This window comes from Polynucleobacter sp. Latsch14-2 (assembly GCF_018881925.1).
Classification (GTDB): domain Bacteria; phylum Pseudomonadota; class Gammaproteobacteria; order Burkholderiales; family Burkholderiaceae; genus Polynucleobacter.
The window spans coordinates 54,305-110,994 of sequence record NZ_JACVPL010000002.1 but is presented as its reverse complement, the minus strand read 5'-3'; the positions used below and the strand labels follow the sequence as shown (position 1 = coordinate 110,994).

Below are 56,690 nucleotides of genomic sequence, written 5' to 3'. Positions count from 1 at the left end.
TGGAATAGAGAAAATCACCAACTAGGACGCTGGCGGCGTTTCCAAAAGCGGCGTTAGCAGTTTCCCTGCCTCTTCTGAGGGTAGATTCATCGACTACATCATCATGAAGAAGGGTGGCTGTGTGTATAAACTCCACAACTGCCGCCATTTCTAAGGTGTGGGCAGTTTCATTACCATTTGCTAGGGCTTGGGACACTAAAAGTAGTAGCGCGGGCCTAACCCGTTTCCCTCCGGCTTGGATGATATAGCTGGAAATTTGGTCGATTAAGGCAACTTTTGAAGCTAAGCGGAGACGAATAACCCCATCTAAGGCCTTGAAATCTAAGGCAATAGGAGCCAAAATTTGGCTTAAGTCATTGGTTTTGACAGTGCTCGTCATGCAAGATATAATAATCGGCTTAGCTCATCCAGGGTGGATTAGCTTAAACGTAGAATTAATTTGAGGTTTCACACCATGTACGCGGTCATAAAAACCGGTGGCAAACAGTATAAAGTTGCTGCAGGCGAAAAATTGAAAATAGAACAGATACCAGCGGAAATCGGCAGCGAAATCACTCTTGACCAAGTCCTCGCCGTAGGCGAAGGCGCATCACTCAAATTGGGTGATCCTTTGGTTAATGGTGCCGCTGTGATGGCCACTGTCATCTCCCAGGGACGTCACGATAAAGTGACAATCTTTAAGATGCGCCGTCGCAAGCATTATCAAAAGCACCAAGGCCATCGTCAGAATTTCACTGAAATTTTGATCAACACGATTAAAGCCTAATAAGGCAACGGCACATAGCAGGAGAAAGATATGGCACAGAAAAAAGGCGGCGGCTCGACACGAAATGGCCGCGACTCAGAATCGAAACGCTTAGGCGTTAAAGTATTTGGCGGCGAGCAGATCAACGCTGGCAGCATCATCATTCGTCAACGTGGCACACGAGTTCATCCAGGTGCAAACGTTGGTATTGGTAAGGATCACACTTTGTTTGCCTTGATTGATGGACAAGTGGAATTCGGCGTTAAGGGTGCTTTGAAGAAGGCCCAGGTTTCAGTTCTTCCGCGTTCATAAGGCGCCTGACTGAGACACGTTTGATTCAGATTTATTCCGAATTTAACTCTTAGGAACAGGCCTCGCTAGTGCGAGGCCTTTTTTATTCATGAAATTTATAGACGAAGCTCGTATTGAAGTCATAGCTGGCCAAGGTGGTGCCGGTAGTGCTTCTATGCGCCGCGAAAAGTTTATTGAGTTTGGCGGTCCCGATGGTGGCGACGGCGGCAAAGGCGGCAGTGTTTGGGCTATAGCGGATCGCAATATCAACACCTTAGTCGATTACCGCTACGCTAAAACACACACTGCTAAAAATGGTGAGCCTGGTCGTGGTGCTGATTGCTACGGCCGTGCGGGCGACGATATTGAATTACGCATGCCTGTTGGTACGATCATTGCCGATTACGATACCGGCGAGCCGATTGCTGACTTAACCACTCATGGTGAGCGTCTTTGCTTGGCGCAAGGCGGCGTTGGCGGCTGGGGAAACATTCACTTTAAGAGTAGTACGAACCGTGCTCCACGTCAGAAGACAAATGGTAAGGACGGTGAACGTCGCAAACTCAAACTCGAATTAAAAGTCTTGGCTGACGTTGGGTTGTTGGGTATGCCCAATGCTGGTAAGTCAACCTTAATTACTGCGGTTTCTAACGCTCGACCAAAAATTGCAGATTATCCATTTACAACATTGCATCCAAATTTGGGTGTAGTACGCGTGGGGGCCGAGCGCAGCTTTGTTATTGCAGATATTCCTGGATTAATTGAAGGTGCTGCTGAAGGTGCTGGTTTAGGTCATCGCTTCTTGCGACACTTGCAGCGCACTGGCGTACTCTTGCACCTAGTCGACATTGCTCCATTTGATGAAAATGTTGATCCTGTGGCAGATGCCAAGGCGATCGTCAATGAGTTGCGTAAGTATGACGAAGCATTGGTTGAGAAGCCACGCTGGTTGGTGCTGAACAAGGTTGACATGATCCCCGAAGAGGATCGTAAAAAAGTAGTGGCTGACTTTATGAAAAAGTTTAAGTGGAAAGGTCCTGTATTTGAGATCTCTGCGCTAACTGGTATGGGTTGCGACAAACTTTGCTATTCCTTGCAAGACTATTTAGATTCAGTGCGGCGTGATCGCGATGATGCTGAGGAGCGCGCCACAGATCCACGGTATCAGGATCAAGCCGAAGATAAGGCCCCAGATTAAATACGTATTTGATATGCTCAATTGATATGACAATGCAAAAAGCAAAACGAATTGTTGTTAAGGTTGGATCAAGTCTTGTTACCAATAATGGTGAAGGTTTGGATCATGCTGCTATCGCAATGTGGGCGGAGCAAATGGCTGCATTGTTAGGTGGCGGTCATGAAGTGCTAATGGTGAGCTCCGGTGCAATCGCCGAGGGAATGCAGCGCCTAGGCTGGACAAAGCGCCCTCAAGAAATTCATCAACTTCAAGCAGCGGCAGCTGTTGGGCAGATGGGTTTAGTGCAAGTGTATGAGAGTTGCTTTGCACGTTTTAATTTGCGTAGCGCTCAGATTCTGTTAACGAATGCGGACCTAGCGCATCCAGAGCGCAATGCAAATGCGAAGGCAACTTTGGAGACGCTATTGAAGTTAGATGTTGTGCCCATCATTAATGAAAACGATACCGTTGTTACCGACGAGATTAAGTTTGGCGACAACGACAGCCTTGCAGCTTTGGTTGCCAATTTAATTCAAGCAGATTTGCTGGTGATTTTGACAGACCAGGGTGGCTTATTTACTGCGGATCCAAGACATGATGCTAGCGCAACTTTGTTGAGTAATGCTTTGGCTGGAGATCCTGCATTAGAAAAAATGGCGGGTGGTGCTGGTAGCGAGCTTAGTAAGGGCGGCATGTTGACTAAGGTGCTCGCTGCTAAAGTCGCTGCTCAAACTGACACTACTACAGTCATCGCTTCTGGGCGCGAGCCTAAAGTGCTAACTCGCCTCTTGTCGGGCGAAAAAATTGGAACTTGCTTAAGCCCCAATAAAGCATAGACTGAATTGAACTCTAGTATTGCATCCCATAAGAATTAGTAGGTTTAGTGCCCCCAGTAAAGCTATTTGGGTCTAGCGCCTTAATAATCGTACCAATATTTTTTTCTTGAATGTTCATGTTGCAAAAAGCGCCTTGTGCTAGTGCAGCTTGATAACGATTGGCAGTTTTGCTTTGAATGTCTTTCCAGGTAGACAGCGGATTTTCTCTCCAGGCTCCATTTTCAAACGTACCATAGATTCGCGCTTGAAACGAATCACATCGAATACCTTCGTATTGAATCTGTTCACCCCCGCTAGGGTTGGTTAGTACAACAATATATCGAGTGACGCCATCAGCGCCAATCAAAATCGAGTCTGTATCAACCGCAAACTTGAAAACAGTCTCCCTTGATACATAGTAGGGGACTAAGGTGGTCTTATTTGGTGGGTTCAATGGCATCGCCGTAGCCCCCTCCTTAAAAATCATTGGTGCGAAGGGGTCAACACCGCTTTCTAGGGGATCCCCAGCGCAGGCAGTCAAACCAAGAGCGATGCTTGCGCTGCATATAAGAAATGAAGTGCGATAAAGGTTAAGGGTCATTGAGATTTATCTTTAGGGGTAGATTTTTTGGGGTGCTCTTCATTTCCGGGGTAAATGGATTGAAGAATTTCGAGGGGTGCTCCCCAAGCAAGCTGTTGCATCCGAACTCCCCGCGAAAGGTAGCGAGCCAATTCGGAAAGTGCTAATTGGTAAACCTCCCGCTTGAAGTCAATGACTGAATCGAGCTGAATCCAGAATGGGACCCAGCGCCAAGCATCAAATTCGGGGTGTTCAGAGACCCGCAGATCAATATCGCTATCCAGACCCACTAGACGCAAGAGGAACCAGATTTGCTTCTGGCCACGATAGGCTGCCCTGTGAATCCGAGTGGCATGTTGACGGCGCAGATACTCCTCAGGGACGTCATAGCGCAGCCAATCCCTAGTTCGTCCAACAATTTGGACGTGCTCTGGCAATAAGCCCACTTCCTCATACAATTCGCGGTACATGGCCTGCTCTGGGCTCTCACCATGTTGAATCCCGCCTTGCGGGAACTGCCACGAATGCTGCCCAACGCGTTTTCCCCAGAAAACCTCGTTATGGCTATTGAGGAGGACAATGCCAACATTGGCTCTATACCCTTCACGGTCAAGCATGATCGTGCCTCAAATCCTTTAAAATCAATGATTTGATTATATCCATTCATGAAAGCATCACAGTCATTTCTCGCCACACTAAAAGAAGCCCCCTCCGACGCTGAGGTGGTTTCGCACAAACTTATGGTGCGTGCAGGCCTCATTCGTAAGTTGAGCGCTGGTATTTACAACTATTTGCCTATAGGTTTAAGGTCCATTCGCAAAGTAGAAAATATCATCCGCGAAGAAATGAATCGTGCCGGTGCCATTGAATTGCTCATGCCGATGATTCAACCTGCTGAGTTATGGCAAGAGACTGGTCGCTGGGAAAAGATGGGGCCAGAGTTACTGCGGATTAAAGATCGCCATGATCGTGACTTTTTAATTCAGCCAACCTCTGAAGAGGTGATTACAGATTTGGCGCGTAATGAAATTAAAAGTTACAAACAACTGCCGATTAATTTTTATCAAATTCAAACAAAGTTTCGTGATGAGCGTCGTCCACGTTTTGGAATAATGCGTGGGCGTGAGTTCAGTATGAAGGACGCTTACTCATTTGATCGTGATAGTGAAGGCTTAAAGAAGTCCTACCAAATCATGTTCGATGCCTACACCCGTATCTTTAAGCGTATGGGGTTGAAGTTCCGTGCGGTGACTGCGGATAATGGCGCAATTGGCGGATCAGGCAGTCAAGAGTTTCATGTGATTGCTGATACTGGTGAAGATGCCATTGTGTATTGTCAAAATTCTGATTACGCGGCGAATTTAGAGGCAGCGGAGTCGCTTGCTCTGTCTGCTACGCGCGAAGCTGCAACACAAGAAATCCAAAAGCTTCCAACACCCAATCAAACTAATTGTGCTGACGTTGCACAGTTTTTGAAGGTGCCGCTTGAGAAAACAGTTAAATCACTTTTGTTTGCTGCCAACCAAGAAAATGGCCCGGTTAAATTATTTATGCTATTGCTTCGTGGTGATCATGAGCTTAATGAAGTGAAGGCTAGCAAAATACTCGGTATGGCTGAGTCACGTTTTGCCACTGACGCAGAGATAAAGCAGGCATGCAATGCGCCCGCTGGTTACCTCGGTCCTGTTGGTGTGAGTGCCGAGGTCACGGTTGTAGCTGATCGTACCGTCGCTAATATGTCCGATTTTGTGTGTGGCGCTAATGATGCAGGCCATCACTTAATTGGCGTGAACTGGACACGTGATTTACCAGAGCCACTGGTAATGGATATTCGTAATGCAGTTGTTGGCGATCCTTCCCCCGATGGTAAGGGTGTAGTGGATATTTGTCGCGGGATTGAAGTTGGGCACGTATTTCAATTGGGTACTCGTTACTCTGAAGCAATGGGTTGTACTTATTTAGACCAACAAGGTAAGGCGCAGCCGATGGTGATGGGTTGTTATGGCATTGGGGTCACTCGTTTACTAGGCGCAGCTATTGAACAGGGTCATGATGAGCGTGGGATTATTTGGCCGATTTCAATGGCACCATTTGAGGTGGTGATTTGTCCAATGAACTACGACAGATCTGAGGCGGTGAAAAATGCTGCCGATCAATTGCATGATGAGCTCTCGGTGGCTGGCATCGATGTGATTCTTGATGATCGCGGTGAACGCCCTGGTGCTATGTTTGCTGATTGGGAATTAATTGGCGCGCCATTTCGGGTGGTGATTGGTGACCGTGGTTTGGCAGATTCCCAGGTGGAATTTAAAGGCCGAACTGATGCAGAGTCTCAAAATATTCTATTGGCCGAGATTAAAGAAAAAGTCATTACAGCTGTACAAACAGCTAAGCAATTAGTTTCTTAAGCTTATTATTTTTTAAAGAGCCCGCCAATACCTTTGGCGGCTCCTTTTGCGGCCATGCTTGCCATGGTGCGCGCCATCTTGCCACCTTTGAATTGCTTCATCATGGTTTGCATTTGCTCGAACTGTGCCAGTAGGCGATTGACTTCTTGAACTTCAACGCCTGCACCGGCTGCAATACGACGCTTACGAGTAGCTTTTAGTAATTCAGGTTTAGCACGCTCTCTTGGTGTCATGCTGTCAATGATGCCGCGCATCCGCTTCGTTTGTTTGTCAGCTGCACTCAGATTCGTTTTGGATGCAGCTTGCGCCATATGACTGGGTAATTTATCCATCAGGCTAGCCATGCCCCCCATTTGTTGCATTTGTGCAAGCTGATCTCTGAAATCACTCAGATCAAATCCACCCTTAGAAATCTTGCTAGCTAATTTCTCTGCTTTAGCAACATCAACATTTTGTTGTGCTTGTTCAACCAAAGCAAGGATATCGCCCATGCCTAAAATTCTGCTGGCCATGCGTTCTGCATCGAACGCTTCAAGACCATCCATTTTTTCCGCTACACCAATAAACTTAAGTGGTACTCCAGTAACTTGGCGAACAGATAGAGCGGCGCCACCACGAGAGTCACCATCAAGTTTGGTGAGGATGACCCCAGTTAATGGAAGCGCCTCATGGAAAGCCTTGGCGGTATTGATGGCATCTTGACCCAACATGGCGTCAACTACAAATAGAGTTTCAATTGGGTTGAGAGTGGCGTGCAAGGTTTTAATTTCTTGCATAAGCGCTTCATCAATACCCAAGCGACCGGCAGTGTCTACTAGTAAGACATCAAAGTAATGGCGACGTGCCCAGTCTAAAGCGGCAACGGCAATCTCATTTGGCTTCTGATCAATCGTGCTTGGAAAGAATTCAGCCCCAACTTGTTTGGTAACGGTTTCTAGCTGCTCGATTGCGGCAGGTCGATAAACGTCACAAGAAACAGTCAGCACTTTCTTTTTCTTCTTTTCTTGAAGATATTTGGCCAGCTTTCCAACGGAGGTGGTTTTGCCGGCACCCTGTAATCCGGCCATCAAAATTACAGCAGGTGGTTGAGTTGCTAAATTGATTTCGCTGCTTTGAGTGGCATCACCCCTCATCAATTGGGCAAGCTCGCGTTGTACGACGCCGACTAAGGCCTGCCCCGGACTAAGGCTGCCAACCACTTCTTCCCCAAGGGCTTTAAATTTGATTTGCTCTAGCAGTGACTTGACGACTGGCAGGGCTACATCAGCCTCCAGTAAGGCTAGACGGATCTCCCGCAGCATCTCTGCTGTGTTGCTTTCAGTGAGGCGAGCCTGCCCCCGCATTGTTTTAACAACGCGTGATAGACGATCGGTGAGGTTTTCTAGCATTTATCGATTAGACTTTCCAGATGGATATTTTAAGTTACTCAAGTTACGGATGGCTTTCATCTGCACTTTATTTGCTACTTTTGCTCGTTTTGAGCTTTAGATCAAAGGCTGTGGCTGACTCTTCCCTGTTTTCTGGGTTAGTGCAGGTGGCAATTTTTGCCATTTTATTGATTCATGGAATTGAACTGCATGATTCAGTATTCACCCCAGAAGGTTTTGTTTTTGGCTTTGCTCAAGACCTCTCTTTGATTGCCTGGGTCGGCCTGGCTTTTTATTGGTTTCAGTCCTGGTTCACACCTATCTCGAGTTTGCGCTGGATGGCGCTTCTATTTGCCATGGTCTACGCTTTTTTACCAACAGTTTTTCCTGGAGCCTTGATTTCACCTAGGGCCGTTTCAGACCCTTGGTTTAAGGGACATTTCATTGTGGCAACTATTTCTGTAGGGCTATTGAGTCTGGCGGCTATGCATGCCATGCTAATGAGTGTGCAGGACCGTGCTTTACATCGTCAGCTAGCTATTTCTCCCAACAGTCGAATTGCTCACTGGCTGGAAGATCTTCCGCCCTTGATGATGATGGAAGCTTTACTCTTTAACTTGATCTATGTGGGCTTTGCACTCCTCACCCTAACGGTTTTTTCAGGCTTACTCTTTTCTCAAACGCTATTCGGCAAACCCCTAGTTTTTGATCACAAAACTATTTTTGCGCTGGTCTCTTGGTTTTTATTCGCCGGTCTTTTATTGGCGCGGTGGAGAGTGGGTCTACGTGGAAGGGTGGCTGTGCGCTGGGTTTTAAGTGCTTACACTGCCTTGCTGCTGGCCTATATAGGCAGTCGCTTCGTAATGGAAGTCATTCTCCAGAGAGGGTGATGTTTTGATGAAGTGGTTATTTATATTGCTTGGTGTAGGGCTTTTTTATCTTTGGCTTAAAGGTAAAAAGCGGGCTGAGCTAAGTGCAAAAGAGGCTGCGTATTTTAACGAGCAACGAGAGTCCAAGATTTTGAAGCCCGAGGTGATGGCGCAATGTCAGCATTGCCAAGTTTATTTGCCTCAATCTGATGCAATTACTGTTGAGGATCGTTTTTATTGTTCCCGGGAGCATCTCAATCATTTAGATGCTCAGGGGTGGCTTGGTTATGCGGCATGGCGGGCTTCACCCAATCATGATTTAAGGCCAGAGTCTTGTTTGCCTGACTTGGTGCTTATTCACCACATTAGCCTGCCTCCCGGAGAATTCAAGCGTCGCCCTTGCACCCAGTTTATTGTCGACTTTTTCCAAAACAAGCTTGATATCTCACTTCATCCCTATTTTGAAGAAATTGCAGCCCAAAAAGTATCTAGTCATTTTCTGATAGCGCGTGACGGCCAAGTTATTCAATTTGTTTCTGTTGACAATAAAGCTTGGCATGCGGGCATTTCTTCATTTCTGGGGCGGGAGAAATGTAACGATTTTTCCATAGGAATTGAACTTGAGGGGGATGGAGACACTGGTTTTGAAGAGATTCAGTACGCCGAATTGTCAAAGTTGGTTGCGAATTTACAACTTCGTTTTACGAATCTTCAATTTGCTGGCCATAGTGACATTGCGCCAGACCGTAAAACTGACCCAGGGGTTCAATTTAATTGGAAGAAATTTCAGTCCCAGGTCGGCATTCCAGAGGAAAAATTTCCCTTCGGATTAGAGCCCCGCTAGAGTTTATTTTTAGTATGTGAGCACACGCTCACTTTTATAGCCTTTATGTAAAAAGGGCTGGAAATTTAGCACCAAAATGGGCTTAAATTTAGTGCAAAACTTAGTAAAAATACTTATAAGAATTTGTAAAAAAAGTATTACCAAAGTAGGAATAATTCCCTATACTTAGTACCCAATGCACTTCAAAACACTAGATGTAGTGTTTAAATACAGCACTACCCCATTGTTTTTTAACGATTTTTTGACCTTATAACTATATAAATAAGCAGGAGCTCCATGACATACGCCAATCCACAAACAGCAGGCCAACCGGCTGGAACAAATAGCCCCGGTTTGAACCCTACTGGGGCATTGAGCCAAAACCCTTCGGCAGGATTTGTAGCCGGAGGTGTTGGCGGCAACCAGGCAACCCAGTTGTCTGATTACAAGATTATTCGCCGTAACGGTTCAGTTGTGGCTTTTGAGCCATCGAAAATTGCAATTGCTGTAACCAAAGCATTTTTAGCTGTTAATGGTGGCCAAGGGGCCGCTTCTGCGCGAGTGCGTGAGCAAGTTGAGCAATTGACCCATGCAGTTGTGCGCGCTTTGTTGCGTAGCCGACCCAATGGCGGAACATTCCATATTGAAGATATTCAAGACCAAGTTGAATTGGCATTGATGCGTAGCGGAGAGCACAACGTTGCTCGTGCATATGTTCTTTATCGTGAAAAGCGTAACCAAGAACGCGCTGCCCAACAAGAAGTTACACAAGATGCACAGGCGGCTAATCAAGCTGGCGAATCTGGAATTAAAGTCACGGATAACGGAGTGGAAAAGTGGCTTGACATGGCAGCACTCCGGACGGTTATCGAGGCGGCATGCGAAGGCTTAGGCAACAATATTGATGCAACGCCCATCATCACTGAAACCATTAAGAATTTGTACGATGGCGTACCAATGGCGCAAGTGTATGACTCCGCTATTTTGGCTTCGCGTACTTTGATTGAAAAAGACCCTGCCTATAGCCAAGTAACAGCACGGATTTTGATGCACGTGATCCGCAAAGAGATTTTGGGGCGCGAGGTATTGCAGGGCGATATGCAGGCTGAGTACAGCAGTTACTTTGCGAAATATATCAATGAAGGTATTTCTGCAGAGCTGTTAGACCCACGCATGCGCGAGTTTGATTTACCAAGACTGGCTGCAGCTTTGAATGCTAGCCGTGATTTGCAGTTCAACTACCTTGGTTTGCAAACTTTGTATGATCGCTACTTTTTACATATTGAAGAGCGTCGCATTGAAATGCCGCAGGCTTTCTTTATGCGCGTCGCAATGGGCTTATCTTTGAACGAGCTAGATCGTGAACGCCGCGCTATCGAGTTCTACGAAATCCTGTCTACATTTGATTTCATGTCTAGCACGCCAACCTTATTTAATTCGGCAACCACTCGTCCACAGCTCTCTAGTTGCTATTTGACTACTGTTGATGATGATCTTGACGGCATCTACGAAGCCTTGAAAGAAAATGCATTGTTATCTAAATTTGCCGGCGGCTTAGGTAATGACTGGACAAATGTTCGCGCACTGGGCAGTCATATTAAAGGGACTAACGGTAAATCCCAGGGAGTTGTGCCGTTCCTCAAGGTGGTGAATGACACAGCTGTTGCTGTGAATCAAGGTGGTAAGCGTAAGGGTGCTGTTTGCGCCTACTTAGAAACATGGCATTTAGATATCGAAGAGTTTTTGGAGTTGCGCAAAAACACTGGTGATGATCGCCGCCGCACGCACGACATGAATACCTCAAACTGGATTCCTGACTTGTTCATGAAGCGTGTTATGGAGAATGGTGACTGGACTTTGTTCTCACCATCAAACACACCTGACTTGCATGACAAATACGGCAAAGCTTTTGAAGAGGCTTATGTTGCTTACGAGCAAAAAGCCGACAGAGGTGAGTTAAAACCTTTCCGAAGAATTCCAGCGCAGCAATTGTGGCGCAAGATGCTGGGCATGTTGTTCGAAACCGGCCATCCATGGATCACATTTAAGGATCCATGCAATATTCGCAGCCCACAGCAGCATGTTGGTGTAGTCCACTCTTCGAATTTATGTACTGAGATTACCCTCAATACCAATGAGAGCGAAATTGCCGTATGTAACTTGGGTTCTGTGAACTTAACAGCTCATATGACAACCGATGCTTCAGGCAAGATGATTTTGGACCATGAGAAACTCCAAAAAACCATTCGTACCGCAATGCGGATGTTGGATAACGTCATCGATATCAACTACTACGCAGTTGCTAAAGCTCGCAATTCCAATTTGAAGCATCGCCCAGTAGGCATGGGCATCATGGGATTCCAGGATTGCTTGCATATGCAACGCATTCCCTATGCAAGTGATGCGGCTGTGAAGTTCGCCGATTCTTCAATGGAAGCTATTTGCTACTACGCTTATCAAGCATCTAGTGAGTTGGCTGAAGAACGCGGTGTTTACAGCACCTATAAAGGCTCTTTATGGGATCGTGGCATTCTCCCGCAGGACTCAGTGGCGCTGCTGGCCGAGCAACGTGGTGGCTACCTTGAGGTAGACGGCTCTTCAACAATGAACTGGGATGGCTTGCGTGCACATATCAAGCAGCACGGTATGCGTAACTCGAATTGCATTGCTATTGCACCAACAGCAACGATTTCGAACATTATTGGTGTATCCGCTTGTATTGAGCCGACCTTCCAGAATTTATTTGTGAAGTCCAATCTTTCTGGCGAGTTCACAGTGGTAAACGAGTATTTAGTGCGTGATTTGAAGGATCGCGGTCTTTGGGATGAAGTCATGATTGCTGATTTGAAGTATTTTGATGGCACCTTGTCCAAAATCGATCGTATTCCACAAGATCTACGCGATTTATACGCTACTGCATTTGAAGTGGAGCCAAGTTGGTTGGTGGAAGCTGCTTCACGCCGTCAGAAGTGGATTGACCAAGGGCAGTCACTCAATATCTACATGGGTGGCGCATCTGGCAAGAAATTGGATGACACTTACAAGTTAGCTTGGTTACGCGGCTTAAAGACCACGTACTACCTCCGCACAATGGCTGCAACTCACGTTGAGAAATCAACTGTTGCCAGCGGTCAATTGAATTCAGTTTCAAGTGGCGGCGGTGTAAATGGCACTGATGCAGCAGAGGCTGCCCAAGAGGCAGATGGCCCAGTGTGCACAATGCGTCCGGGCGATGCTGGTTTTGAAGAATGTGAAGCATGTCAGTAAGCAATTTGCTTGCTGAATGGAAATAGAAGGATTAGGAGAAAGTTATGTTGAATTGGGAAGAGGAAGTTGCTCCAGCGCTGGCAAAAGCCGGACTTGCACCGCAAGTGAGAGTAGAGGAGCCACAACGCCCACAGCCAGATCAAGCTGCATTGGCCCCCCAAAATGTTGCACCCGCAGAAGTGCCGGCCGCCTCATTGGCGGGTGGTGCGGCCTTGCGTGTAAACGCAGCCGATAAGCGTGTGATTAATGCCAAGACTGACGTAAATCAGCTCGTACCATTTAAATATAAGTGGGCTTGGGAGAAATACTTGGCTGGTTGTGCAAACCACTGGATGCCACAAGAGATCAATATGAATCGCGATATCGCGCTTTGGAAGGATCCCAATGGCTTAACAGAGGACGAGCGTAGGATTATTAAGCGCAACCTCGGTTTCTTTACTACTGCAGATTCTTTGGCTGCAAACAATATCGTTCTGGGCACTTATCGCCACATTACCGCCCCAGAGTGCCGTCAATACCTACTGCGTCAAGCTTTTGAGGAGGCAATTCATACTCATGCCTACCAATATATTGTTGAATCTTTAGGTTTAGATCAGAGCGAAATCTTCAATGCGTACCACGAGATTGACTCGATTCGCGCTAAAGATGAGTTCTTAATTCCGTATATTGATGTGTTAACTAATCCAAATTTCAAGACTGGCACATTAGAAACTGATCAAACTTTACTGCGTTCACTCATTGTTTTTGCCTGCGTAATGGAAGGATTATTCTTTTATGTTGGTTTTACGCAAATACTTGCAATGGGTCGTCAAAACAAAATGACAGGTGCTGCTGAACAGTACCAATACATCCTGCGTGATGAGTCAATGCACTGCAATTTTGGCATCGATTTAATTAATCAAATTAAGCTGGAGAACCCGCAGTTATGGACCTCTGCGTTCAAAGACGAGATCAAATCCATCTTTGAAAAAGCAGTTGAATTGGAGTACCGGTATGCCGAAGATACGATGCCTCGAGGAGTGCTTGGATTGAACGCTCCGATGTTCAAAGGGTACCTAAGATACATCTGTAATCGCAGATGTTTGCAAATAGGACTTGACGCAATGTTCCCAAATGAAGAGAATCCATTCCCATGGATGTCAGAAATGATTGATCTGAAAAAAGAGCGAAACTTTTTTGAGACACGCGTTATTGAGTATCAAACTGGCGGTGCGCTGAGTTGGGAGTAATTTAGTAAGTACAAAGCGCATAGCCGGCTAAATAGGAGATTAGACGGTTGGATAGTTTTAAAAGTCAGCAAAACCAGGCTCAAATCCGAAAACCCTTGCTCAAGGGTTTCTGGGCTACTCTCTCTATTTTTTCCAGCAAATTCAAAAAGCCGTTGTCCTTTGGGGCCACGGCTTTTTTTCCAAGATTCATTAGCGTGCAGCACTTAGTATCAAGCCGCGCGCCGATGAATGGCTCGCTCGTCTTCTCCAATAGGCCGCAAGGCAAGGCGGAAATGAATGGTCGGGTCTTCTTAATCGGTAGTTTGTACTAATCCTCACGTGAAGGAGCATTACTATGGCAATCGCCAAAAAGAAACCTGCTGCAAAGAAACCAGCTGCTAAGAAAAAAGTAGCTGCAAAGAAACCAGCTGCTAAAAAAGTAGCTAAAAAGAAGCCAGCTGCTAAAAAAGCTGCTGCTAAAAAGCCAGCCGCTAAAAAAGTAGCTAAAAAGCGTCCTGCTGCTAAAAAGCCAGCTGCTAAAAAAGTAGCTAAAAAGAAGCCAGCTGCTAAAAAAGCTGCTGCTAAAAAGCCAGCCGCTAAAAAAGCTGCAAAGAAGCGCGTAGCAAAAAAAAAGTAAGTAAGCCTGCTGCGAAGAAAGCGGGCAAAGCTGTAAAAAAGCCCGTGGCTAAAAAAGCTGCTGCTCCAGCGACTAGTGCGTTGAATCCTGCCGCTGCTTGGCCCTTCCCAACTGGCACACGTCCATAAGCCTTGGCTTACAGACGGGTGAAGTTCAAAGGGGTCTCTTATGAGACCCCTTTTTTATTGCTAGTTTTGTATTGAATTGGCCTGCGCGGCTAAATAGACTTAAAAACTAAAGTCAAAGGCTGTTTTGAACTGGGCAGCAATTTCAGCTTTGCTGAGTTGGTGGTTTTGTGGACCTTGATGCGTAATTTTGATCGAACCCATCAGGCTAGCTAGTCGACCGGTAGTCTCCCAATCCATGCCATTTTCTAAACCAAAGAGTAATCCACCTCGAAATGCATCACCACAACCAGTTGGATCAACTACTTTCGAGGCGGGGACCGGTGGAATTGCAATACATTTGCCTTTAGCATAAATATCTGCCCCTTCGGCACCCTTGGTAACAATCAATGCTTCGACTCGTTCCGCTACTTTAGCTAGATTAATGCCAGTTCTTTGTGCGAGCATTTCACCTTCATAGTCATTTACGGCTAGGTAAGTGGCTAGATCGATCAATTCCAGAAGTTCCGGACCATTGAACATTGGTAACCCTTGGCCTGGATCAAACACAAATGGAATACCAGCTTCAGCTAATTGATGGCAGTGTTCCCACATGCCTTGGCGGCCATCTGGGGCCACAATGCCAAATTTTGCCGCCCCCTTAGAATTTTTGCTGCGCTCTGCAACAACCGCTGCCACTTGGTTGAGGTGTGATTCACCCATTGCGCCAGGATGAAACGCTGTAATTTGATTGTTTGCCTGATCAGTTGTAATCATTGCTTGAGCTGTAAAAGCCTGCTCGATTTGGCGAATATGGCTTGCATCGATTCGCAATTGTTTGAGGCGATCCAAGTAGGGTGTTGCATCACCGCCAACAGTTGCCATGATGATGGGGTCTCCACCCAAGAGACTTAAGTTGTATGCAATATTCCCGGCACAACCACCAAATTCTCGGCGCATCGTGGGGACCAAGAAGGCTACATTTAGGATATGGATTTGTTCGGGCAGGATTTGATCGGCAAATTTGCCTTCAAAGTTCATGATGGTGTCGTAGGCAATCGAGCCGCAGATTAAGCTAGCCATAAATTAGTGTCCATTGATTGAGTTGGGTGATGAAGGTGTGGGTTGGGGATAAAAAACTCTAACCCGATAGCCGGCAGTGTTGTTTGGCAGGGAAATTGGAAGGTCCGAGTGAATTATTTCACCGGCAGCGGCACCTGAGTGTAGAAAATCTGGATGTGATGATTGCCAGCTTTCTGGCAGCCACTCTTTTGGTGAGAATTGAAGTGATTTCAGTTCTGATTCATCTGCATCAGTAAGAGAAATTTCTAAATAGGGCCACAAAGTGGCGATTGCAAGACGATTTTGTATTTCAACTTGCAATATAGATTGATTCACAGGCGTTTTAAGCACCTCTGGCGAGTTTTCTAGTCCAAGTGTGGCTGACATTATTTTCCAGGCAGCAAAATCGCTCACAGGCCGATTAATGCACCCTAGGGCACGACATAATTTTTCATCAAACTGTTGCAAAGCAGAAAATGCGCTGACTGCAACAGCATTAGATGTGCCATCAAGACGTGGTGCAAGTGCAGGGAGCAGCGAATTTCTAGAGAGGTGCTCGCCAAAGGCGATCAAGAGTAGGAAAAAAATCCCCAGAAAAGCAAACTTGGGCCTTAACTCAAAACTTTTTTTTTGAGCCTGCGTAGAGAGCTTGCCTCTGTTATCAGTAGGAAGGACTCCGCTCAAACAAACCCATCCTTCACTTTCCTTCCATACAGAAAGTGTTAGCCATTGGCTGTAAGTTGCAATCACCTCTTCTGCTTGCCGTGCCAAGACGCCAGACAGAACAATTTGGCCACCCGGGCGCATCTTGTTGACCAATGCCGGCGCAAGCACTTGAAGAGGATTGGCCAGAATATTGGCCATCACGATATCGTATTTGGTTTCTGCAGCCAGTTCAGTCGCATTTTCATTTGGCAAAACAAATCGAATCACCGTTTGATTGATTTCGGCATTGCTGCGAGCGGCAACCATCGCTTGTGGATCGATATCTGTACCAACAACCGGATGACAACCGAGTTTTGCTGCTGCAATTGCCAAGATTCCAGAGCCACAGCCGTAATCGAGCAAACTTTGACTTTGAAGATCGCTATGCTCTTCAAGCCAGAGCAAGCAAAGATGGGTGGTGGGGTGGCTGCCAGTGCCAAATGCTAAGCCCGGATCAACTGCTAAGCAGATTGCATTTGGATCGCTCGGAGCATCATGCCAAGAGGGTACTACCCAAATCCGTTTCCCAATTTGAATTGGTGCAAATTGACTCTGAGTTAAGCGTACCCAATCTTGCTCTTCAACTGTTTTTTCTTGAGGCGCTGGCAGGTTGAAGCCTAATTTTTTTAAAGAGGCAAGCAGATTTGGAATGAACTCTGCAGTAGCCGAACCATCGATTTCAGGATTAAATAGGGCGGTTACAGCAGAACGATCCCAAGCATGCACATCTGGAGATAGCCCCGGCTCACCATACAGTGGATTTTCGTCGTAGCCGCCTGCTGCATCATCTTCAACCGTGATTGAGAGTGCGCCCAGATCCAGAAGAATGTCGCCTAAGGGTTCGGCAATTTCAGCGGGAACGGTAAAGACTAGCTCACGATAGGACATATAAACCCCGCCTAAATATCATTCAGGTATCAGTTAGGCTTTACCGCGACTAGCGGCTTGCTCTTCTAAGCGATGTTCTAGATAGTGAATGCTGGTGCCACCTTCAATGAAGTTTGGGTCGAGCATGAGCTCGCGATGTAAAGGAACATTAGTGGTGATGCCATCGATTACCATTTCTGAAAGGGCAATTTGCATGCGCCGAATCGCTTGTTCGCGAGTATTGCCATATGCAATGAGCTTTCCAATCATCGAATCGTAATGCGGCGGAACAATGTAACCGCTATAAGCATGCGAATCCACTCGAATACCAGGGCCACCAGGCATATGCCATGAACCAATTTTTCCAGGACTCGGTATGAATTTAAATGGATCTTCCGCGTTAAGACGGCATTCGATAGCGTGACCACGGAACACAATATCTTTTTGGCGGTAATTTAATTTCAGGCCTGCGGCAATCCTAATCTGTTCTTGAACAATATCAACACCAGTAATCATTTCTGTTACCGGATGTTCAACTTGAACACGTGTATTCATCTCGATAAAGAAGAATTCACCGTTTTCATACAGAAATTCAAAGGTGCCTGCGCCACGATAGCCAATTTTTCTACATGCTTCAGCACAACGCTCGCCAATTTTGGCGATTAAGCGACGATCAATGCCAGGTGCGGGCGCCTCTTCAATCACTTTTTGATGACGACGTTGCATAGAGCAGTCTCGCTCACCTAACCAAATCGCATTTCCATGGGTATCAGCTAAGATCTGAATCTCTACATGGCGGGGCTTCTCCAGAAACTTTTCCATGTAGACCTCGGGATTTCCGAAAGCGCGCCCAGCCTCTTCTTTGGTCATATTGACGGCATTAATTAATGCTGCCTCTGTGTGAACAACGCGCATGCCGCGCCCACCACCACCACCAGCCGCTTTAATGATGACTGGATACCCAACTTTCTTGGCAGCCGCAATAATTTCTTTTGGGTTATCGGGCAATGCACCCTCAGATCCTGGTACGCAAGGCACTCCTGCTTTAATCATGGCGCGTTTTGCGGAAACCTTATCACCCATGAGACGAATAGAGCTTGCTGTAGGACCAATGAAAGCAAACCCAGATTTTTCAACACGCTCAGCAAAGTCAGCATTTTCTGAGAGAAAGCCATAGCCTGGATGAATGGCCTCGGCATCAGTGACTTCAGCTGCCGAAATAATCGCTGGCATATTGAGATAGCTCAGTGGAGAAGGTGCTGGTCCGATACAAACAGCCTCATCGGCTAGTTTGACGTATTTTGCTTCTTTATCTGCGGTGGAATACACCACCACAGTTTTGATACCCAATTCGCGGCAGGCGCGTTGGATACGAAGGGCAATTTCCCCTCGATTGGCAATCAGAATCTTATCGAACATATCGGCTCTGAGTTAGGTAAAGGTGAGTAAGTGTGTGTCGTTGAGATTAGGCAATGATGAAAAGGGGTTGATCAAACTCAACACCCTGACCGTTTTCACACAGAATTTGTTTAATGACGCCGGCTTTTTCGGCTTCTATTTCATTGAGGAGCTTCATTGCCTCAATAATGCAAAGCGTTTGGCCAACAGCAACCGTATCGCCTACTTTTACGAAGTCAGGAGATTCTGGGTTGGCTGCGCGATAGAAAGTGCCCACCATTGGTGAGCGCGCTACGAAACCTGTTTCAGCCGCCGGCGCTTCCATGGCTTCGGAAGTGGTTGTTTCTGCGGGTGTATTTACAGCGGGCGCAGGGTGAGTGCTTTGGATTGGGGCTGGATGAGCATAAACAACTTGACCCATGTTTGAGGGGCCGGAGCCAGCATTGACGATGCGAACACGATCTTCGCCTTCGTTTACTTCTAATTCAGAGATGCCTGATTCAGAAACAAGGTCAATCAGGGTTTTAAGTTTTCTAAGATCCATGGAAGTAATTCCTCTCTTTTAATGCTGAATTAATCTTTATTTTTGTAAACGGACAATCGCCGCTTGCAGGGCGAGCTCATATCCAATGGCGCCAAGACCGCAAATGACGCCAGTCGCTATATCCGACAAATAGGAGTGCTTGCGGAATTCTTCGCGCTGGTGAATATTGGACAAATGAATTTCTGTGAATGGAATGGCGACTCCAGCCAGCGCATCCCGGAGGGCAACACTGGTGTGGGTAAATGCACCAGGGTTGATGATGATGAAATCAACCCCATCCTGTTTAGCTTTTTGAATGCGATCTATTAACTCGCCCTCATGATTGCTTTGGTAGGTGACAAGCCCAACCGAATGAGTTTTGGCAATCTCACTAAGCTTCTTGTGAATGTCATCTAGTGTTGTTGTGCCATAAACCTCTGGCTCACGACTGCCTAAGAGATTGAGATTTGGGCCTTGAATTACGAGAATTGAAGTATTTTTCGACATAGATCGATATTTTTAGAGGCAGTTAGGTGTCAATAAGTTAATTAAGCTTTTTGGATTGCAACTGCTTGCTTCATGAAAATCATGCACCATAAAGCACTGAGGGGAGTATACCTTCTGGATAGCTTTAGAAGTCTAAAAAGGGATACAAAAAATGCTCCTAATTATGATTTTGGTATTAAAAGAGATGAAATTAGCAAATTTCTATTCTAAATATCTGCCGTTAAATGATGGTAAAAGTTCTTATAAAGCAGATTTAATGCTTTTTCTAAGCTCATCTTCATTTATCTTTCCGAGTTTGCTATCGAGTATTTTTCCCGAGGGGGATATCAAGACTGTATAAGGCAATGCCGATTGGGTATTGCCCAATGCTTTATAGATTTGACTACCATTCATCCCACCCATGGCAATGGGATATGAAACTGGGGTTTTTTTAAGAAATTCGCGTACGTTAGATGGTGAATCAATGGCGATGCCGACAAATAAGACATTTTGACCTGAAAACTCCCATTGAAGTTTCTCCAGTTCAGGCATTTCTTCTACGCATGGAGGGCACCAAGACCCCCAAAAGTTCACCACAAGTACTTTTCCCGACCAATTTTGGGTGTCAAGCTCTTTTCCATCGGGGGAGTGCCATTCGTTGGAAAAAAAAGCTTTTATGGCTGGCTCGCTAACAGATCCTATTTTAGAAATCCAAGGCGAACTGAAGATGCCGGCGAGCAGTGCTAAGAGACTAATTCCACAGATCACAACCCATTGTCTTCGGTTCATTCCAACTCCTTCGCTAAAATTCGCTAATGCATATTCATATCTTGGGCATTTGCGGTACTTTCATGGGCGGCATTGCCGCAATCGCTCGTCAAGCTGGCCATCGCGTTACTGGCTGCGATGCCAACGTGTATCCACCAATGAGCACACAGCTTGAGGCTCAAGGTATTGAGCTGATTGAGGGATATTCGCCTGACCAATTATTACAGTTTGAGACCATGCCGGATTTATTTGTCATCGGTAATGTGGTTTCTCGGGGAAATCCATTGATGGAGGCAATCCTCAATCAAGGCTTGCCTTACACCTCTGGGCCTCAGTGGCTGGGCGAAGAAGTGTTATTTGGTAGGCATGTTTTGGCGGTAGCCGGAACGCATGGCAAAACAACCACCTCTGCAATGCTCACATGGATTTTAGAATTTAATCAATATCAACCTGGCTATTTAATAGGTGGGGTGCCCTTGAATTTCACAATGTCGGCTTGTTTGGGCAAGGGAAAATATTTTGTGATCGAGGCTGATGAATATGACACAGCCTTTTTTGATAAGCGCAGCAAGTTTGTTCACTATCGACCGCGTACTGCCTTATTAAATAACCTAGAGTTCGACCACGCTGATATTTTTGCTGATCTTGCTGCAATTGAAACGCAGTTTCACCATCTCGTTCGGACTGTTCCTAGTGATGGATTATTGGTGGTAAATGGCGAAGAGCCTGCACTAGCAACGGTGATTGCGCGCGGTGCTTGGACGCCAGTAGAGCTTTTTGGGCATGACACTAAAAATGCCTGGTCTTTAATTTCTCAAGTAGGTGATGGCTTTATTGTTATCAAAGACAGCAAGCAGTTAGCCACTGTCACTTGGGCGCCAGATTCAGGGGTGATGGGTAGGCATAATCAATTGAATGCTTTAGCTGCGATCGCAGCGGCGAATCATATTGGTATTTCTCCTGCGGATGCAGCTAAGGCCTTGGCTGCATTTAAGAATGTAAAGCGTCGTTTAGAAACAATTGGAATTGCAAATGACATTACGGTATATGACGACTTTGCACATCATCCAACGGCGATCACAACCACATTGGATGGTTTGCGTCGCCGTGTTGGGGCAGAGCGTATTTTGGCGGTCCTAGAGCCGCGTTCTAACACAATGAAGCTGGGGGTAATGAAGGCTCAATTACCAAATAGCCTGCAGGAGGCCGATAGAGTATTTGCTTTTGGAGCCAGCTCTGGCAAAGAGTCTTTGGGTTGGGATCTCAACGAGGTGCTTTCCCCGCTTAATACAAAAGAGCCTGGTATGGCGAAAGTATTCGGCGATCTCGGCGATTTGGTAAAGGCAGTTGTTAAAGAATCTAGGCCTGGTGACCACATACTAGTAATGAGCAATGGTGGGTTTGGTGGGGTGCATCAAAAAATATTAAAAGCATTAGAGGGTAAAAATGAGTAATAGATTAAAAGATAAAGTCGCCATCATTACTGGTGCCGCCAAAGGCATTGGCTTTGCAACAGCACAGCGTTTTGCTCAAGAGGGCGCGAAGGTGATGATTGCAGATCTAAACCCTGATGCTGTAAAAGCTGCTGCTGCGCAGATACCTGGTGCGCAGGCGCTCGTCATGAACGTGACCGACCGAGCCAGCATTCAAGCGGTAGTGGATCAAATCATGCGACAACATGGCCGCATTGATATTTTGGTCAATAACGCCGGCATTACGCAGGATGCACGTTTAGTAAAAATGACAGAGGCACAATTTGATACGGTCATTGACGTTAATCTCAAGGGCGTTTTCAATTGCACGCAACTTGTGGTGCCTCATATGCTTGAAGCTGGTTCCGGAGCTATTGTGAATGCTTCAAGCGTGGTTGGGCTTTATGGAAATTTTGGACAAACAAATTATTCGGCAACTAAATTTGGTGTTATTGGATTTACCAAGACCTGGGCGCGCGAGCTTGGTCCAAAAGGGATTCGGGTCAATGCTGTATGCCCAGGATTTATTGCTACTGAAATGGTAAAAGCAATGCCAGAAAATATCCTTCAAGACATTGAAAAACGGAGTTGGCTAGGGCGATTGGGTACTCCAGAAGAAATGGCTAATGTGTACTTATTCTTGGCAAGCGACGAAGCTAGCTATGTGAATGGTGTGGCGCTTGAGGCCAGTGGCGGGATTTCACTGTAAGCATGCATCTTTTATATGAGGAAGGTGGTGACATCAAGATCGCCACGGTCCAGTCTGCATCTGGTGCAGGGGATGCAGAGTCATGGCAAGCGACAAGCTTGTCTGGCAAAAAGATTAAGCTAAAGGCGAAAGAGGTTTGGCTGCGATTTGAAAAACCTGAGGCTCAAGCTGTGATGAATGACGCCTCAGCCATAGCAAAAGAGATTGACTTGCAGTTTCTTTGGGATTGCGCTCCAGAAGAGGAGTTTGGTCTTTTGGATGTTGCAAAGGAATACTTCGGGGATCAGGCAACGATTTCGCAGCAAGCATCTCTGGCCATTGCTTTGCAAGGCGCCCCGGTCTTTTTCCGACGCAAAGGGCGTGGACGTTTTCAGAGGGCCCCACTAGAGCAACTGCAAGCAGGCTTAGCGGCCTTAGCGCGTAAGCAAAATGAATTAGAGCAACAGACTCTTTGGCAGCAAGAATTGGTTGCAGGAGTATTTCCTGAGGCGCTCAAGCCTCAGGTTAAGCAATTACTATTCTCCCCAGATAAAAATACTTCCGCATATAAGGCTTTGATTGCAGCTTGCACAGCAACTGGAGAATCGCCAGCGCAGCTAATGATTCGCTGTGGGGCGATACATTCACCTTTGGATTATCACCAGGGAATGTTTCTCAAAGCACATTTTCCTAACGGCTTTGCTCACAATGAAAGCAGTACGATTGACCTTTCTGCTTATGAAGCAGTTATAGCTGAGCTCCCAGTGGCTAAAGTAAGTGCGTTTTCCATTGACGACTCGGGTACAACGGAGATTGATGATGCTCTATCCGTGACCAGTCTAGCTGATGGGGCACATCGCATTGGTGTTCATATTGCCGCTCCGGCTTTGCTGATTAGCCGGGATGATCCATTGGATCAGCTTGCGCGGAATCGTATGTCGACCGTATATTTCCCTGGCGACAAGATCACAATGCTGCCTGATTCAGTGATTGCACAATTCTCTTTAGATGAAGGCAAACCCTGTCCGGCTTTATCGATTTACGTAGACATTGATGCACAAGGTCAAACTATCGATGGCTCCTTGCAAATGCGTGCTGAGTTGGTGCCGATTGCTGCTAATTTACGTCTTGAGAACCTTGAAGATCAAGTGAGCGAAATGAGTTTGCAGGATGAGGTTAGCACCTATCCGCATCGTCAAGAATTAGCTATCCTATGGGTGGCTGCCAAACATCTGCATGCGCAGCGTCAGGAGAAACGGGTTGCCAATGGTTTGCGTGCCGAGCAATTAGGTGTGATTGACCCCAACGCCTTAGCAAGAGATTTTCATTTTCAAATTAAACAAGTTGAGGGTCGGGAGCGGGTTGAAATTACACCGCGACAGCGAGGCTCAATTCTGGATACTATCGTTGCCGAGTGGATGATTTTCTGTAATAGTGCATCTGGACGCTTGTTGGCTGATCATGGCTTGCCTGGATTATTTCGCACCCAAAAGGGTTGGGGTCCTTTGCGCACACGCATGCAAACTACCCCAGGGCCTCATGAAGGTTTGGGCCTTGATTACTACGCTTGGTGTACATCGCCGCTGCGTCGCTATTCAGATTTAGTAAATCAATGGCAATTAATTGCGCTGGCTAAACATGGCGTAACCGCAAAGATGGTGGCACCATTTCCACCAAGGGATGCAACCTTGATGGGCATTGCAGCCGATTTCGAGGCTTGCTACCAAGCGTATGGTGAGTATCAAGACCGCCTAGAAAAATATTGGTGCTTACGGTGGGTGGCTCAAGATAGTGAGCCAAAAAAACTTTTTGTTCGTCACCTCAAAGAGGGTATGTCTAGGTTGGAGTTGATTCCCCTACATTTGCCTATTCCCGAGTTAGCTGCATATCCTCGTATGACGCGCGCAGAAGTGATCATTTCCGATATCGATTTATTGCAGTTGAGCGCGGGAGTCCGAGTCTTGCAGAGTGATGCGCTTGTGAAGCCGGCCGAACCAGTTCTGGAAGTGCCCCAGGATAATGCAAGCCCTGAAGTCAAATAGATTCCAAGGGGCTCAACGCTATTTGCAGCGTGCATGGCGGCGCTACCCTTTTCGCTTGGCGCTTTGTGCGTCCCTTTTGATTCATGTGATCTTCCTATCCTTTCGCTGGGGCGTTGGCGAGATGCAAAATCGGCGCTTAAATACCCCCTTAAGCGTGGTTTTAGTGAACGCCAGTAATCCAATATCGCTTAAGCAGGCCGATAAATTAGCGCAAGCCGATTTACAGGGTGGGGGTAATAGTGTTGATGTAGATACGACGGTAGTTCATCGCGCTAGGCTCGGTATGCAAGCACAGCTTGAGGTATTGGAAAAAAAACAAAAGCAAATGCTAGCAAAAATAGAAGCAGAGAAGTCTCGTACTAGTGGACGAGTAAGTGGAGATGAGCAGCATCTTATACCCCAGTTGAATTCTCTGGAGGCCGAGTTAGCCAAGCGATTGCAGGTGGATGGACGGGGTCCTCGGCGCAAGATATTGACAGGCTCTAGCACTAAAGCGGTAGCTTTTGCTCAGTATTGTGATGCCATGCGTCAAAAGATTGAGGTGTATGGCAGCACCTTCTTTCCACGTGCTAATGGTCGGCCTTTGTATGGAAGTTTAGTGATCGTTCTCAGTGTGGATGCGCAGGGACATATCGCTACCAATCCTCAAGGTGGGGATGGTTTAAGTATTGGGCGTAGTTCCGGTAATCCTGAGTTAGACCGACAAGCCCTAGCTATTGCGCGCGCTTCAGCTCCTTTTGGGCCGTTTCCGACAGCAATGCGCAATCAGATTGATGTGCTAGATTGGATTTCTACATTTGAGTTCACGCGTGATGGAGCTGATCGTCTAGAGTTGCGACATTAATCAAAAAATTCAGAAATTCGCTTATTCTGTAGCTAATATGAACTCCATTCCTATCAATGAGTTTCACACTGATCCAGTCCAATTTCCTGGTTTGGATGTATATGCTGTCGCCGGTAATCCTATTGCCCATAGTAAGTCCCCCCTTATTCATCAGCGTTTTGCCGCACAATCTAAGCAGGCAATGCACTATGGTCGACTGCAGCCTGCTGTTGGAGAATTTGTCAGTGTTGCGAAATCCTTTTTTGCTGCTGGCGGCAAGGGTATGAATGTCACTGTTCCTTTCAAATTAGATGCGCAGGGGATGGCAGAGGTTTTGACTTCTCGTGCGCAGTTGGCTGGTGCCGTAAATACTCTTTGGATTAAAGAGGGAAAAATTTATGGTGACAACACTGATGGTTCGGGCCTGGTTCGTGATCTTTTGGCTCAGGGTATTGAGATTCGTGGTACCCGTATTTTGCTCTTGGGTGCTGGTGGTGCTGCTCGTGGTGTCATTGGCCCCCTGCTAGATCAATTGCCAGTCCAGCTTACCGTTGTAAACCGTTCAAACTCGAGAGCTGAAGAGTTAGTATCTATGTTCGCAGGCCTTGCCAAGATTAAAGGGGTGCAACTGGAAGCGCGGACATTACTTGAGTTGGAAGATCATGCAATGACCACGACAGCTTTCGATTTGGTTATTAATGCAACGGCTGCAGGTTTGAATGACGAGTCCCCGTTAACTGCAGGTGCAGTCAATAATATTTTTGCACCTAGTTCGTTTGCCTACGATATGGTCTACGGCAAGACTACTGCTTTTATGCAGCAAGCTTTGTTGCGTGGTGCGCGTGTTAGCGATGGTTTAGGCATGTTGGTAGAGCAAGCTGCTGATGCATTTCTCATTTGGCGCGGCGCAGATTTGAGTGGCCAGATTGATTCACGCGCTGTTTTATCTGAGTTACGTAGCTAAATTCTTAGTCAGATATTTTTCTCATGCGTTGGCTTAGTTACTTTTTGAAATGTGTATTGTGCGGACTTGTTGCCATGCAAGTTTTTTTTGCTATTCAAATTGGTTTGTGGACGAGCTTAGATCCTAGCGGCACCGCCTTTCAAAGGGCTGAGCGCTGGCGCTTGTGTAGCTGGCATTGGTCCTGCCCCATTCAATCTAATTGGGTTTCATATAACCATATTAATGGCCATTTAAAGCGGGCCGTTCTGGTGAGCGAAGACGATATTTTTTTTCAGCATAAGGGCGTCCGTGTTGAGGATATGCAAAAGGCATGGGAAAAGAATCAACAGAAAAATCATCTTGGCGGTAAATCAAAAGTCGCATTGCGCGGCGGATCAACGATTACACAGCAATTAGCAAAAAATTTATTTTTATCTTCAGAGCAAAACTATTTTCGCAAAGCCCAGGAACTGATCATTACCGGTATGCTGGAGCTAACACTCTCAAAGCAGAGATTATTTGAGATTTATCTCAATTCAGTTGAATGGGGTGAGGGCATTTTTGGCATTGGCGCTGCTGCCCAGCATTATTTTGTTAGTACTCCAGCAGTATTAAGTCGCGAGGAGTCTGCTGCATTAGCATCCGCCCTACCCGCACCAAAGTGTTTTGATAAGGCGCAATACTGTCGTAAGGCGAATATCAATTTCCCAATACGCCAAGATTTTATTTTGGAGAATATGGACCGGGTTGCGCTAACGGCAACCATTAAAAGTGGGTCTCACTAACTAGGGAGGGTAGGTCGCGGTTTTATTTTTCGGCCGCAGTTCTGAGGGCATCCCTAGTACTAAGCGCGACTTTTCTAGCTGCCTCTGCAAAATCAGTTCCAGAGCTGGCATACAAAATAGCTCGCGAAGAGTTGATCATCATGCCAGTTCCGAGTTTATTGGCAATGCTGCCTGCCTTTACTGTGGCATCAATATCGCCGCCTTGAGCGCCGATGCCAGGTATGAGGAGGGGCATCTCACCAACAATCTCACGTACTTTGGCAATTTCTTCTGGGAAGGTGGCGCCCACCACTAGACTGATTTGGCCCGAAGCATTCCATTTTTGGGCGGCCAACTTTGCTACATGAAGGTAGAGTGGCTCTCCGCTGGGAGAGATATTCAAAAATTGCAAATCAGACCCACCTGGGTTGGAAGTACGGCATAAGACAATGACGCCTTTACCGGTATGGCGAAGGTAGGGCTCTATAGAGTCAAAGCCCATATAGGGGTTAACGGTTACCGCATCTGCACCGTAACGCTCAAAGGCCTCTAGGGCGTATTGCTCGGCTGTGCTGCCGATATCTCCACGCTTGGAATCTAGGATTACCGGTATTTTGGGGTGCTTATTCTTGAGATACCCAATCAGTTTTTCGAGTTGAGCCTCTGCGCCTTGAGATGCAAAGTAAGCAAATTGGGGCTTAAAAGAGCAGGCTAAGTCTGCCGTGGCATCAGCGATTTCGCGGCAGAACTCGAAGATGCCTTCCGATTTCCCTTGTAATGATGAGGGTAAGCGCTTGGGGTCTGGGTCAAGCCCAACGCACAGCATGCTGCCTTGGGAAGCCCATGCAGACTGGAGTTGCTGGGTAAAGGTATTTTGGCTGGTGTTCATTGGATTTGAGCTTATTTTAGTGAAACTGTCATGGTCTATAGGATAAACTAGCGCACATTCCTTAGGAGTTCACCATGATCAACTTGTTCGTCCTGCAAAATGGCCGCCTCTCTCAAGAGCAAGTCGAAGATCGCAATGAATTGTTGCAATATTCAAACCCCATCTGGATTGACGTTGTCGATCCCGAAGAGGAAGAGCTTTTGTGGATTAAAGAGGCTTTTGGGGTGTTGTTGCCCGAGCTAGATGATTTAGGTGACCTAGAGGCTTCCGCACGTTATTTTGAAGCTGATGACGGCCATCTCCATATTCGTACCGATTTTCTGTTGGATGAAGAGGAAACCTCTCGCAACGTACGGGTCGCATTTGTGATGACCAAGCAAGTATTGTTTTCCATTCACGATGAAGATTTACCGGTGTTCCGTTTAGTACGCTTGCGTGCACGTTTACGCCCGGGCTCTGTCAGTAATGCAAAAGATGTCCTGCTTGATCTCTACTCAACGGATGCCGAGTACTCTGCTGATGCCTTGGAAGAGGTTTATGAGAACTTGGAGCGCGCAGGTAAACGAGTACTTTCTGATGACATTAACGACGCCGACGCAGCTGAAGTTTTGGAAACGATTGCAACCGAAGAAGATACAAATGGCCGCATTCGTCGCAATGTGATGGATACACGCCGTGCGCTTTCATTTTTGATGCGTAGCAAATTGCTTTCTGATGAGCAACAAGAAGAGGCGCGTCAGATTTTGCGCGACATCGATTCTTTGGAGAACCATACTGCATTCTTGTTCGATAAAATTAACTTCTTAATGGATGCAACGGTTGGTTTTATTAACCTGAACCAAAGTAAGATTATCAAGATCTTCTCGGTGGTATCTGTTGCCCTAATGCCGCCAACATTACTTGCCAGTATCTGGGGTATGAATTATAGATTTATGCCTGAGCTTGATTTATCTTGGGGATACCCAATGGCTATTGGTGTCATGATTGTGTCTGCGATCATCCCGCTTTGGTACTTCCAGCACAAAGGTTGGATGAAGTAACCGCTTAAATTGCAATTACTTATTTAAGTAGTGCAATGAGTTCTGATAGGGCATAGTCACGCGCTTGCTCACGAACCGCTTGACGGTCGCCTGCAAAATGCATTGTTTTGCAAATTGCGAGGTTTTGAGAATTCCTGTCTCGTATCGCCCAACCAAAGCAGACCGTACCAACGGGTTTTTCAGTGGAGCCACCTGCTGGACCTGCAATACCAGTGATAGAGATTGCAGCATTAACACCAGCGTTTTTTTGTGCGCCTTCTGCCATCGCTTTTGCGACTTGTTCACTCACAGCACCAAAAGATTCAATTAGTTCTGGCGATACGCCTAAGCACTCTGATTTAGCTTCATTGCTATAGGTGATGTAGCCACGTTCAAACCAGTCACTAGAGCCAGCCAAGTCAGTTAGGGTCGCGCAAACAAGCCCACCAGTACAAGACTCCGCAAGCGCAAGTGTCCAACCTTTGCTGATCAGTGCGGCAGCAACTATCTGGGATAAAGACAAGTTATTTTTCATTGAAATTGATTGAAGAGGATTTGGCCAAGTGCAATAACGAACAAGGTGCAGAGAGCTGCGGCTAAATCGTCAGCAATGATGCCAAAGCCACGCCAAAGAATTTTTTTCTTGTTTGAGGGATTTGAGTTGTTGTATTGATCACATTTTTTAAAGTGACGATCAATTACTCCAATCGGGCCTGGTTTGATCACATCAAAAAATCGGAAGAGAGCAAAAGCAACCGCTTGTAACCAAACACCGGCAGGCATGATGACGATCAGGATGAGCCAAAACGCAAGAATCTCATCCCATACGATCCCACCAAAATCGGGTTTACCAAGCTCTTCACTCACTTTTCCGCAGACCCAAGAGCCTAACAAAATTCCAACGCCAATGACCCAAAGCCAATTATCGGTGGACAGAAAATAGTTACCCACCAAAAAAGTAGCCCACGCCCATATAGTCCCTACGGTCCCTGGAGCCTTGGGGCTAAGTCCGCTACCGAAACCAAAAGCAATCGTGCGACCGATCGTGCCTAACATCCACTTCAGGTGGGGTTGCGGTGGCAAGGCGGGTTTTATTTCCAAATTCATGCAAAGTGATCGAATGATTTGAAAAGGTACGCCACTTTACTTTCGCTCAATACTCTTCCGTTTTGGTCCAGTAGCTCAATTTTTGGCTTTGATGACTCCATTGTTTTAATCCTGCCGATTTGCGTGATTGCTAAGTTTAATTTTTTGCTGATGTCATGAATGATGTTCTGCTGATCGGGCGGTGCTGTAAAACAAATTTCGTAATCATCGCCGCCACAGGCGGCAAATTCATTTTGAATAGATTCACTTTGCTGCTGGAGGGTGACTGATTTAGGAAGTCGATCAAGAAAAATCTCGGCATCCACTCTCGATTGAGTGAGGATGTGCTTGAGATCACCTAAGAGTCCATCTGAAATGTCTAGGGCTGCAGTAGCAATGCCTCTTAATTCCATCCCCAATTGAATTCTTGGGGTGGGTTGGTGCATGCGAGCATCAATGGCTTGTAAATCTTTTGGTGGAAGTGTTAATTCATGACGCAGTGCAGCAAGAACAAGTCTTGCATCACCAACTAATCCAGAGACCCAAATATCATTTCCTGGAAAAGCCTCAGATCTCTTGATAGCCTTTCCCTGTGGAATACTGCCAAAAGCAGTGATGCAAATATTCAGCGGACCTGCAGTTGTATCCCCACCAATGAGGGGGCAAGAATATTCATGTGCGAGCGCAAATAAACCTTTGGAAAAGGCTTCTAACCAAGCTAAATCAACTCGCGGTAATGAGATGGCTAAAGTGAAGCCTATCGGCTTAGCGCCCATGGCAGCGAGGTCTGAAAGGTTTACCGCCAACGCTTTATGGCCTAGCCACTCGGGATTGGCGTTGGCAAAAAAGTGGCGATCTTCGACCAACATATCGCTGGTGATCGCCATGGTTTCTTCTGGATTAAGCTTTAGTAGGGCGCAGTCATCTCCAATACCAAGCGAGATCGACCGATCGTTCAAGGAAAGCATGGCATCTGCCCCCGTTTTGAAAAAACGTTGAATAAGTTCAAATTCGCCAAGTTCAGATTGCATGCCTCATTTTATGGCTCTTGAGAGTTCCCCTCCCGAGAGGAATAGAATTAGAGCCTCCAATATGTCTTTCAATGAGTTAAGTGATGACCAAATCAAGTAATAGCGCAGAACAGCAAATTGAAGCCTTAAAAGCAGCGGCACTTCAGTATCACGAGTTTCCAACCCCAGGAAAAATTGAGATTGCCCCTACAAAGCAACTCACGAATCAGCGCGACTTAGCGTTGGCGTATACGCCTGGTGTTGCAGCACCTTGCTTAGAAATTGTTAAAGATCCTGCGAATGCCTTTCGCTACACAGCGCGTGGAAATTTAGTGGGTGTCATTACTAACGGTACCGCTGTTTTGGGTTTGGGAAACATTGGGGCGCTGGCAAGCAAGCCCGTGATGGAAGGTAAGGCAGTTCTTTTTAAGAAATTTGCTGGCATTGACGTATTTGATATCGAGGTCAATGAAAGTGATCCAGATAAGTTGGTGGAAATCATTGCTGCACTTGAGCCGACTTTTGGTGGTATCAATTTAGAGGATATTAAGGCGCCAGATTGCTTCGTGGTCGAGCGCAAGTTGCAAGCGCGCATGAAGATCCCAGTTTTTCATGATGATCAACATGGAACTGCAATTGTTGTTGCAGCCGCTATTTTGAATGGCTTGAAGGTGGTTGGTAAAGATATTGCTGATGTGAAACTCGTGACATCAGGTGCAGGAGCTGCTGCTTTGGCATGCTTAGATCTTTTGGTGGATCTTGGAATTTCGCGTAAAAACATTTGGGTTACGGATCTTGCTGGCGTCGCTTATAAAGGGCGTAAAGAGTTGATGGACCCAGAGAAAGAGCCGTTCTGCCAAGACACCACTCTTCGTACCCTTGCTGAAGCAATCGAAGGTGCTGACATTTTTTTAGGCCTCTCTGCTGGCGGCGTGCTCAAGCAGGATATGGTTAAAAAGATGGCCGACAAGCCATTGATCTATGCCTTGGCAAATCCAACACCAGAAATTCTGCCTGAAGAAGTAAAAGCGGTGCGTCCTGATGCATTGATTGCTACTGGCCGTACCGATTATCCAAATCAAGTGAATAACGTTTTATGTTTCCCATTTATTTTCCGTGGTGCTTTGGACGTTGGTGCTACCACCATTACACGCGGCATGGAAGTTGCTGCAGTGAAAGCTGTAGCTGAATTGGCTCAGGCCGAACAGAGTGAAGTGATTGCCTCTGTCTATGGTATTGAGAACTTGTCATTTGGGCCGGAGTACTTGATTCCAAAACCTTTTGATCCACGTTTAATTACCGTGATTGCACCTGCTGTTGCAAAGGCTGCAATGGAGGATGGTGTGGCTCTTCGTCCGATTAAAGACTTTGATGCTTACCGCAATCAATTGCAGCAGTTTGTGTATCACTCTGGTACTTTAATGAAGCCGTTGTTTAGTATTGCTAAACGCGTGCCTACCAACCAAAAGCGTATTGTATTTGCCGAGGGCGAAGACGAGCGCGTATTGCGCGCGGTGCAAATCATTATTGACGAGCACCTCGCAACACCAATTCTGATTGGTCGCCCCGCAGTGATCGAGCATCGGATTGACAAGTTTGGCTTGCGCATGAAAGCTGGCGATGACTTTGAGATTGTGAATCCAGAGAATGATGCGCGCTTCCGCGACTTTTGGCAGACCTATCTCGCTTTGACTGAGCGTAAAGGCGTCACTGAATCTTTTGCTAAGCTGGAGATGCGTCGTCGTAATAGCTTGATTGGATCCATGTTGATCTCTAAGGGCATGGCTGATGGCATGATCTCTGGAACCATTGGTAATCCTGCCACGCACCTTAAGTATATCGATGAAGTCATTGGCAAAGAGGCGGGCGCCAATGTTTACGGCGCAATGTCTGGTTTAATTTTGCCAGGTAGACAAGTATTTTTGGTTGACACCCATATCAATATTGATCCAAGTGCTGAGCAGTTATCCGAATTAACGCTTCTGGCTGCCAGCGAGATGCGTAAATTAGGGCTTGCTCCAAAAGTTGCACTGCTATCGCATTCGAACTTTGGCTCTAGTAATGCACCTTCCGCAATCAAAATGCGTGAGGTATTGGCTTTGCTGAAGGTGGCGGATCCGACATTAGAGGTTGATGGTGAGATGCATGGTGATAGTGCACTCGATGAAACCATTCGGTCTGGAGCGGTAACATCATCACCATTGAAGGGCGATGCAAATCTACTGGTTCTACCCAATATTGATGCTGCCAACATTTCATACAACCTGCTGAAAACAGCCGCTGGAAATGGCATTGCAATCGGCCCATTGCTGTTAGGCGTAGCTAAGCCGATTCACATTTTGACTCCTGCTGCGACAGTACGTCGAATTGTGAATGTGACAACTTTGGCTGTTGTTGAGGCTGCCAGCAACGCTAGAGGTATTTCCTAAGTACTTTTTTATAGTTAAGTTAGTATTCACTTACCTATATTATTTTTATATAAATCAATAGTTTATATAAAATGTGCAGTATTTGGGCTTGATTTGATGGCGTGTTAAGGGTAACCTAGCACCCATCATGAATAATCGCTCTGAAAACAACAATACGGCAAGCTTTGATGAACATGGCCGTGCTGAAAGTTGGGACAGCAATGATCGACTTGAAACCGAATCATCTGCCGCCAACGTTTATGCTCAGGGTGGTTTATCTCGTTTACAAACCTATGCAGCAAATCAAGTTTCGGGGAAAAAAGTGACAGCTACTTGGCGTGCCGCTTTGGCCGTTCGTGATGCCGGACCGCCGGCAATGTTGCGCAGTGTGCGCCCTAATATTGTGCAATCTATTCGCGCCTTCCGTACGCCAGATTTACAGGAAGCGGCAACAGAGTTGGGTCAGCACTTTATTTACGCTAGCTGTGCCCATGCAATGACTAAAGGCGAGGTTCTAGAATCGATTGCTACCGCTTATTCTCTGACTAAGCAGCAGGCAAAGAACTACGATCCACTATTAGATGCTTTAACTACTTTGGTCGATAAGTCAGGTCCACAGCCAGGCTTTGTAGTGGTTCTTGAGGGTTTACCTTGTACCCAGAAATTTGACAAAGAAGCGCGTGAAACTTTGTTAGATGTATTCCGTGATGCGGTGGATTTCTGGGCAGAGCGTCGGACGCCTTATCGCGTCTTCTATTCTTTCGCTTAAATCATCAGCATTAGCCTCTTAATCGCCTCTATTTGAGGCGATTTTGCATTTCTGAGCCCCAAATAGTGTGAACTGCTGTAATTGCCACAACACCGGCGGTTTCTGTTCGAAGCACACGCTCGCCAAGAGATACGAGTTGATAGCCTGCCGCTCGAGCAAGAGACTCCTCTTCTGGGGAGTGGCCACCTTCTGGACCAATCATTAAGACAATATCCTGGGGAGCGGTATTTATTAGGATGGAATTCATGCTTGTGGTGGCATCTGGACTCAATAGAAGCTTTAATGAGGGCATTTCTGAGGTTTTAAGGTAGCTCTCAAAGCTTTGAATGGACTCAAGCTTCGCTAGAACGGTCCGGTCGCATTGCTCGCAGGCGGCCTGAATAATGCCCTTCCAGTGAATGCCTCGTTTTTCAGCGCGCTCGGCATTATTGGATCCTGTGAGCTTGATGACAGAGCGCTCGCATTGGAGTGGAGCGATTTTTTGAGCGCCAGTTTCGATCGCTTTTTCAATAATCCAGTCCATTTTGTCGCCACCGGCAAGGCCTTGGGCTAGCGTAATGGCATAAGGGGTCTCACGATGGGTATCAAAGCGCGCTTCGGTTATCAGTGCCTCCCCGGATTTTGTGCTCAAAGATAGGAGTTCAGCCTTGGCTACCTGACCTTTTCCATCAAATACTGGGAAGCTAGCGCCAAGCTGAACACGGCGCACGCGCAGATGGTGGGCTACCTCAGGAGTGAGGGGGGTTGGCTTTTGGATTTCCCAAGGCCCGGGAAGATAAAATTGAGGCATTACTGAAATATAGCCAATTTATTTTCCTCGAGACCAAATTTACGATGTCAAACCTTCAAATTCGCATGGCCAATGCCATTCGCGCCCTTTCCATGGATGCGGTTCAACAAGCTAATTCTGGCCACCCTGGAATGCCTATGGGTATGGCAGATATTGCCGTTGGGCTTTGGAACGAACATCTACAACATAACCCCACTGATCCTCATTGGATAAATCGGGATCGTTTCGTGTTGTCAAATGGTCATGGTTCGATGCTGCTGTACTCGCTCTTGCATCTCACTGGTTACGACTTGCCGATGAATGAGTTAAAAAATTTCCGGCAGCTGCACAGCAAAACTCCGGGTCATCCTGAATATGGCATTACCCCTGGTGTTGAAACTACAACTGGACCTTTGGGTCAGGGAATATCCAATGCAGTTGGAATGGCGCTTGCAGAAAAACTATTGGCAGAAGAATTTAATCGCCCAGGTCACAACATCGTTGATCACCATACTTATGTTTTTTTGGGTGATGGTTGTTTGATGGAAGGCATCAGTCATGAGGTGTGTTCATTGGCTGGAACGCTCAAGCTCAATAAGTTGATTGCCTTGTGGGACGACAATGGCATCTCCATCGATGGCAAGGTGGTCTCTTGGTTTAATGAAGATACGCCAAAGCGTTTTGAGGCTTATGGTTGGAATGTGATTCGCGCGGTGGATGGTCATGATGCTGAAGCCGTTGCAGCAGCCATTGCTCAGGCTAAGAAGAGTGACAAGCCAACCTTAGTTTGCTGCAAGACTGCGATCGGTCAAGGCTCACCGAATATGGCAGGTAGCGATAAAGTACACGGTTCTCCATTAGGGGCTGCTGAGATTGCAGCTACTCGTGTTGCTTTGAACTGGCCTTATGCCCCATTCGAGATTCCCAAAGATATTTATGAGGCGTGGGATTTCAAGAAACGAGGTCAAGCAGCTGAGCATGAATGGAATAAAGAATTCCAATCTTATAAAAATAAATATCCAGAGCTTGCTTCTGAATTACAGCGTCGCATGCAGGGTGATTTATCGAAAGATTTTTCATCAACACTGAACAATTATTTAAAAACTTGCCAGGCAAAAGCAGAAACTGTTGCTACTCGTAAGGCCAGTCAAAATGCGATCGAAGCGCTTGCTCCAGCGCTACCAGAATTCATGGGTGGTTCGGCAGACTTAACCGGTTCTAATCTCACCAATTGGAGTGCGTGCAAACCGGTTCGGGCTGATCAATGGGGCAATCATATTAACTACGGCGTACGTGAATTTGGCATGAGCGCCATCATGAACGGTATTGCCTTGCATGGTGGATATATTCCGTTTGGCGGAACCTTCCTCACCTTCTCTGATTACAGTCGCAACGCCTTGCGCATGGCGGCCCTGATGAAGTTGCGCAGTATTTTTGTATTTACCCACGACTCGATTGGTTTGGGTGAGGATGGTCCAACCCATCAATCGGTTGAGCATATTGCTAGCCTACGTTTGATTCCAAATTTGATGGTTTGGCGTCCATGTGACACCACTGAAAGTGCAGTAGCCTGGGGCTCAGCCATTGAGCGCAAGAATGGTCCGAGCGCTTTAATTTTTAGTCGCCAGAATTGCCCATTTGTGGCACGCAATACACAGCAGATTAAGGATATCGCTCGCGGTGGATATGTTCTGCGTGAATCGAAGCAGGCAAAGATAGATGCAGTGATTATTGCCACTGGATCTGAAATTGCTTTGGCTTTGCAAACGGCTGAGCATCTAGAAAAAGAAGGACTAGGAATTCGTGTCGTATCGATGCCTTCAACTTCTGTATTTGATCGGCAGGATTCTATTTATAAAGCCAGCGTGTTGCCAGTGAATGTGCCGCGTATTGCGGTTGAGGCTGGCGTCACTGATTTTTGGTGGAAGTATGGTTGCGCAGCCGTGCATGGTGTGGACACCTTTGGTGAGTCAGCGCCCGCCCCACAGCTTTATGAGTACTTTGGTTTGACAGTGGATCAAATTTCTAACACTGTGAAGCAATGCATTGCTCTGAAATAAACAGCAACAAGAACTGAAATAATTATTCATTACAGAATTCAAAATTAGCAAAGGGAATGAAATGACAATTCGTGTCGCAATTAATGGGTATGGTCGCATTGGACGTATGGTGTTACGCGCTTTGTATGAGGACCAGGCCAACGGAAAACCAAGACGCGATATTAAAATTGTTGCGATTAATGCAATGGGTGATATCGATATCAACGCGCATTTAACGCAATACGATTCAGCGCATGGACGTTTCCCAGCCGAAGTAAAGGTAGATGGTGATCACATGGTGGTTAATGGTGATCGTATCAAGATGTTTTCTACACGCAATCCTTTGGAAACTCCGTGGGGCGAGCTCGGTGTGGATTTGGTGCTTGAGTGTTCAGGTAAATTTACTTCTAAAGAAAAAGCGATGGTGCACATCTCGCAAGGCGCAAAGAAAGTATTAATTTCTGCTCCTGGTGAGAAGGATGTGGACGCCACGATTGTTTATGGCGTAAACCAGCAGGTACTCAAGTCGAGCGATATAGTTGTATCTAACGCCAGTTGCACAACAAACTGCTTGGCACCTTTGGTCAAGCCATTGCTTGAGAAGATTGGCATCGAATCTGGTTTGATGACAACGATTCACGCATTTACAAATGACCAAGTTTTAACCGATGTGTATCACAAGGATATGCGCCGCGCTCGCTCTGCAGTGACCAGTATGATTCCAACCAAAACTGGCGCAGCTAAAGCAGTTGGCTTGGTGCTACCAGCTTTAGCAGGGCGCTTTGATGGTTTTGCCATGCGTGTTCCGGTCATTAATGTGTCGGTCGTTGATTTAACTTTTGCAGCTAGTCGCGCTACTAGCGTAGATGAAGTCAATTCAATCCTGAAGGCAGCAAGCGAGGGTGAGTTGAAGGGTATTCTAGGCTTTAATACTCTTCCTTTAGTCTCGATCGACTTTAATCACGATCCACGTCCAAGTATTTACGACGCCTCCCAGACCCGAGTTTCTGCTGATGGCAAGTTAGTCAAGGTTCTGGCTTGGTATGACAATGAGTGGGGTTATTCAGTTCAAATGCTGAATGCCGCCGAGGCTTTAATGGCGGTAAAGTAAGTAAAAGTCCTTAAAAGTAGATTTTGATATAAAAAGACCTCTAAATGAGGTCTTTTTTTGTTTATTTGTGCTTTTTGGGCTATTTCTGCTTATTTCGACAATTTTTCTTTTCGCAGTGTCCATACATCGCTAAGGTGTGCTCCTGAAGCTTAAATCCAAGGTTTTTAGCAATATCTCGTTGACGTTTTTCAATCGCCTCATCCATAAATTCCTCCACATGCCCACAATCTAGGCAAACTAAGTGGTCGTGATGTTGGCCTTCATTGAGCTCATAAATTGCCCGACTATCACCCTTGGCAGACTCAAAATGGCTGCGAAGCAGCAGTCCGGCTTGCTCAAACTGGGTCAGAACGCGATAAACGGTCGCCAAACCGATTTCTTGGTCGTCTTTTGCCAGAGCATTAAAGACATCCTCGGCACTAAAGTGCGTGCCACCATTTTGGTGAAAAAAGTCTAGGATTTTCATGCGGGGGCCAGTGGCTTTTAGGCCGATATCGCGTAAATCTGCTGGAGTAGGGTTTTGGGTCGTATTCATGGCTTTGGGCGCTAAAATCAATGTCTTAATGATACGGCCAGCCATGCAAAATTGCCTTCAACTTTTTATCCGTTTTTTAAACCCTGTTTCGCGGGGCTTTTGGCTCGCGGCCTTGATTGCGCTGATTGGCCTTGGTGGGTGCACTACAGCTGTAGATGATACCCAGCGAAACTGGATGAATAAGATTTTTAGACCCTATGTGCCAGATATTGTCCAAGGCAATTTTGTGTCCTCTGAGCAGTACTCCAAATTAAATCTTGGCATGACTCGTGAACAGGTTCGTCAGATTTTAGGCACACCTTTACTCGCTGATTACTTCCATGCAAATCGCTGGGATTATGTTTTTGAATTTAAGCGCAATGGCCAGGTGGTTGGTAAAGACCGTCGCGTAACAGTATTTTTTGAAGGCGATAAGCTCGTTAAGTTTGAGGGTGATGCATTGCCGACTGATGTTGAGTTGGTTGCTGAAATTGATAATTACGCAAAAACTAAGCGCTCATTTTGGGATGTGGTGACAGGGTCCAATAAGGCGCCTGTAACTCCTGCGTTGCAGCAGCCAGAATTACTTGTGCCTAGTAAGACTGATAACTTGCCAGTTGGAGCACCCATTCCGGCAGTTGATAGTGCAAGTACAGGTTCATTCTGGGACTTTTTTAGTTTTTCAAAAAAGCCAGCAGATGGACAGCCCATGCCACCGGCTGAAGCATTGGGGCCTGGCGCTCTAAATGTCTCACCTGCTAGCGATGCTAAGTAGTTTTGGGAAGCATCTGAATTACTTTTGTATTAGTAGCGCGGTAAGCAGCTGTAGATAACCTTAAAAAGAAGCGAAGAAATAAATGATGAAGATTGCAATTGCTGGCGCCACCGGTCGTATGGGAAAAATGTTAATTGAGGCTATTCTCAATGCTTCTGATGCTCAATTAGTTGGGGCGCTTGAGCACGGCTCATGCACTCAGTTGGGTGAAGATGCGGGCGCATTCTTGGGTAAAAAAACTGGAGTGTTGATCACTGCTGATATTGCTCAAGCGCTTAGCGATGCAGAATTTCTGATTGACTTTACTCGACCAGAAGGCACGATGGCTCACTTAGCTGTTGCTGAGAAAACCGCCACCAAGATGATTATTGGCACTACTGGCCTAAGTGCAGAACAGATTGCTAGCCTTAAAAAAGCCTCAGAAAAGTTGGCGATTGTTTTTGCGCCGAATATGAGCGTTGGGGTGAACGCAACTTTCAAGCTCCTTGAGCTTGCAGCCAAAATGTTGAATCAAGGGTATGACATCGAGATCATTGAAGCGCACCATCGCCACAAAGTAGACGCTCCTTCAGGTACGGCCTTAAAGATGGGTGAAGTGATTGCAGATGCTTTAGGTGAGAAATTGGACGATGTTGCTGTCTATGCACGTGAAGGCCATACAGGTGAGCGCAAAGAAGGTTCTATTGGGTTTGCCACGATTCGTGGAGGCGATATCGTTGGCGACCATACAGTGCTGTTTGCTGGCGATGGTGAGCGTATCGAAATTAGCCACAAATCTTCCAGTCGTCAATCTTATGCTCAAGGCTCATTCCGAGCTGCCCGTTTCTTGCAAAGTCAGGTTGCTGGTTTATATGACATGCAAGATGTATTGGGATTGCGCAAGTAAGCTTTCTGAAAAATATTAGCCCACCAAAAAGAAGAAAAGAGTTGTATTGAATGAGTAAGGATTACGACCACCGCGTTATTGAAGCGGCCGCACAAGCCGATTGGGATAGTGCGCAAGTCTATAAAGTGACCGAGCATGCTGTAGATGCTACCGGTAAGAAGAAGCCCAAGTATTACGCCTGTTCAATGTTGCCTTACCCTTCTGGTAAGTTGCACATGGGCCACGTCCGTAACTACACCATTAATGATGTGATGGCCCGTCAATTGCGGATGGAAGGCTATAACGTATTAATGCCAATGGGTTGGGATGCATTTGGTATGCCCGCAGAAAATGCAGCAATTCAGAATAAAGTGCCTCCAGCCAAATGGACTTACGACAACATTGCGTACATGAAAAAGCAAATGGCTGCGATGGGTTTGGCCATTGATTGGTCTCGCGAAGTGGCTACTTGCAATCCCGACTACTACCGTTGGAATCAATGGCTCTTTTTGAAGATGCTTGAAAAAGGCATTGCTTATCGCAAGACCCAAGTTGTGAACTGGGATCCAATTGACCAAACAGTTTTAGCTAATGAGCAAGTGATTGATGGTCGTGGTTGGCGATCCGGTGCTCTCGTTGAGAAACGTGAGATTCCTGGTTACTACTTCAACATCACCGCCTATGCAGAGCAATTACTTTCTGGTTTGGATAATTTGGGCTGGCCTGAGCGCGTTAAAACGATGCAGCAAAATTGGATAGGCAAGAGTCGTGGCGTACGCTTTGCGTTTAAGCATGAGATTGCAGATGCTCATGGTAATTTTATTCAAGATGGTCAGTTGTATGTATTTACGACGCGCGCAGATACGATTATGGGCGTTACTTTTTGCGCTGTTGCTGCCGAACATCCTTTAGCTACGCAAGCTGCCATTAACAATCCAGCGCTATCTGCCTTTATCGAAAAATGCAAAACCGGTAGTGTCATTGAAGCAGACCTAGCTACTCAAGAAAAAGAAGGTATGTTCACTGGTTTATACGTGACACATCCTTTGACGCATGAACCGGTTCCGGTTTGGGTCGGTAATTATGTCTTGATGTCTTATGGCGATGGTGCGGTAATGGGAGTGCCCGCACACGATGAACGTGATTTTGCATTTGCCTTGAAATATGATTTACCCATTAAGCAAGTGGTTGCCTTGCGCGGCCCTTCTGAGATGTTCAATCCCACTCGATGGCAAGATTGGTATGCCCAAAAAGAAGGGGTTGAGTGCCTTAATAGCGGTAAGTATGATGGCATGTCACATGCAGAGGCAGTTGGTGCGGTTGCAAAAGATTTGGAAGCGATCGGTATCGGAGAAATTAAAACAACATATCGTTTGCGTGACTGGGGAATTTCCCGACAGCGTTATTGGGGTACGCCAATTCCCATTATTCACTGTGGTGATGAGCAAAATCCAGGCTGTGGTGCTGTGCCCGTTCCCGAGGCTGATTTGCCAGTAGTGTTACCCGAGGACTGTGTTCCGGATGGTAGTGGCAATCCATTAAATAAACACGCTGATTTCTTAAATGTGAAGTGTCCTCAGTGCGGCAAGCCTGCGCGCCGCGAGACCGACACCATGGACACCTTCGTAGATTCATCTTGGTATTTCATGCGCTATACCGGTGCCAATGCAAAAACAATGGTTGATGAGCGTAATGAGTATTGGATGCCGATGGATCAATACATTGGTGGGATTGAGCATGCTATCTTGCATTTACTGTATGCGCGCTTTTGGACTAAAGTGATGCGTGATCTCAACCTCATCACTTTTGACGAGCCCTTCCAAAATTTATTGACCCAAGGAATGGTTCTCAATGAGACGTATTACACAGAAGATGCATCTGGTAAGAAAACTTGGTTAAATCCCCTGGATGTTGAGTTAGACCTTGATGAAAAAGGTCGGCCGCAAGGAGCTCGGCTAATAAGCGGCAGCTCTAGTGCTCCCGTGATTATCGGTGGCGTCGAGAAGATGTCCAAGAGCAAAAACAATGGTGTTGATCCACAGGCTTTGATTGATCAATATGGCGCCGATACTGCCCGCATCTTTACGATGTTCGCTGCTCCTCCAGAACAACAGTTGGAATGGTCTGGGGCGGGGGTTGAAGGTGCATCTCGCTTTTTGCGTCGTGTTTGGATGTACTCCAGTAGTCAGGCTACTGCCATAAGTAGCGCCCCAGATGTCTTGCCGTCTGACTTGAATGAAGTCGAAAAAGAATTGCGTCGTGAAGTGCACTCCATCTTGAAGCAGGCAAATTTTGATTACCAACGCCGGCAGTACAACACGGTTGTTTCTGCTGCAATGAAGATGCTCAATGTGCTTGAGCCAGTGAAATTGGGTGATGGTACGAGCATCAGGCCTCCAATCCTTAGGGAGTGTTTAAGTATTTTGTTGCGCATTCTTTATCCGGTGGTGCCACATTTGACTCATGTGCTGTGGAAAGATGCTGCTTATGCAAAAACTTTCGGGTCAATCCTAGATGCTGCATGGCCTTTGGTTGATGAGGCGGCTTTAATTCAAACTGAGATTACTTTGATGTTGCAAATCAACGGCAAATTACGTGGCGATATTCGTGTTCCGGCTGATGCATCTAAAGAGCAGATTGAGGTTTTAGCTTTACAAAGCGAGCCTGCCATGAAGGCTTTGAACGGCGGCATGCCGAAAAAGGTCATTGTGGTGCCTGGACGTTTAATCAATATTGTGGCTTAAGTAATCTCTAACTTTTTAATAGAAGCTAAACATATGAGCGTAGATCGAAAGTCAAAGTTGGATACGCAAGGAGTAAATTCCTTACGTCGGACTACGCTTGGCCTCTTCGGTCTGCTGTCTATCGGCTCGCTAATGGCTTGCGGTTATCGATTGAGGGGCATGGTTGATCTGCCATTTAAAGTGATTGCGATTAGTGGTAATCCATCGCCACCATTGCGTGCTGATCTGCAGAGAGCTGTGCTTACTGGTACAGATGCAAAAGTAGCAATCAACCCAAAAGATGCAGATTTAATTTTAGAAATTACCAACGATATTACTGGCCGTGAAATTTTGGCATATAACGCTAACGGCCAAGTTTCTGCCTATCGTTTAAATATCCGGGTTGGATTTAGAGCTTTTGATACTGCGGGTGCTGAGATCGTTCCGGAGACAGAAATTTACATTACTCGAGATATGGACTTTTCTCTTTCTACTGTTCTTGCAACCGATGTTCAGCAGCAACAGTTCTTAACCTCTATGCGTAGTGATTTAGCTGTACAGATTTTGCGCCGAGTCTCTGCCTCCGCAAGAGCACCACAAGTCAGAAGTTTTTAAGGGGGGTGATGATCTCGCATGGTTAAAACTGATGCCCTGCAAGTACATCTCAAATCGCTTAGCTCTGCTAGCGCTGTTCAACCTTTGTATATTTTTAGTGGAGATGAGCCCCTATTAATGATGGAGGCAATGGATCAACTGCGCGCCATTGCAAAAAAATTAGGCTATACCGAACGTGAGGTTTTGCTGCAAGAGCGTGGCTTTGATTGGAGCGCCCTGATGAATGCTGGGCAAACTATGTCACTTTTTGGCGACAAGCGCTGGGTGGAGTTGCGCATTCCAACAGGTAAGCCTGGAAGAGATGGTGCTGAGGCTTTAAAACAGTTTGCCGTACAGATTCAGTCGCAGTCATTAAGCCCAGAGGGTCCTGATACGGTAGTCTGCATTGTGTTGCCTCGGTTGGATGGGAAAACTAAAACATCAGCTTGGTTTAGCGCATTAGATGAGGCGGGGATGGCTATTCAGATTGATTCCTTAGATCGCGGCTATCTACCCAGTTGGATCGCTGGACGATTGAAAAAACAGGACCAAGAAGTGATGTCAGGCCCTGAGGGCCAGAGATCACTCGAATTTATTGCAGATCAGGTAGAGGGTAATTTGATTGCTGCCCACCAAGAGATTCAGAAATTGGGCCTGCTATACCCGGCTGGCACATTAACAGATGAACAAATTCGTTCGGCGATTTTGAGGGTGGCGCGATATAACGTGTTTGAAGTGACTGAGGCGATGTTAGCTGGTGATTTGGCGCGCCTCAATCGCATGTTAGATGGCCTAAAAGGTGAGGGTGAGCCCCTAGTGCTGATTCTATGGAGCGTAACCGAAGAGCTTCGGCTACTATCTAAACTAAAGGCAGCAAGCGATGCTGGCGAGTCCGTTCAGCAACTCCTGCGTGCTAATCGGATTTGGGGGAATAAAGAACGTCTTTATCCTAATGTGCTAAGACGAGTTCAGCCCTTGAGATTACGGAGAGCAATGCAAGTAGCCGCAGGATTGGATCGTCAGGTCAAAGGTTTATCTGCGGCAGAGTTGCCGGCAGACCCGTGGGATGGCTTGCGTTTAGTGGGTAGTTTGCTGCGCTAAGCAAAAAAGTTTAAATATTGGTAGATGATTAAAAAATGAGCTCCTCAATTAAAAAAATGATGCAAGATATTGGCAGGCGGGCACGTGGTACATCGCGTGCAATGGCTTGTGCGTCCAGTAAACAAAAAAATCAAGCATTGCTACATATTGCTAAATTAATCCGTGAGCAGTCTGACCATATTCAAAAAGTAAATCAGAGTGATGTAGAGCGAGCAAGGTCGACTGGTCAAGATGCAGCCTTTATCGATCGCTTGACAATGACACCTAAAACAATTGAGACGATGGCGCTTGGGTTGGAGCAGATTGTTTCGCTTGAGGATCCTATCGGGAAAGTTTCTGCATTGAAAAAACAAGCATCTGGTATTGAGATCGGTCAGATGAGGGTGCCATTGGGCGTGATTGGAATTATTTATGAATCGCGTCCTAATGTAACCATTGATGCAGCAGCACTTTGTTTGAAGTCCGGAAATGCGGTGATATTACGTGGTGGTTCAGAGGCGATTGAGTCTAATACATTGCTAGCCAAGATTATTCAAGAGGGCTTAGCGGCAGCTGACTTGCCAACTGATGCCGTACAAGTAGTTGCCACAACCGATAGAAGCGCCGTAGGTGAAATGATTACGATGACTGATTACATCGATGTCATAGTGCCTCGTGGTGGCAAGAGTTTGATTGCGCGTTTAATGGCTGAAGCGCGTGTACCAATGATTAAGCACTTAGATGGGATTTGTCATACCTACATTGATGCTGATGCCGATATCGAGATGGCGATTAAAGTATGCGACAACGCCAAGACGCAGCGTTATGCGCCCTGCAATGCGATGGAAACTTTGTTGGTTAACCAAGAGGTTAGCTCTAAGGTGTTGCCACCCCTTTGCAAGATTTACCAAGACAAAGGTGTTGAGCTTCGCGTGGATGTCCGTACGCGCAAGACTTTGGAGGATGCCGGTTTTCAAGGCTTAGTAGACGCCAAAGAAGAGGATTGGCAAACTGAATACTTAGCCCCCATTCTGTCAGTGAAGACCGTTGCCGATATTGATGAGGCAATGAATCACATTGAGCGCTATGGTAGCAAGCATACCGATGCCATCATCACCAACAACAAGGGTGCGGCAGATCGATTTCTACGTGAAGTGGATAGCGCTAGTGTGATGGTAAATGCCAGTACACGCTTTGCCGATGGCTTTGAGTATGGTCTCGGTGCAGAGATTGGCATCTCCAATGACAAGCTACACGCACGTGGCCCGGTTGGCTTAGATGGTTTGACCTCGCTGAAATATATCGTCATGGGTCATGGCGAGATTCGCACTTAAACGTATTTGCATATCACTACGAAAGTAATCAATGGGTAACCCCTATCTTTGGACCAAGACGTTTCATATTGTTTTCATTGCCTCTTGGTTTGCAGGCCTTTTTTATTTGCCACGTATTTTCGTAAACTTGGCAGAAGAAAAAAATGCAGATGCCTATGCTCGTATTTTGGGAATGGCTGAACGACTCTTTCGGTTTATGACCATTCTTGCAGTGCCAGCCGTTTTATTGGGTGTAGCTCTCTGGCTGTATTTTGGTATGGGTCGGGATGAAATTTGGATGCATGCCAAATTATTATTTGTGATTTTGGTCATCGGTTATCACCATGCTTGTTGGATTTTGTTGAAAAAATTTCGCGCAGGCATGAACAAGCGATCCGGAGTTTGGTACCGCTGGTTTAATGAAGTTCCTGTGCTCCTACTGATTGTGATTGTTGCTTTGGTTGTGATAAAGCCTTAATTCTCCAGAATATTTTTACTTTTAATTCACCCCTTTTAGATTGTTAGCCTCATGAGATTTTTTGTTGTTTGTCCTGGTGGATTAGAAGCTCCGCTTGCCCAAGAGCTGGCGGCAATTGCTCAGCGAGCAGATTCAAAAGCTTTGGGTAAATGGGTCATTGATCCAACCCCGACAAGCCCAACAGGCGGTGTGGGTCTAGCTGCCCCCTTGTCTGCGGCGATGGCATTAAACCTTCATTCGCGCATTGCAAGTCGTGTTTTATTGCAAATGGCTGAAGCCCCATATCGCCAAGAAGAAGATTTATATCGCTTGGCCAGTGGTCTGGCCTGGGAAGAGTGGTTTGGCTCAAAGCAAACACTTCGAGTGGATGTCACTGCTCATCGCTCTCCACTCAAGAGTTTGAACTTTGCTACCTTGAAAATCAAAGACGCCATTGTCGATCGTCTCCGCGATGTCACTGGTGATCGTCCTAGTATTGACACTGCTTTCCCAGATGTTCGGGTTCAGGCACATTTGACTGCGACGCAAGTGACTATTTATTTGGATACTTCGGGTGAGGCCTTATTCAAGCGGGGTTGGCGTGATGAAAAAGGAGACGCCCCGCTCAAAGAAAATCTAGCCGCTGGAATTTTATCGATTACAGGTTGGAGGCCCTCTGAGGCGCTCTTTGATCCGATGTGCGGAAGCGGTACGTTTCTGATTGAAGCGGCTCAAATTGCTTTGGCTATACCCTCAGGGGCAATTCGATCGGGGATGTACGGTGAGGATGCTAAACCTAGCAAGTTGGCTTATCGACCTCTCGTTACCTCCGCACATGGCTTTGGCTTTCAGAGATTGAAGCCATTTCAAGAGAATGCTGAGCAAAAGCGTTGGACTGGATTAAAAGATTCTGCTTTGACGGAGATTTTGGAGAGGCGTAAACAGTACCCAGATGCCGAATCACTTCACATTTCTGGCGGCGACATCAATGAAAAGTTGGTGTCCATGTTTAAGAGTAATTGGCAGCGTGCACAGTTGCCAGGCTTGCCATTCGTGCGTCAGGTGGATGCATTGGCTGCAAAGCCTCCGGCTAACTCTAAAGCAGGGGTTGTGCTGTTAAATCCTCCGTACGGTGAGCGCCTAGTTATTAAGGGTGGGCGCGGAGAGGAGCGTGGAGCCGATCGCGAGGCAACATATGATGACCAAGAGCCTGAGAATCGCTTTGAATTGAATTTGGAAACAGGGCGTCAAAGTGCCAAACGTTCTAGTCGCGAATCCTTGAAGCGCTTACAGGCACAAGAAGAGCAGGATCCTAAGTTTGTTGAATTTTTGCGCCAGTTTGGCCAGCATTTAAAAGATGCTTTTGGTGGCTGGAATGTGTTTGTTTTGACTGCTGATATGGCGTTACCGGGTCAGCTGCGCATCAAAGAGTCAAAACGTACTCCGCTATTTAATGGGCCATTGGAATGTCGTCTGTTTAAATTTGAGATGCATCAAAAGCGCGAGTCTTAAAATAGAGAGAGCAAAACAAGATCTGGTGTATTGATGTTAATAAGGAAAGAGTCAGGATATGGAATTTAAAACATATATGTGCCTTATATGCGGTTGGGTATATGACGAGGCTACAGGATTACCTGAGGAGGGTATTGCTCCAGGAACACTGTGGAAAGATGTTCCTATGAATTGGACTTGCCCTGAATGTGGCGCGCGTAAAGAAGATTTTGAAATGATGGCGATTTAATAGATAGGGAATGATCGTGGGACAAAACGAAGTTTTATTCGAGCGTGCACAGAAAACTATTCCTGGAGGCGTTAATTCTCCAGTAAGGGCTTTTCGACAGGTAGGCGGCACCCCCCGTTTTGTCTCAAAAGCAAAAGGACCTTATTTTTGGGATGCTGAAGATAAGCGTTATATAGATCTCATTATGTCTTGGGGTCCGATGATTGTGGGGCATGCCAACCCTGAGGTGGTGGAGGCCGTCAAAAAAGCAGCAGAGACTAGTTTTAGCTATGGTGCGCCCACCGAGGGTGAAATTGAATTGGCTGAGCGCATTTGTGAATTGGTCCCCAGTATTGAACAAGTGCGTATGGTGTCTAGTGGCACAGAGGCAACAATGAGCGCTTTGCGTTTGGCTCGTGGTCATACTGGGCGTGATTTGATTATTAAGTTTGAGGGCTGTTATCACGGCCATGCTGATAGTCTCCTAGTAAAAGCGGGCTCGGGCTTATTAACTTTTGCAGACTCTACTCAGAATGCGCCCTCCTCTGGCGGTGTGCCGCAGGATTTGGTTAAGCATACTTTGGTATTGCCTTATAACGATATTGCGGCTATTGAAGAGGTGTTTAAGAGGCAGGGCGATCAAGTGGCTGCCGTTATTTTGGAGCCGATTGCTGGCAATATGAATTTAATTCAGCCATCAAAAGCATTTTTAGCGGCGATTCGTACTCTTACTAGTCAGTACGGTAGCGTATTAATCTACGACGAAGTTATGACTGGTTTTCGGGTTGCTTTGGGTGGCGCACAATCTTTGCAGGGAATCGTCCCCGATCTCACCTGTTTGGGTAAGGTAATGGGTGGCGGGATGCCCATGGCTGCCTTTGGGGGTAAAAAAGAAATCATGTCTAAGTTGGCGCCCTTGGGAAATGTTTATCAAGCAGGTACCTTATCTGGCAACCCTGTTGCAGTAGCTGCAGGACTAAAGACCCTAGAGATTATTTCTCGTTCTGGCTTTTATGAATGCTTAACTACTCAAACCCAAAAATTGATGGCTGGTTTGAAGCAAGCTGCCGAAGCAGCGGGTGTAGCGTTTACTGTTGATAGCGTCGGCGGTATGTTTGGTTTTTACTTTGCAGACAAAGTGCCCACTTCCTTCGAGGCTGTTACCAAAACGGATATCGAGGCATTTAAAAAGTTCTTTCATGCAATGCTAGATGAAGGTGTGTATCTTGCACCATCAGCTTACGAGGCCGGTTTTACCTCTATTGCGCATGATGATGCTGTTCTTGCGCAAATCTTTGTTGCGGCACAAACTTCTTTTAAAAAGCTGCAGGGATAGTTTTACATTCTCAAGGGATGGTCATAGCCAGCCACTTGAATAATCTCTAGTTTTTTAGAGTCTTTGCCTGAATTAGGAATCTCCATGGCGGTGAGTTTGCCTCCCCATACACAACCAGTATCTAGCCCAATGACATTGTCTTGCCGCATGAGCCCTAAGGTTGACCAATGCCCAAAATAGACTAATGTGTCCTGAGTTTTGCGCTTGGGAACTTTGAACCAAGGAATGTATCCCTTGGGCCCCTTCTCTAAACCTTCTTTACTTTCAAATTCCATTTGACCCATAGGCGTACAAAAACGCAAACGGGTCAGCGCATTGGTAATCACTCTTAAGCGCTCAGATCCTTTCAAGGTGTTACTCCATTTATTGGGAGTATTGTCATACATACTTGCCAGAAAATCGACATAAGTTTTTTTCCGTAACGCTTTTTCAACTTCCTGTGCACACTCAATAGTTTGTTGAAGATCCCATTGCGGCAGAATTCCAGCGTGAACTGTAATAATCTTTCCATTACTTAAGGCCATGGGTCGGTGACGTAGCCAATGAATTAATTCAGCTCGGTCTGGAGCACGAAGAATGGCATCTACCGTATCAAGACCTTTGGTTTTTCGAAGACCGGCATCAATTGCTAGTAGATGTAAATCATGATTACCTAAGATGCATTCAGCGCGACCTTGCTCTTGCAGGGATTTAAGCTGGCGAAGTGCGCTAAGCGAACTCGGGCCACGATTTACTAAATCCCCCAAAAAAATCATTTTGGATTCTTTTGGAAGTTTTTTTACTAGGCTTTTCAGGGATGGCGCACATCCCTGTATATCGCCAATGGCGTAAATCTTATTCATGCCCTATCTTAAAGCGGAATCCAATATCAAAGTGACTCAACACTCATCTTTTTAACAACGCTGTAGCGTACTAAGGTTTTCTTACGTGCTTCATCGTGATCAACGATAGGCAATGGATAGTCTCTGCCAAGTACTATGCCAGCCGCCTCTAATTCAATGTGGCCAGACTGCCAGGGCGCATGAATGGACTTTTTTGAAAGTTTGTCTAGTTGCGGTAGATACCTGCGAATAAATTTACCTTCAGGATCAAATTTTTCAGATTGTGTAATGGGATTAAAAATTCTGAAATAGGGCTGTGCATCACAACCAGATGAAGAGGCCCATTGCCAGCCACCATTATTTGAGGAGAACTCAAAATCATTGAGATGTTCAGAAAAATAGGCTTCACCCCAACGCCAGTCAATGCCAAGATCTTTAGTAAGGAAGCTGGCAACAACCATGCGCAGCCGATTATGCATATAGCCGCTTTGGTTTAGTTGATGCATGGCGGCATCTACTAGTGGGTAGCCTGTCTTGCCTTCACACCAAGCAGCAAAGAGTTTTTTTGCAGTTGATCCACTCTCCCATTGAATATTGTCGTAATCTGGTTTGAAGGCCATGCCATTAGCCAGCCTTGGATGATTGGACAAAATCATGAAATAAAAATCGCGCCAGATAAGCTCGCTTAACCAAATGGTGGCACCCATGCTGCCGGCAAGCATGCGACGGTGCGCCTCCCTGACCAGGCCTCTAATCGATAGCATCCCAAAGCGCAAGTGGGTCGATAAGTAACTCACACCCTTAATAGCTGGGAAGTCTCTGCCAATTTGGTATTGCTCAATCCGCGGGAGAAAGTCTTCTAAGAAGTGTTGACCACCTTCAGAGCCCGGCGGTAAATAGGCCTCAATCCCGGTCGTTGCAAACCCCATTGATTTAAGACTTGGCAGGGCTAAGTCTAATTTTCTAGGAATCACTGCAAATTGATTTTTTTGCGGGGTACAGTCATACGCTGCTAAATCTTTTTCTTGAAGTGTCTTGAGCCAATTATTTTTGTAGGGCGTAAAAATAGAAAAAACAGTGTTTGAATTCGTTAAGATTTCTTTTTTTTCAAAGATTACTTGATCCTTAAAATCTGTAAACTCAATATCAAGTGCAGCCAATGTATTTTTAACAATCTGGTCTCGTGCAATGGCAGAGGGTTCGTAATCACGATTGGTAAATACGGCATCTACACCCAACTCATGAGCTAGCTGTGGAATGCATTCGGTGGGGTCGCCATAGCGAACGATCAGACCCCCGCCTTTTTGGCGCAGTTCCTCATCAATCTGTTTAATGCCTTGCCAAATAAAGTCCACCCGCCGATCGTGCTTAAGCCCGTCTTGATCCAGTTCGCCTTGTATGAGCGGCTTTAGGATGCCAATGTCAAAAATAAAGGCTAGCCAAACTTGATCGTGTTGTTGAAGGGCGTGATGAAGGGCTGCGTGGTCATAAAGACGTAGATCACGACGAAGCCAAACGAGTGCTTTTTTCATAGCCACTATCTTAGGGCTAATTTGGAGTGTGTGCTTGAGCTACAGGGTAATATCCTTATTAATGATGGATACACTATTTTTTATCACCTCAAAGATTGTGCAGTTTTGTATTGAGCCCTTAAATTGGGTCATCATCTTTGTCGGTTTAGGTCTTTTATTTCTTAGCTTGAGAAAGCCTCATTTATGTAAGCGTTTTCTGTTGCTTGCTTTGCTGGACCTCCTTGTAGTGGGCTGGCTGCCTACATCCGAAGTGTTTTTAAGGGCGTTTGAAGACGCTGTTCCAAAAGCCAATTTAATCTTGGTTTCGGAGAAGGATATTGGCGGAATCGTCATCTTGGGTGGCGCAATCGAGGGTGGTGATATTGCCACAGATCGTGGCGAGATTTCAATTGGTGCGGCGGCTGAAAGGGTGACTAAGGCATTTGAGCTCATACGGAAATACCCAGATGTACCTTTTATCTTTAGCGGCTTCTCTGGCCGCCTATCGCCCAAAGGGCTATCGGAGGCTGATGCCTTTAGGCAACTCATTGCGGAGCAAGGTTTGGCTGATAAGTCTGCCCATTACGAGAATCAATCACGCAATACCTATGAGAATGTGTTGTACATGAAGCCAATGATGGGTGAGCTAGGGAAAAAGAATGCTCAGGGCGCATTAAAGCCATGGCTTTTAATTACTTCAGCAAACCACATGTATCGATCAGTCAGTGCTTTCCAAAAACAAGGTCTTAATGTCATTCCAGTGCCAGTGGATTATCAGACTGCAGCCACTTTGAGGTGGGCGGCGTTTAGCCTCGAGGATGGTGTCCAAAATTGGAATAAGTTGATCCATGAGGCGGTTGGCCTGTTGGCCTATTGGATTACTGGAAAGATCTAGTAATTCGGTAAAATAGACCTACATGAGCACGGCTAAAAAAGCCCCTGTGGGTAAAACATTAAAACCCGCCCAAACTCCAAACGTGGAGTCTTCGATCTCTTATTCTGCAGATCACCTAGCAAACCAGTTTTTAATTGCCATGCCTGGTATGGTGGATGAGAATTTTGCAGGCTCTGTGATTTACCTCTTTGAGCATACGGAGAAGGGTGCTATGGGTTTGGTTGTGAATCGACCCACGGAGGTTGATTTGGCCACCTTATTCGAAAAAATCGAGCTCAAACTGGAAATTGCCCCCTTGCTTGAGCGACCAGTCTATTTTGGTGGGCCAGTACAGATCGAAAGAGGCTTTGTTTTACATGAGCCAAGCCCTGAATGCGCTTACTCATCCTCCTTAGCTGTCCCGGGCGGGTTGACCATGACCACCTCTAAAGACGTTCTAGAGGCTGTAGCTGATGGTCGTGGCCCGCGAAATTTTCAAATGACTTTGGGTTACTCTGGGTGGGGTGCAGGTCAGCTAGAAGAGGAAATTGCCTTAAATGGGTGGATTAACGTTCCTTTGAGCTGCCAGGAAATGGTGCAGATCATTTTTAATACGCCTGCTGGGCAGCGCTATGAAAAGACGCTGAGTCATCTAGGTTTTGATCCTGCCCATCTTTCTGGCGAGGCAGGACATGCTTAAGGTGATGCATGATCAAACGGTCATGGCCTTTGACTACGGCACTCGAAGAATCGGGGTGGCTGTAGGAAATACAGTCACCAAAGCAGGGCAGCCCATACAAACTATTGCTGAAAATGGGGATGATGCCCGTTTTAGGTTGATTGAGGTCTTGCTTAAGGAGTGGCAGCCGGATCGGCTGGTAGTCGGATTACCATGCCATCCTGACGGTGCCGAGCATGAAATGACTGCCAAGGCCAAGCGCTTTGGAAATCAACTGCATGGACGCTTTCATTTACCGGTTGATTGGGTAGATGAGCGCTACACCTCGGCAATTTTGGAGGGAAATCCAGAGATGCGGGACAATTTGGATGCACAGTCTGCTGCCTTAATTTTGGAGCAGTACTTTCATGAGAAGAAACTAGGATAAGTTGAGATGAATGCGGAGCAGTCCTACCTAAAGTTGCTTGAAGTTTTGCGCAAACGCAAGATTTCGGGGGAAGTTTTTGAATTGGCTGGCTTGGCTATGGGCGGGGCGTGGATCGCAGAGCGTCTTGCAACTGATCTTGGTTTAGCGCATTACGGGGTTATCAACGTTGCCTTTCATCGGGATGATTATGCTGAAAAAGGTATGACTGCGATGCGGACTGCCAAAACAATGTCTACTCATCTGCCTTATGAGGTCAATGGCGCGCACCTTATCCTAATAGATGATGTTTTACTTACCGGCAGAACGGTGAGAGCTGCATTGAATGAGTTGTTTGATTTCGGTAGACCAGCCAAAGTAGAGTTGATGGTATTGGCTGATCGAGAAAATCGTGAGCTACCAATTTCCGCAGATTTTTTAGGCGAGAAAGTGCAAGTCCCAGATCATCAAGTGCTAGTCCTGGAAAAAAATACGGACAGTACATTCACCTTTCAACTTGAGGATCGCGAATGATGAGTGAGTCCGCTGAAGTATTTAATCAATTTAATTCCTCGGGTGAGTTAACGCATCTAGTAACGCTTGAGGGGCTTCCTAAAGAGCAAATCATCCATATTCTGGATACTGCTCAGCAATTCGTTAGCGTTACCGATCCTGCCAGAGAAGTTAGAAAGGTTCCTCTGTTGCGTGGCAAGAGCGTCTTCAATCTCTTTTTTGAAAACTCCACTCGCACGCGCACTACTTTTGAGATTGCCGCAAAACGTTTATCTGCAGATGTCATTAATCTAGATATTCCAACCTCTTCAACGGCAAAAGGTGAAAGTCTATTAGATACGATTGATAACTTAGTGGCGATGCAGGCCGATATTTTTGTTGTGCGCCATGGCGTCTCTAGAGCGCCGATTGAGATTGCTCAACACGTCCCTCCACATGTTCATGTTGTGAATGCAGGTGATGGCAGTCATCAGCATCCCACTCAAGGGCTGCTGGATATGTACACCATGCGTCACTTTAAGAAAGACTTTGGCGGTCTGAAGATTGCTATTGTTGGTGATATTGTGCACAGTCGCGTTGCCAAATCGAATATCTGTGCGTTGCGTACTTTAGGCTGTGCTGATATTCGTGTGATTGGACCGGAGAGTCTTTTGCCAAGTAATTTGGATATGCTGGGGGTCAAGGTATTCCACAGCATGGAAGAGGGTCTGAAGGGGGTTGATGTTGTGATGACCTTGCGGATCCAAAAGGAACGTATGGAAGTGGGCCAAGTTCCCGAGGGCGAGGCGTTCTTTAAACAGTATGGTCTTACGCCAGAGCGACTTGCTTTGGCTAAAGCGGATGCAATAGTGATGCATCCGGGCCCAATGAATCGTGGGGTTGAAATTGATTCTGCAGTTGCTGATGGCCCACAATCAGTGATCTTGAACCAAGTGACATTTGGGATTGCCGTGCGCATGGCGGTGATGTCTATTGTGGCTGGCAACTAGAACCTGCGTCAAAATATTTTAGATAAATACAGTGAGCATTCAGATTCCAACAGTCAAAAAAAATAATCGTTGGCTCCTGCTATCCCATGCATTCAACATGGACGGCCGGGCAGCAAGCTTAACCATTACAGATAAAATTCCATATTTTCTAGATGCTGGTATTAAACCAACAGTATTTAGCGCAATTACCGGGTTAAAAGATCATCGCTTTCCGCACAAGCAGTTTTTAGCTTGGGGTCCAGCCGCCTTTCGTTTTGATTTTCGTCATTGGATTGCCAATCAATATGGGCGCGGGTTTATTTATAAACTTCTAACGCGAACTGTCTCAATAGTATTGGCCCCTCTGATAGGCCTAGAAAAACTCTTCTTAGGGTATTCAAGTCAGTGGTCCTGGGCAATTCCAGCATTTGTGCGGGGATATTTTTTAATCCGTACCGGCAAAATCGATGTGATCTATTCCATTGGGAGCGCATGGTCAGCACATTTGGCTGGAGTCTGGTTGAAAAAAGCGACAGGTTTGCCTTTGATTTCTGAGGTTCATGATCCCTTGGTGATCCGCCAAAACCCCAACGATCAGGGATTTGAGAAGCCCAAAAATCGCGATGCTCGATTTCGACATTATTTAGAAGCTCAGCTTTGTAAGTACTCAGATTATGTGTGGTGGTTTACGGACGGTGCTTTGCATTATGCAAAAGTGCGCAACCCCAATTTAAATACCCCTGGAAATGCTCATGGCTTCGTCGTGATGCCCGGTGCCAACCCTCCGGGTGAGCTTCTTCCAAGAGGAGGGCATCGATATGGGCAATATTTAAATCTTTGCCATTTTGGTTCATTAGCCAACGATCGATCTCTCTCTACGGTATTGAAAGCCGCACATACACTCTTTCAGAAATATCCAGAGGCCAGAAATCATCTGCGTATTCATGAGTATGGCGCGGCTTTAGATTCCTTATCTATCGATGCTACTAAGCACTACGGCTATGCCGATGTGCTTCTTGCCCATGGGCGACTAGAGAAGGATGCCGCCACCGGAAAATCTGGGCGTGAGCGAGTTGCCGAAAAAATGCAAGAAGCAGATGTATTAATTTTGCTGCATGGAGATGATGAGTGGTGTGCCGAGTACATTCCCTCTAAGTTCTATGACTATCTTTGGGCCGGCCGACCCATATGGGGTATTACGCATCGCAATCCTCAATTGGATCAAATGCTGCTCGATAGAAAGTCGTATTTAAGCGCTGCCGGGGGCGAGGAGGATATCGCCTTAGCCTTGGAGCGAATTTGGTTGGATTGGCAGAAAAAGCAGTTAATTGAGCCGCTGTGGAATCCAGTTGGAGTAGATCAGGCGGTCGCAGCTATTCTCGCCCATGTGCAAACAGAAGGATGATCATTTGTGAATAATTTGGTGCTGTACTGCAAATCCTATCGCAAAGATTTTTTGCGTCTCAAGCAATTGCTGGCGTCAATAGAGACCTATAACGTTGATCAAATCCCTTTTTATGTATCGACTCCCGAAGATCAATATGCGGACTTAGTCGAAATTGTGGGGGTAGGTGGTTATCAATGGGTATCGGATGAGTCCATTCTTGCTGAA

Annotated in this window: 55 protein-coding genes and 2 pseudogenes (2 of these 57 running past the window's edge); 38 read left to right on the top strand and 19 right to left on the bottom strand. The window is 46.3% G+C overall.

The annotated features are described in order from the left end of the window. A protein-coding gene (locus tag ICN46_RS02680) for a polyprenyl synthetase family protein (protein ID WP_216204244.1) crosses the window boundary here: on the bottom strand, positions 1-379 show its start. 626 nt of this gene lie to the left of the window's left edge; the window shows 379 of its 1,005 coding nt (coding positions 1-379); it begins with the start codon at positions 377-379; the stop codon falls past the left edge of the window. 75 nt (positions 380-454) lie between these two features. Between ICN46_RS02680 and rplU the strand changes: the two genes are divergently transcribed. The 4 genes and pseudogenes from rplU to proB all read left to right on the top strand — a co-directional run. Further along, positions 455-766: a 50S ribosomal protein L21 gene (gene rplU / locus ICN46_RS02675; protein WP_216166058.1), complete on the top strand. Its 312-nt coding sequence runs from the start codon at positions 455-457 to the stop codon at positions 764-766. 30 nt (positions 767-796) lie between these two features. After that, positions 797-1,057, top strand: coding sequence for a 50S ribosomal protein L27 (rpmA, locus tag ICN46_RS02670; protein WP_087908492.1), 261 nt, complete (start codon positions 797-799; stop codon positions 1,055-1,057). 88 nt (positions 1,058-1,145) lie between these two features. Beyond that, positions 1,146-2,234 carry an Obg family GTPase CgtA gene (gene obgE, locus ICN46_RS02665; RefSeq protein WP_216204242.1) on the top strand — a complete coding sequence of 363 codons (1,089 nt, stop codon included), beginning with the start codon at positions 1,146-1,148 and terminating at the stop codon, positions 2,232-2,234. A gap of 26 nt (positions 2,235-2,260) precedes the next feature. After that, positions 2,261-3,031: pseudogene (gene proB, locus ICN46_RS02660) on the top strand (glutamate 5-kinase); the annotation flags it as partial. Positions 3,032-3,062: 31 nt separating this feature from the next. Here proB and ICN46_RS02655 read toward each other — a convergent pair. Then, positions 3,063-3,629, bottom strand: a complete 567-nt coding sequence (locus ICN46_RS02655) for a CNP1-like family protein (RefSeq protein WP_216204238.1) — start codon at positions 3,627-3,629, stop codon at positions 3,063-3,065. Continuing rightward, positions 3,626-4,225, bottom strand: coding sequence for an RNA pyrophosphohydrolase (locus ICN46_RS02650; RefSeq protein WP_216204237.1), 600 nt, complete (start codon positions 4,223-4,225; stop codon positions 3,626-3,628). The genes ICN46_RS02655 and ICN46_RS02650 overlap by 4 nt, the downstream gene beginning before the upstream one ends. A 48-nt stretch (positions 4,226-4,273) precedes the next feature. On the opposite strand from ICN46_RS02650, the gene ICN46_RS02645 reads away from it, so the two are divergent. Beyond that, positions 4,274-6,016, top strand: a complete 1,743-nt coding sequence (locus ICN46_RS02645; RefSeq protein WP_216204235.1) for a proline--tRNA ligase — start codon at positions 4,274-4,276, stop codon at positions 6,014-6,016. A 5-nt stretch (positions 6,017-6,021) separates the two neighbouring features. On the opposite strand, the gene ffh is transcribed toward ICN46_RS02645, so the two are convergent. Continuing rightward, on the bottom strand, positions 6,022-7,404 hold the full coding sequence (gene ffh / locus ICN46_RS02640; protein WP_216204233.1) for a signal recognition particle protein: 1,383 nt from the start codon (positions 7,402-7,404) through the stop codon (positions 6,022-6,024). 110 nt (positions 7,405-7,514) lie between these two features. Between ffh and ICN46_RS02635 the strand changes: the two genes are divergently transcribed. The 5 genes from ICN46_RS02635 to ICN46_RS02615 all read left to right on the top strand — a co-directional run bounded on the left by ICN46_RS02635 (position 7,515) and on the right by ICN46_RS02615 (position 14,187). Next, entirely contained in the window at positions 7,515-8,273 is a 759-nt protein-coding gene (locus ICN46_RS02635) for a cytochrome C assembly family protein (protein WP_370625473.1), read from the top strand. Between the two features lie 7 nt (positions 8,274-8,280). Next, complete coding sequence (gene ampD / locus ICN46_RS02630) at positions 8,281-9,096, top strand: 1,6-anhydro-N-acetylmuramyl-L-alanine amidase AmpD (RefSeq protein WP_255538707.1); 816 nt, start codon at positions 8,281-8,283, stop codon at positions 9,094-9,096. A gap of 276 nt (positions 9,097-9,372) precedes the next feature. Beyond that, positions 9,373-12,342 carry a ribonucleoside-diphosphate reductase subunit alpha gene (locus tag ICN46_RS02625; protein WP_216204229.1) on the top strand — a complete coding sequence of 990 codons (2,970 nt, stop codon included), beginning with the start codon at positions 9,373-9,375 and terminating at the stop codon, positions 12,340-12,342. Positions 12,343-12,386: 44 nt separating this feature from the next. Continuing rightward, on the top strand, positions 12,387-13,571 hold the full coding sequence (locus tag ICN46_RS02620; protein WP_216204227.1) for a ribonucleotide-diphosphate reductase subunit beta: 1,185 nt from the start codon (positions 12,387-12,389) through the stop codon (positions 13,569-13,571). Between the two features lie 334 nt (positions 13,572-13,905). Continuing rightward, positions 13,906-14,187: a histone H1-like repetitive region-containing protein gene (locus ICN46_RS02615; RefSeq protein ID WP_255538706.1), complete on the top strand. Its 282-nt coding sequence runs from the start codon at positions 13,906-13,908 to the stop codon at positions 14,185-14,187. 227 nt (positions 14,188-14,414) lie between these two features. Here ICN46_RS02615 and ICN46_RS02610 read toward each other — a convergent pair whose 3' ends face one another. From ICN46_RS02610 to ICN46_RS02585, 7 genes and pseudogenes are all read right to left on the bottom strand, one after another. After that, a complete protein-coding gene (locus tag ICN46_RS02610; protein WP_216204225.1) occupies positions 14,415-15,374 on the bottom strand; it encodes a carbohydrate kinase family protein in 960 nt (319 codons plus the stop codon). Between the two features lie 3 nt (positions 15,375-15,377). Continuing rightward, positions 15,378-15,740: a DUF3426 domain-containing protein gene (locus ICN46_RS11955; protein ID WP_524538583.1), complete on the bottom strand. Its 363-nt coding sequence runs from the start codon at positions 15,738-15,740 to the stop codon at positions 15,378-15,380. A 288-nt stretch (positions 15,741-16,028) separates the two neighbouring features. Then, positions 16,029-16,946 (bottom strand): annotated as a pseudogene (gene prmA, locus ICN46_RS11950) (50S ribosomal protein L11 methyltransferase); the annotation flags it as partial. 33 nt (positions 16,947-16,979) lie between these two features. Then, the gene (gene accC / locus ICN46_RS02600) at positions 16,980-18,344 is read right to left on the bottom strand and encodes an acetyl-CoA carboxylase biotin carboxylase subunit (RefSeq protein ID WP_216204220.1); all 1,365 of its coding nucleotides are present in this window, start codon (positions 18,342-18,344) and stop codon (positions 16,980-16,982) included. A 46-nt stretch (positions 18,345-18,390) separates the two neighbouring features. Continuing rightward, positions 18,391-18,867, bottom strand: a complete 477-nt coding sequence (gene accB / locus ICN46_RS02595) for an acetyl-CoA carboxylase biotin carboxyl carrier protein (RefSeq protein WP_216204218.1) — start codon at positions 18,865-18,867, stop codon at positions 18,391-18,393. A gap of 36 nt (positions 18,868-18,903) precedes the next feature. Next, positions 18,904-19,353 (bottom strand): type II 3-dehydroquinate dehydratase, encoded by a 450-nt coding sequence (gene aroQ, locus ICN46_RS02590; protein WP_216204217.1) that lies wholly within the window; start codon positions 19,351-19,353, stop codon positions 18,904-18,906. A gap of 240 nt (positions 19,354-19,593) precedes the next feature. Next, the gene (locus ICN46_RS02585; protein ID WP_216204215.1) at positions 19,594-20,121 is read right to left on the bottom strand and encodes a TlpA disulfide reductase family protein; all 528 of its coding nucleotides are present in this window, start codon (positions 20,119-20,121) and stop codon (positions 19,594-19,596) included. A gap of 26 nt (positions 20,122-20,147) precedes the next feature. Between ICN46_RS02585 and mpl the strand changes: the two genes are divergently transcribed. Genes mpl through mtgA form a run of 6 tightly spaced genes read left to right on the top strand, consistent with a single transcriptional unit; the run spans position 20,148 to position 26,853 of the window. Further along, positions 20,148-21,554 carry a UDP-N-acetylmuramate:L-alanyl-gamma-D-glutamyl-meso-diaminopimelate ligase gene (gene mpl, locus ICN46_RS02580; RefSeq protein ID WP_216204213.1) on the top strand — a complete coding sequence of 469 codons (1,407 nt, stop codon included), beginning with the start codon at positions 20,148-20,150 and terminating at the stop codon, positions 21,552-21,554. Then, positions 21,547-22,281, top strand: a complete 735-nt coding sequence (gene fabG / locus ICN46_RS02575) for a 3-oxoacyl-ACP reductase FabG (protein WP_216204211.1) — start codon at positions 21,547-21,549, stop codon at positions 22,279-22,281. Before mpl ends, fabG begins: the two co-directional genes overlap by 8 nt. A 2-nt stretch (positions 22,282-22,283) precedes the next feature. Next, entirely contained in the window at positions 22,284-24,302 is a 2,019-nt protein-coding gene (locus tag ICN46_RS02570) for a ribonuclease catalytic domain-containing protein (protein ID WP_216204209.1), read from the top strand. After that, a complete protein-coding gene (locus ICN46_RS02565; protein ID WP_216204207.1) occupies positions 24,280-25,146 on the top strand; it encodes an energy transducer TonB family protein in 867 nt (288 codons plus the stop codon). Before ICN46_RS02570 ends, ICN46_RS02565 begins: the two co-directional genes overlap by 23 nt. A 37-nt stretch (positions 25,147-25,183) precedes the next feature. Further along, a complete protein-coding gene (gene aroE / locus ICN46_RS02560) occupies positions 25,184-26,089 on the top strand; it encodes a shikimate dehydrogenase (RefSeq protein ID WP_216204205.1) in 906 nt (301 codons plus the stop codon). A 23-nt stretch (positions 26,090-26,112) separates the two neighbouring features. Further along, positions 26,113-26,853 (top strand): monofunctional biosynthetic peptidoglycan transglycosylase, encoded by a 741-nt coding sequence (gene mtgA, locus ICN46_RS02555; protein ID WP_216204203.1) that lies wholly within the window; start codon positions 26,113-26,115, stop codon positions 26,851-26,853. Between the two features lie 22 nt (positions 26,854-26,875). On the opposite strand, the gene pyrF is transcribed toward mtgA, so the two are convergent. Beyond that, positions 26,876-27,721: an orotidine-5'-phosphate decarboxylase gene (gene pyrF / locus ICN46_RS02550; RefSeq protein WP_216204202.1), complete on the bottom strand. Its 846-nt coding sequence runs from the start codon at positions 27,719-27,721 to the stop codon at positions 26,876-26,878. A gap of 74 nt (positions 27,722-27,795) precedes the next feature. Between pyrF and corA the strand changes: the two genes are divergently transcribed. Next, positions 27,796-28,761 carry a magnesium/cobalt transporter CorA gene (gene corA, locus ICN46_RS02545; protein WP_216204200.1) on the top strand — a complete coding sequence of 322 codons (966 nt, stop codon included), beginning with the start codon at positions 27,796-27,798 and terminating at the stop codon, positions 28,759-28,761. 19 nt (positions 28,762-28,780) lie between these two features. Here corA and ICN46_RS02540 read toward each other — a convergent pair whose 3' ends face one another. The 3 genes from ICN46_RS02540 to thiL are packed head-to-tail and all read right to left on the bottom strand — an operon-like array spanning position 28,781 to position 30,857. Beyond that, the gene (locus tag ICN46_RS02540) at positions 28,781-29,275 is read right to left on the bottom strand and encodes a CinA family protein (protein WP_216204199.1); all 495 of its coding nucleotides are present in this window, start codon (positions 29,273-29,275) and stop codon (positions 28,781-28,783) included. Beyond that, complete coding sequence (locus ICN46_RS02535) at positions 29,272-29,847, bottom strand: phosphatidylglycerophosphatase A family protein (RefSeq protein WP_216204197.1); 576 nt, start codon at positions 29,845-29,847, stop codon at positions 29,272-29,274. Before ICN46_RS02535 ends, ICN46_RS02540 begins: the two co-directional genes overlap by 4 nt. Beyond that, positions 29,844-30,857, bottom strand: a complete 1,014-nt coding sequence (gene thiL / locus ICN46_RS02530; protein WP_216204194.1) for a thiamine-phosphate kinase — start codon at positions 30,855-30,857, stop codon at positions 29,844-29,846. The genes ICN46_RS02535 and thiL overlap by 4 nt, the downstream gene beginning before the upstream one ends. A gap of 83 nt (positions 30,858-30,940) precedes the next feature. Here thiL and ICN46_RS02525 point away from each other — a divergent pair, with 83 nt between their 5' ends. Continuing rightward, complete coding sequence (locus tag ICN46_RS02525; protein WP_216204193.1) at positions 30,941-33,265, top strand: NADP-dependent malic enzyme; 2,325 nt, start codon at positions 30,941-30,943, stop codon at positions 33,263-33,265. A 127-nt stretch (positions 33,266-33,392) separates the two neighbouring features. Continuing rightward, positions 33,393-34,013, top strand: coding sequence for a barstar family protein (locus ICN46_RS02520; RefSeq protein ID WP_216204190.1), 621 nt, complete (start codon positions 33,393-33,395; stop codon positions 34,011-34,013). Between the two features lie 28 nt (positions 34,014-34,041). On the opposite strand, the gene ICN46_RS02515 is transcribed toward ICN46_RS02520, so the two are convergent. Next, positions 34,042-34,803 (bottom strand): 16S rRNA (uracil(1498)-N(3))-methyltransferase, encoded by a 762-nt coding sequence (locus tag ICN46_RS02515; RefSeq protein WP_216204188.1) that lies wholly within the window; start codon positions 34,801-34,803, stop codon positions 34,042-34,044. A gap of 44 nt (positions 34,804-34,847) precedes the next feature. On the opposite strand from ICN46_RS02515, the gene tkt reads away from it, so the two are divergent. Beyond that, positions 34,848-36,842 carry a transketolase gene (gene tkt / locus ICN46_RS02510; protein WP_223146566.1) on the top strand — a complete coding sequence of 665 codons (1,995 nt, stop codon included), beginning with the start codon at positions 34,848-34,850 and terminating at the stop codon, positions 36,840-36,842. 61 nt (positions 36,843-36,903) lie between these two features. Beyond that, positions 36,904-37,932, top strand: a complete 1,029-nt coding sequence (gene gap / locus ICN46_RS02505; protein ID WP_216204186.1) for a type I glyceraldehyde-3-phosphate dehydrogenase — start codon at positions 36,904-36,906, stop codon at positions 37,930-37,932. 79 nt (positions 37,933-38,011) lie between these two features. Here gap and fur read toward each other — a convergent pair whose 3' ends face one another. Continuing rightward, positions 38,012-38,467 carry a ferric iron uptake transcriptional regulator gene (gene fur / locus ICN46_RS02500; protein WP_216204664.1) on the bottom strand — a complete coding sequence of 152 codons (456 nt, stop codon included), beginning with the start codon at positions 38,465-38,467 and terminating at the stop codon, positions 38,012-38,014. A gap of 175 nt (positions 38,468-38,642) precedes the next feature. On the opposite strand from fur, the gene ICN46_RS02495 reads away from it, so the two are divergent. From ICN46_RS02495 to hemL, 10 genes are all read left to right on the top strand, one after another. Further along, positions 38,643-39,221 carry an outer membrane protein assembly factor BamE gene (locus ICN46_RS02495; protein WP_255538705.1) on the top strand — a complete coding sequence of 193 codons (579 nt, stop codon included), beginning with the start codon at positions 38,643-38,645 and terminating at the stop codon, positions 39,219-39,221. A gap of 85 nt (positions 39,222-39,306) precedes the next feature. Beyond that, on the top strand, positions 39,307-40,107 hold the full coding sequence (gene dapB, locus ICN46_RS02490; RefSeq protein WP_216204183.1) for a 4-hydroxy-tetrahydrodipicolinate reductase: 801 nt from the start codon (positions 39,307-39,309) through the stop codon (positions 40,105-40,107). 50 nt (positions 40,108-40,157) lie between these two features. Next, positions 40,158-42,830: a leucine--tRNA ligase gene (gene leuS / locus ICN46_RS02485; RefSeq protein ID WP_216204180.1), complete on the top strand. Its 2,673-nt coding sequence runs from the start codon at positions 40,158-40,160 to the stop codon at positions 42,828-42,830. 33 nt (positions 42,831-42,863) lie between these two features. Continuing rightward, positions 42,864-43,424 carry an LPS-assembly lipoprotein LptE gene (locus ICN46_RS02480; RefSeq protein ID WP_216204178.1) on the top strand — a complete coding sequence of 187 codons (561 nt, stop codon included), beginning with the start codon at positions 42,864-42,866 and terminating at the stop codon, positions 43,422-43,424. An 18-nt stretch (positions 43,425-43,442) separates the two neighbouring features. Continuing rightward, on the top strand, positions 43,443-44,504 hold the full coding sequence (holA, locus tag ICN46_RS02475) for a DNA polymerase III subunit delta (protein WP_216204176.1): 1,062 nt from the start codon (positions 43,443-43,445) through the stop codon (positions 44,502-44,504). Between the two features lie 35 nt (positions 44,505-44,539). Beyond that, positions 44,540-45,817, top strand: coding sequence for a glutamate-5-semialdehyde dehydrogenase (locus ICN46_RS02470; RefSeq protein WP_216204174.1), 1,278 nt, complete (start codon positions 44,540-44,542; stop codon positions 45,815-45,817). Positions 45,818-45,848: 31 nt separating this feature from the next. Then, positions 45,849-46,274, top strand: coding sequence for a CopD family protein (locus tag ICN46_RS02465; protein ID WP_216204171.1), 426 nt, complete (start codon positions 45,849-45,851; stop codon positions 46,272-46,274). Between the two features lie 51 nt (positions 46,275-46,325). Continuing rightward, on the top strand, positions 46,326-47,765 hold the full coding sequence (locus ICN46_RS02460; RefSeq protein WP_216204169.1) for a THUMP domain-containing class I SAM-dependent RNA methyltransferase: 1,440 nt from the start codon (positions 46,326-46,328) through the stop codon (positions 47,763-47,765). 58 nt (positions 47,766-47,823) lie between these two features. Then, positions 47,824-47,994 carry a rubredoxin gene (locus ICN46_RS02455; protein WP_216204167.1) on the top strand — a complete coding sequence of 57 codons (171 nt, stop codon included), beginning with the start codon at positions 47,824-47,826 and terminating at the stop codon, positions 47,992-47,994. A gap of 16 nt (positions 47,995-48,010) precedes the next feature. Continuing rightward, entirely contained in the window at positions 48,011-49,309 is a 1,299-nt protein-coding gene (gene hemL / locus ICN46_RS02450) for a glutamate-1-semialdehyde 2,1-aminomutase (protein WP_216204165.1), read from the top strand. 2 nt (positions 49,310-49,311) lie between these two features. Here hemL and ICN46_RS02445 read toward each other — a convergent pair whose 3' ends face one another. Then, positions 49,312-50,151: a symmetrical bis(5'-nucleosyl)-tetraphosphatase gene (locus ICN46_RS02445; protein ID WP_216204162.1), complete on the bottom strand. Its 840-nt coding sequence runs from the start codon at positions 50,149-50,151 to the stop codon at positions 49,312-49,314. A gap of 26 nt (positions 50,152-50,177) precedes the next feature. Then, positions 50,178-51,662, bottom strand: coding sequence for a cryptochrome/photolyase family protein (locus ICN46_RS02440; RefSeq protein WP_216204160.1), 1,485 nt, complete (start codon positions 51,660-51,662; stop codon positions 50,178-50,180). A gap of 64 nt (positions 51,663-51,726) precedes the next feature. On the opposite strand from ICN46_RS02440, the gene ICN46_RS02435 reads away from it, so the two are divergent. From ICN46_RS02435 to ICN46_RS02405, 7 genes are all read left to right on the top strand, one after another. Then, positions 51,727-52,536 carry a YdcF family protein gene (locus ICN46_RS02435; RefSeq protein WP_216204158.1) on the top strand — a complete coding sequence of 270 codons (810 nt, stop codon included), beginning with the start codon at positions 51,727-51,729 and terminating at the stop codon, positions 52,534-52,536. Positions 52,537-52,630: 94 nt separating this feature from the next. Continuing rightward, a complete protein-coding gene (locus ICN46_RS02430) occupies positions 52,631-53,215 on the top strand; it encodes a YqgE/AlgH family protein (RefSeq protein WP_216204661.1) in 585 nt (194 codons plus the stop codon). Next, a complete protein-coding gene (gene ruvX / locus ICN46_RS02425; RefSeq protein WP_255538703.1) occupies positions 53,208-53,621 on the top strand; it encodes a Holliday junction resolvase RuvX in 414 nt (137 codons plus the stop codon). Before ICN46_RS02430 ends, ruvX begins: the two co-directional genes overlap by 8 nt. 6 nt (positions 53,622-53,627) lie before the next feature. Continuing rightward, positions 53,628-54,131, top strand: a complete 504-nt coding sequence (gene pyrR / locus ICN46_RS02420; protein ID WP_216204155.1) for a bifunctional pyr operon transcriptional regulator/uracil phosphoribosyltransferase PyrR — start codon at positions 53,628-53,630, stop codon at positions 54,129-54,131. Further along, on the top strand, positions 54,131-55,099 hold the full coding sequence (locus tag ICN46_RS02415) for an aspartate carbamoyltransferase catalytic subunit (protein ID WP_370625475.1): 969 nt from the start codon (positions 54,131-54,133) through the stop codon (positions 55,097-55,099). The genes pyrR and ICN46_RS02415 overlap by 1 nt, the downstream gene beginning before the upstream one ends. A 31-nt stretch (positions 55,100-55,130) precedes the next feature. After that, complete coding sequence (locus ICN46_RS02410) at positions 55,131-56,483, top strand: glycosyltransferase family protein (RefSeq protein ID WP_370625472.1); 1,353 nt, start codon at positions 55,131-55,133, stop codon at positions 56,481-56,483. A 6-nt stretch (positions 56,484-56,489) separates the two neighbouring features. Then, a protein-coding gene (locus ICN46_RS02405; RefSeq protein WP_216204151.1) for a DUF6492 family protein crosses the window boundary here: on the top strand, positions 56,490-56,690 show its 5' end (the start). It continues 699 nt past the right edge of the window; 201 of the gene's 900 nt are visible here — the first part of the coding sequence; the start codon lies at positions 56,490-56,492; its stop codon lies beyond the right edge, outside the window.

Excerpts from the sequence above, each read along its gene's own strand:
- rplU (WP_216166058.1), top strand. The coding sequence starts at position 455 with ATGTACGCGGTCATAAAAACCGGTGGCAAACAGTATAAAGTTGCTGCA.
- rpmA (WP_087908492.1), top strand. The coding sequence starts at position 797 with ATGGCACAGAAAAAAGGCGGCGGCTCGACACGAAATGGCCGCGACTCA.
- obgE (WP_216204242.1), top strand. The coding sequence starts at position 1,146 with ATGAAATTTATAGACGAAGCTCGTATTGAAGTCATAGCTGGCCAAGGT.
- ICN46_RS02655 (WP_216204238.1), bottom strand. The coding sequence starts at position 3,629 with ATGACCCTTAACCTTTATCGCACTTCATTTCTTATATGCAGCGCAAGC.
- ICN46_RS02650 (WP_216204237.1), bottom strand. The coding sequence starts at position 4,225 with ATGCTTGACCGTGAAGGGTATAGAGCCAATGTTGGCATTGTCCTCCTC.
- ICN46_RS02645 (WP_216204235.1), top strand. The coding sequence starts at position 4,274 with ATGAAAGCATCACAGTCATTTCTCGCCACACTAAAAGAAGCCCCCTCC.
- ffh (WP_216204233.1), bottom strand. The coding sequence starts at position 7,404 with ATGCTAGAAAACCTCACCGATCGTCTATCACGCGTTGTTAAAACAATG.
- ampD (WP_255538707.1), top strand. The coding sequence starts at position 8,281 with ATGAAGTGGTTATTTATATTGCTTGGTGTAGGGCTTTTTTATCTTTGG.
- ICN46_RS02625 (WP_216204229.1), top strand. The coding sequence starts at position 9,373 with ATGACATACGCCAATCCACAAACAGCAGGCCAACCGGCTGGAACAAAT.
- ICN46_RS02620 (WP_216204227.1), top strand. The coding sequence starts at position 12,387 with ATGTTGAATTGGGAAGAGGAAGTTGCTCCAGCGCTGGCAAAAGCCGGA.
- ICN46_RS02615 (WP_255538706.1), top strand. The coding sequence starts at position 13,906 with ATGGCAATCGCCAAAAAGAAACCTGCTGCAAAGAAACCAGCTGCTAAG.
- ICN46_RS02610 (WP_216204225.1), bottom strand. The coding sequence starts at position 15,374 with ATGGCTAGCTTAATCTGCGGCTCGATTGCCTACGACACCATCATGAAC.
- ICN46_RS11955 (WP_524538583.1), bottom strand. The coding sequence starts at position 15,740 with ATGTCAGCCACACTTGGACTAGAAAACTCGCCAGAGGTGCTTAAAACG.
- accC (WP_216204220.1), bottom strand. The coding sequence starts at position 18,344 with ATGTTCGATAAGATTCTGATTGCCAATCGAGGGGAAATTGCCCTTCGT.
- accB (WP_216204218.1), bottom strand. The coding sequence starts at position 18,867 with ATGGATCTTAGAAAACTTAAAACCCTGATTGACCTTGTTTCTGAATCA.
- aroQ (WP_216204217.1), bottom strand. The coding sequence starts at position 19,353 with ATGTCGAAAAATACTTCAATTCTCGTAATTCAAGGCCCAAATCTCAAT.
- ICN46_RS02585 (WP_216204215.1), bottom strand. The coding sequence starts at position 20,121 with ATGAACCGAAGACAATGGGTTGTGATCTGTGGAATTAGTCTCTTAGCA.
- mpl (WP_216204213.1), top strand. The coding sequence starts at position 20,148 with ATGCATATTCATATCTTGGGCATTTGCGGTACTTTCATGGGCGGCATT.
- fabG (WP_216204211.1), top strand. The coding sequence starts at position 21,547 with ATGAGTAATAGATTAAAAGATAAAGTCGCCATCATTACTGGTGCCGCC.
- ICN46_RS02570 (WP_216204209.1), top strand. The coding sequence starts at position 22,284 with ATGCATCTTTTATATGAGGAAGGTGGTGACATCAAGATCGCCACGGTC.
- ICN46_RS02565 (WP_216204207.1), top strand. The coding sequence starts at position 24,280 with ATGCAAGCCCTGAAGTCAAATAGATTCCAAGGGGCTCAACGCTATTTG.
- aroE (WP_216204205.1), top strand. The coding sequence starts at position 25,184 with ATGAACTCCATTCCTATCAATGAGTTTCACACTGATCCAGTCCAATTT.
- mtgA (WP_216204203.1), top strand. The coding sequence starts at position 26,113 with ATGCGTTGGCTTAGTTACTTTTTGAAATGTGTATTGTGCGGACTTGTT.
- pyrF (WP_216204202.1), bottom strand. The coding sequence starts at position 27,721 with ATGAACACCAGCCAAAATACCTTTACCCAGCAACTCCAGTCTGCATGG.
- corA (WP_216204200.1), top strand. The coding sequence starts at position 27,796 with ATGATCAACTTGTTCGTCCTGCAAAATGGCCGCCTCTCTCAAGAGCAA.
- ICN46_RS02540 (WP_216204199.1), bottom strand. The coding sequence starts at position 29,275 with ATGAAAAATAACTTGTCTTTATCCCAGATAGTTGCTGCCGCACTGATC.
- ICN46_RS02535 (WP_216204197.1), bottom strand. The coding sequence starts at position 29,847 with ATGAATTTGGAAATAAAACCCGCCTTGCCACCGCAACCCCACCTGAAG.
- thiL (WP_216204194.1), bottom strand. The coding sequence starts at position 30,857 with ATGCAATCTGAACTTGGCGAATTTGAACTTATTCAACGTTTTTTCAAA.
- ICN46_RS02525 (WP_216204193.1), top strand. The coding sequence starts at position 30,941 with ATGACCAAATCAAGTAATAGCGCAGAACAGCAAATTGAAGCCTTAAAA.
- ICN46_RS02520 (WP_216204190.1), top strand. The coding sequence starts at position 33,393 with ATGAATAATCGCTCTGAAAACAACAATACGGCAAGCTTTGATGAACAT.
- ICN46_RS02515 (WP_216204188.1), bottom strand. The coding sequence starts at position 34,803 with ATGCCTCAATTTTATCTTCCCGGGCCTTGGGAAATCCAAAAGCCAACC.
- tkt (WP_223146566.1), top strand. The coding sequence starts at position 34,848 with ATGTCAAACCTTCAAATTCGCATGGCCAATGCCATTCGCGCCCTTTCC.
- gap (WP_216204186.1), top strand. The coding sequence starts at position 36,904 with ATGACAATTCGTGTCGCAATTAATGGGTATGGTCGCATTGGACGTATG.
- fur (WP_216204664.1), bottom strand. The coding sequence starts at position 38,467 with ATGAATACGACCCAAAACCCTACTCCAGCAGATTTACGCGATATCGGC.
- ICN46_RS02495 (WP_255538705.1), top strand. The coding sequence starts at position 38,643 with ATGAATAAGATTTTTAGACCCTATGTGCCAGATATTGTCCAAGGCAAT.
- dapB (WP_216204183.1), top strand. The coding sequence starts at position 39,307 with ATGAAGATTGCAATTGCTGGCGCCACCGGTCGTATGGGAAAAATGTTA.
- leuS (WP_216204180.1), top strand. The coding sequence starts at position 40,158 with ATGAGTAAGGATTACGACCACCGCGTTATTGAAGCGGCCGCACAAGCC.
- ICN46_RS02480 (WP_216204178.1), top strand. The coding sequence starts at position 42,864 with ATGAGCGTAGATCGAAAGTCAAAGTTGGATACGCAAGGAGTAAATTCC.
- holA (WP_216204176.1), top strand. The coding sequence starts at position 43,443 with ATGGTTAAAACTGATGCCCTGCAAGTACATCTCAAATCGCTTAGCTCT.
- ICN46_RS02470 (WP_216204174.1), top strand. The coding sequence starts at position 44,540 with ATGAGCTCCTCAATTAAAAAAATGATGCAAGATATTGGCAGGCGGGCA.
- ICN46_RS02465 (WP_216204171.1), top strand. The coding sequence starts at position 45,849 with ATGGGTAACCCCTATCTTTGGACCAAGACGTTTCATATTGTTTTCATT.
- ICN46_RS02460 (WP_216204169.1), top strand. The coding sequence starts at position 46,326 with ATGAGATTTTTTGTTGTTTGTCCTGGTGGATTAGAAGCTCCGCTTGCC.
- ICN46_RS02455 (WP_216204167.1), top strand. The coding sequence starts at position 47,824 with ATGGAATTTAAAACATATATGTGCCTTATATGCGGTTGGGTATATGAC.
- ICN46_RS02445 (WP_216204162.1), bottom strand. The coding sequence starts at position 50,151 with ATGAATAAGATTTACGCCATTGGCGATATACAGGGATGTGCGCCATCC.
- ICN46_RS02440 (WP_216204160.1), bottom strand. The coding sequence starts at position 51,662 with ATGAAAAAAGCACTCGTTTGGCTTCGTCGTGATCTACGTCTTTATGAC.
- ICN46_RS02435 (WP_216204158.1), top strand. The coding sequence starts at position 51,727 with ATGGATACACTATTTTTTATCACCTCAAAGATTGTGCAGTTTTGTATT.
- ruvX (WP_255538703.1), top strand. The coding sequence starts at position 53,208 with ATGCTTAAGGTGATGCATGATCAAACGGTCATGGCCTTTGACTACGGC.
- pyrR (WP_216204155.1), top strand. The coding sequence starts at position 53,628 with ATGAATGCGGAGCAGTCCTACCTAAAGTTGCTTGAAGTTTTGCGCAAA.
- ICN46_RS02415 (WP_370625475.1), top strand. The coding sequence starts at position 54,131 with ATGAGTGAGTCCGCTGAAGTATTTAATCAATTTAATTCCTCGGGTGAG.